Source organism: Neotamlana sargassicola (assembly GCF_020523965.1).
Taxonomy (GTDB): Bacteria; Bacteroidota; Bacteroidia; order Flavobacteriales; family Flavobacteriaceae; genus Neotamlana; species Neotamlana sargassicola.
In genome coordinates this window covers 230,687-288,357 of record NZ_JAJAPX010000005.1, presented here as the reverse complement: position 1 = coordinate 288,357, position 57,671 = coordinate 230,687, and the positions used below count along the sequence as shown (strand labels likewise).

The 57,671-nt window shown below is 33.1% G+C and carries 48 protein-coding genes (2 of these 48 running past the window's edge); 30 read left to right on the top strand and 18 right to left on the bottom strand.

The genetic code is table 11. The features are described from left to right. The 5 genes from LG651_RS13200 to LG651_RS13180 form a co-directional block, all read right to left on the bottom strand. Positions 1–48: the 5' portion of a glycosyltransferase family protein gene (locus LG651_RS13200; RefSeq protein WP_226696589.1), read on the bottom strand. Its footprint begins 1,071 nt before the window's first position; 48 of the gene's 1,119 nt are visible here — the first part of the coding sequence; its start codon is at positions 46–48; the stop codon falls past the left edge of the window. Between the two features lie 24 nt (positions 49–72). Beyond that, positions 73–1,413 carry a UDP-glucose dehydrogenase family protein gene (locus LG651_RS13195; protein ID WP_226696588.1) on the bottom strand — a complete coding sequence of 447 codons (1,341 nt, stop codon included), beginning with the start codon at positions 1,411–1,413 and terminating at the stop codon, positions 73–75. A 30-nt stretch (positions 1,414–1,443) separates the two neighbouring features. Further along, complete coding sequence (locus LG651_RS13190) at positions 1,444–2,424, bottom strand: hypothetical protein (protein WP_226696587.1); 981 nt, start codon at positions 2,422–2,424, stop codon at positions 1,444–1,446. 10 nt (positions 2,425–2,434) lie between these two features. Further along, complete coding sequence (locus tag LG651_RS13185; protein ID WP_226696586.1) at positions 2,435–3,667, bottom strand: MATE family efflux transporter; 1,233 nt, start codon at positions 3,665–3,667, stop codon at positions 2,435–2,437. A gap of 410 nt (positions 3,668–4,077) precedes the next feature. After that, complete coding sequence (locus LG651_RS13180) at positions 4,078–6,384, bottom strand: GumC family protein (protein ID WP_226696585.1); 2,307 nt, start codon at positions 6,382–6,384, stop codon at positions 4,078–4,080. A 615-nt stretch (positions 6,385–6,999) separates the two neighbouring features. Between LG651_RS13180 and rfbF the strand changes: the two genes are divergently transcribed. From rfbF to LG651_RS13150, 6 genes are all read left to right on the top strand, one after another. Further along, positions 7,000–7,782 (top strand): glucose-1-phosphate cytidylyltransferase, encoded by a 783-nt coding sequence (gene rfbF, locus LG651_RS13175; RefSeq protein ID WP_226696584.1) that lies wholly within the window; start codon positions 7,000–7,002, stop codon positions 7,780–7,782. A gap of 10 nt (positions 7,783–7,792) precedes the next feature. After that, a complete protein-coding gene (locus LG651_RS13170; RefSeq protein ID WP_226696583.1) occupies positions 7,793–8,887 on the top strand; it encodes an NAD-dependent epimerase/dehydratase family protein in 1,095 nt (364 codons plus the stop codon). Then, positions 8,884–10,137, top strand: a complete 1,254-nt coding sequence (locus tag LG651_RS13165) for a UDP-glucose dehydrogenase family protein (RefSeq protein ID WP_226696582.1) — start codon at positions 8,884–8,886, stop codon at positions 10,135–10,137. Before LG651_RS13170 ends, LG651_RS13165 begins: the two co-directional genes overlap by 4 nt. Position 10,138: 1 nt before the next feature. Next, positions 10,139–10,681 carry a dTDP-4-dehydrorhamnose 3,5-epimerase gene (gene rfbC / locus LG651_RS13160; protein ID WP_226696581.1) on the top strand — a complete coding sequence of 181 codons (543 nt, stop codon included), beginning with the start codon at positions 10,139–10,141 and terminating at the stop codon, positions 10,679–10,681. Between the two features lie 7 nt (positions 10,682–10,688). Continuing rightward, a complete protein-coding gene (locus LG651_RS13155; protein WP_226696580.1) occupies positions 10,689–11,978 on the top strand; it encodes an NAD(P)H-dependent oxidoreductase in 1,290 nt (429 codons plus the stop codon). 146 nt (positions 11,979–12,124) lie between these two features. Next, on the top strand, positions 12,125–13,093 hold the full coding sequence (locus LG651_RS13150) for a glycosyltransferase family 2 protein (RefSeq protein ID WP_226696579.1): 969 nt from the start codon (positions 12,125–12,127) through the stop codon (positions 13,091–13,093). Positions 13,094–13,898: 805 nt separating this feature from the next. Here the strand turns inward: LG651_RS13150 and LG651_RS13145 are convergent. Continuing rightward, the gene (locus LG651_RS13145; RefSeq protein WP_226696578.1) at positions 13,899–14,372 is read right to left on the bottom strand and encodes a transcription termination/antitermination NusG family protein; all 474 of its coding nucleotides are present in this window, start codon (positions 14,370–14,372) and stop codon (positions 13,899–13,901) included. Between the two features lie 11 nt (positions 14,373–14,383). Next, positions 14,384–15,739 carry an undecaprenyl-phosphate glucose phosphotransferase gene (locus LG651_RS13140; protein WP_226696577.1) on the bottom strand — a complete coding sequence of 452 codons (1,356 nt, stop codon included), beginning with the start codon at positions 15,737–15,739 and terminating at the stop codon, positions 14,384–14,386. Between the two features lie 500 nt (positions 15,740–16,239). Here LG651_RS13140 and LG651_RS13135 point away from each other — a divergent pair, with 500 nt between their 5' ends. Genes LG651_RS13135 through LG651_RS13115 form a run of 5 tightly spaced genes read left to right on the top strand, consistent with a single transcriptional unit; the run spans position 16,240 to position 20,631 of the window. After that, the gene (locus LG651_RS13135; protein WP_226696576.1) at positions 16,240–17,136 is read left to right on the top strand and encodes a MerR family transcriptional regulator; all 897 of its coding nucleotides are present in this window, start codon (positions 16,240–16,242) and stop codon (positions 17,134–17,136) included. A gap of 39 nt (positions 17,137–17,175) precedes the next feature. Continuing rightward, positions 17,176–18,645 carry a phytoene desaturase family protein gene (locus tag LG651_RS13130; protein ID WP_226696575.1) on the top strand — a complete coding sequence of 490 codons (1,470 nt, stop codon included), beginning with the start codon at positions 17,176–17,178 and terminating at the stop codon, positions 18,643–18,645. Further along, positions 18,642–19,481, top strand: a complete 840-nt coding sequence (locus LG651_RS13125; RefSeq protein WP_226696574.1) for a phytoene/squalene synthase family protein — start codon at positions 18,642–18,644, stop codon at positions 19,479–19,481. Before LG651_RS13130 ends, LG651_RS13125 begins: the two co-directional genes overlap by 4 nt. Before the next feature lie 10 nt (positions 19,482–19,491). After that, positions 19,492–19,944, top strand: coding sequence for a sterol desaturase family protein (locus LG651_RS13120; RefSeq protein ID WP_226696573.1), 453 nt, complete (start codon positions 19,492–19,494; stop codon positions 19,942–19,944). After that, a complete protein-coding gene (locus tag LG651_RS13115) occupies positions 19,945–20,631 on the top strand; it encodes a lycopene cyclase domain-containing protein (RefSeq protein ID WP_226696572.1) in 687 nt (228 codons plus the stop codon). It begins immediately after the preceding gene. A gap of 45 nt (positions 20,632–20,676) precedes the next feature. Here LG651_RS13115 and LG651_RS13110 read toward each other — a convergent pair whose 3' ends face one another. The 6 genes from LG651_RS13110 to LG651_RS13085 all read right to left on the bottom strand — a co-directional run bounded on the left by LG651_RS13110 (position 20,677) and on the right by LG651_RS13085 (position 24,884). After that, positions 20,677–22,089 carry a hypothetical protein gene (locus LG651_RS13110; protein ID WP_226696571.1) on the bottom strand — a complete coding sequence of 471 codons (1,413 nt, stop codon included), beginning with the start codon at positions 22,087–22,089 and terminating at the stop codon, positions 20,677–20,679. 74 nt (positions 22,090–22,163) lie between these two features. Further along, positions 22,164–22,835 carry a Crp/Fnr family transcriptional regulator gene (locus LG651_RS13105; RefSeq protein WP_226696570.1) on the bottom strand — a complete coding sequence of 224 codons (672 nt, stop codon included), beginning with the start codon at positions 22,833–22,835 and terminating at the stop codon, positions 22,164–22,166. Between the two features lie 118 nt (positions 22,836–22,953). Next, positions 22,954–23,382: a DUF5606 family protein gene (locus LG651_RS13100; RefSeq protein ID WP_226696569.1), complete on the bottom strand. Its 429-nt coding sequence runs from the start codon at positions 23,380–23,382 to the stop codon at positions 22,954–22,956. 51 nt (positions 23,383–23,433) lie between these two features. Next, positions 23,434–24,024 (bottom strand): peptide deformylase, encoded by a 591-nt coding sequence (gene def, locus LG651_RS13095; RefSeq protein ID WP_226696568.1) that lies wholly within the window; start codon positions 24,022–24,024, stop codon positions 23,434–23,436. A gap of 63 nt (positions 24,025–24,087) precedes the next feature. Next, a complete protein-coding gene (ruvX, locus tag LG651_RS13090; protein WP_226696567.1) occupies positions 24,088–24,498 on the bottom strand; it encodes a Holliday junction resolvase RuvX in 411 nt (136 codons plus the stop codon). 92 nt (positions 24,499–24,590) lie between these two features. Further along, the gene (locus tag LG651_RS13085; RefSeq protein ID WP_226696566.1) at positions 24,591–24,884 is read right to left on the bottom strand and encodes a hypothetical protein; all 294 of its coding nucleotides are present in this window, start codon (positions 24,882–24,884) and stop codon (positions 24,591–24,593) included. Between the two features lie 317 nt (positions 24,885–25,201). On the opposite strand from LG651_RS13085, the gene LG651_RS13080 reads away from it, so the two are divergent. Both LG651_RS13080 and LG651_RS13075 read left to right on the top strand, forming a co-directional pair. Beyond that, positions 25,202–26,017 carry a 2,3,4,5-tetrahydropyridine-2,6-dicarboxylate N-succinyltransferase gene (locus LG651_RS13080; RefSeq protein WP_226696565.1) on the top strand — a complete coding sequence of 272 codons (816 nt, stop codon included), beginning with the start codon at positions 25,202–25,204 and terminating at the stop codon, positions 26,015–26,017. An 83-nt stretch (positions 26,018–26,100) separates the two neighbouring features. Further along, positions 26,101–27,159 carry a glycosyltransferase family 9 protein gene (locus tag LG651_RS13075; protein ID WP_226696564.1) on the top strand — a complete coding sequence of 353 codons (1,059 nt, stop codon included), beginning with the start codon at positions 26,101–26,103 and terminating at the stop codon, positions 27,157–27,159. Between the two features lie 54 nt (positions 27,160–27,213). Here LG651_RS13075 and LG651_RS13070 read toward each other — a convergent pair whose 3' ends face one another. Both LG651_RS13070 and LG651_RS13065 read right to left on the bottom strand, forming a co-directional pair. Further along, positions 27,214–28,038, bottom strand: coding sequence for a glycosyltransferase family 2 protein (locus tag LG651_RS13070; RefSeq protein WP_226696563.1), 825 nt, complete (start codon positions 28,036–28,038; stop codon positions 27,214–27,216). Further along, positions 28,035–28,859 (bottom strand): glycosyltransferase family 2 protein, encoded by an 825-nt coding sequence (locus LG651_RS13065; protein WP_226696562.1) that lies wholly within the window; start codon positions 28,857–28,859, stop codon positions 28,035–28,037. The genes LG651_RS13070 and LG651_RS13065 overlap by 4 nt, the downstream gene beginning before the upstream one ends. 41 nt (positions 28,860–28,900) lie before the next feature. Here LG651_RS13065 and LG651_RS13060 point away from each other — a divergent pair, with 41 nt between their 5' ends. Together LG651_RS13060 and LG651_RS13055 are read left to right on the top strand one after the other, a co-directional pair. Then, positions 28,901–29,662: a glycosyltransferase family 2 protein gene (locus tag LG651_RS13060; RefSeq protein WP_226696561.1), complete on the top strand. Its 762-nt coding sequence runs from the start codon at positions 28,901–28,903 to the stop codon at positions 29,660–29,662. 10 nt (positions 29,663–29,672) lie between these two features. Continuing rightward, positions 29,673–30,518: a glycosyltransferase gene (locus tag LG651_RS13055; RefSeq protein WP_226696560.1), complete on the top strand. Its 846-nt coding sequence runs from the start codon at positions 29,673–29,675 to the stop codon at positions 30,516–30,518. A 3-nt stretch (positions 30,519–30,521) separates the two neighbouring features. Here the strand turns inward: LG651_RS13055 and LG651_RS13050 are convergent, their stop codons facing one another. Next, on the bottom strand, positions 30,522–31,298 hold the full coding sequence (locus LG651_RS13050; RefSeq protein ID WP_226696559.1) for a lipopolysaccharide kinase InaA family protein: 777 nt from the start codon (positions 31,296–31,298) through the stop codon (positions 30,522–30,524). A 98-nt stretch (positions 31,299–31,396) separates the two neighbouring features. On the opposite strand from LG651_RS13050, the gene LG651_RS13045 reads away from it, so the two are divergent. The 7 genes from LG651_RS13045 to LG651_RS13015 are packed head-to-tail and all read left to right on the top strand — an operon-like array spanning position 31,397 to position 37,176. Beyond that, a complete protein-coding gene (locus tag LG651_RS13045) occupies positions 31,397–32,194 on the top strand; it encodes a glycosyltransferase family 2 protein (RefSeq protein ID WP_226696558.1) in 798 nt (265 codons plus the stop codon). 1 nt (position 32,195) lies between these two features. Beyond that, positions 32,196–33,146 (top strand): glycosyltransferase family 2 protein, encoded by a 951-nt coding sequence (locus LG651_RS13040; RefSeq protein WP_226696557.1) that lies wholly within the window; start codon positions 32,196–32,198, stop codon positions 33,144–33,146. After that, positions 33,130–33,690: an L-threonylcarbamoyladenylate synthase gene (locus LG651_RS13035; protein ID WP_226696556.1), complete on the top strand. Its 561-nt coding sequence runs from the start codon at positions 33,130–33,132 to the stop codon at positions 33,688–33,690. Before LG651_RS13040 ends, LG651_RS13035 begins: the two co-directional genes overlap by 17 nt. Before the next feature lie 39 nt (positions 33,691–33,729). Further along, the gene (locus LG651_RS13030) at positions 33,730–35,148 is read left to right on the top strand and encodes a CCA tRNA nucleotidyltransferase (RefSeq protein WP_226696555.1); all 1,419 of its coding nucleotides are present in this window, start codon (positions 33,730–33,732) and stop codon (positions 35,146–35,148) included. Positions 35,149–35,150: 2 nt separating this feature from the next. After that, a complete protein-coding gene (locus LG651_RS13025) occupies positions 35,151–35,606 on the top strand; it encodes a GNAT family N-acetyltransferase (RefSeq protein ID WP_226696554.1) in 456 nt (151 codons plus the stop codon). Beyond that, on the top strand, positions 35,603–36,619 hold the full coding sequence (locus tag LG651_RS13020) for a COX15/CtaA family protein (RefSeq protein WP_226696553.1): 1,017 nt from the start codon (positions 35,603–35,605) through the stop codon (positions 36,617–36,619). The genes LG651_RS13025 and LG651_RS13020 overlap by 4 nt, the downstream gene beginning before the upstream one ends. Before the next feature lie 38 nt (positions 36,620–36,657). Beyond that, a complete protein-coding gene (locus LG651_RS13015; protein ID WP_226696552.1) occupies positions 36,658–37,176 on the top strand; it encodes a plasmid pRiA4b ORF-3 family protein in 519 nt (172 codons plus the stop codon). A 7-nt stretch (positions 37,177–37,183) separates the two neighbouring features. On the opposite strand, the gene LG651_RS13010 is transcribed toward LG651_RS13015, so the two are convergent. After that, positions 37,184–38,245 (bottom strand): hypothetical protein, encoded by a 1,062-nt coding sequence (locus LG651_RS13010; protein ID WP_226696551.1) that lies wholly within the window; start codon positions 38,243–38,245, stop codon positions 37,184–37,186. Between the two features lie 123 nt (positions 38,246–38,368). Here LG651_RS13010 and LG651_RS13005 point away from each other — a divergent pair, with 123 nt between their 5' ends. From LG651_RS13005 to uvrB, 7 genes are all read left to right on the top strand, one after another. Then, entirely contained in the window at positions 38,369–39,271 is a 903-nt protein-coding gene (locus tag LG651_RS13005) for an ABC transporter ATP-binding protein (protein ID WP_226696550.1), read from the top strand. A 7-nt stretch (positions 39,272–39,278) separates the two neighbouring features. Continuing rightward, on the top strand, positions 39,279–40,103 hold the full coding sequence (locus tag LG651_RS13000; protein WP_226696549.1) for an ABC transporter permease subunit: 825 nt from the start codon (positions 39,279–39,281) through the stop codon (positions 40,101–40,103). A 29-nt stretch (positions 40,104–40,132) separates the two neighbouring features. Then, on the top strand, positions 40,133–42,841 hold the full coding sequence (locus tag LG651_RS12995) for a T9SS type B sorting domain-containing protein (protein WP_226696548.1): 2,709 nt from the start codon (positions 40,133–40,135) through the stop codon (positions 42,839–42,841). A gap of 141 nt (positions 42,842–42,982) precedes the next feature. After that, complete coding sequence (locus tag LG651_RS12990; RefSeq protein WP_226696547.1) at positions 42,983–47,863, top strand: T9SS type B sorting domain-containing protein; 4,881 nt, start codon at positions 42,983–42,985, stop codon at positions 47,861–47,863. 154 nt (positions 47,864–48,017) lie between these two features. Continuing rightward, positions 48,018–52,544, top strand: a complete 4,527-nt coding sequence (locus LG651_RS12985; RefSeq protein ID WP_226696546.1) for a T9SS type B sorting domain-containing protein — start codon at positions 48,018–48,020, stop codon at positions 52,542–52,544. 46 nt (positions 52,545–52,590) lie between these two features. Then, a complete protein-coding gene (locus LG651_RS12980; RefSeq protein WP_226696545.1) occupies positions 52,591–54,618 on the top strand; it encodes a T9SS type B sorting domain-containing protein in 2,028 nt (675 codons plus the stop codon). Between the two features lie 26 nt (positions 54,619–54,644). Then, complete coding sequence (gene uvrB / locus LG651_RS12975) at positions 54,645–56,648, top strand: excinuclease ABC subunit UvrB (RefSeq protein ID WP_226696544.1); 2,004 nt, start codon at positions 54,645–54,647, stop codon at positions 56,646–56,648. 96 nt (positions 56,649–56,744) lie between these two features. Here uvrB and LG651_RS12970 read toward each other — a convergent pair whose 3' ends face one another. After that, positions 56,745–57,158: a TerB family tellurite resistance protein gene (locus LG651_RS12970; protein ID WP_226696543.1), complete on the bottom strand. Its 414-nt coding sequence runs from the start codon at positions 57,156–57,158 to the stop codon at positions 56,745–56,747. 356 nt (positions 57,159–57,514) lie between these two features. Here LG651_RS12970 and LG651_RS12965 point away from each other — a divergent pair, with 356 nt between their 5' ends. Beyond that, on the top strand, positions 57,515–57,671 hold the 5' portion of the coding sequence (locus tag LG651_RS12965) for a DUF1456 family protein (protein ID WP_226696542.1). It continues 125 nt past the right edge of the window; the window shows 157 of its 282 coding nt (coding positions 1–157); it begins with the start codon at positions 57,515–57,517; the stop codon falls past the right edge of the window.

Sequence of the window (57,671 nt, the reverse complement as noted above, 5' to 3'; positions counted from 1 at the left end):
CCCATCTTTTCCAGGTTCCAGAGCGCCACAAATAAATACCATTTTCATGCAACAAAAATTATTTGCCTCCAATTAGGCCTTTAGCGGTTGTTTCCCTATTTGAAAATACTCAAAACCTTGTTCTTGCATCATTTTATCGTTGTATTGGTTACGACCATCAAAAACAATTGGTGTTTTGAGTTGGGCTTTTAATTCTTCAAAATCTGGGATTCTAAATTCTTTCCAATCAGTTAATAATAACATGGCATCAGCATCAACAATGGCCTCGTATTTGGAATTGCAGTACGTTATGTTTTGTACGCCTTTTAGGTAGCATTCTTGAGCTTCGTGCATAGCTTTAGGGTCGTAGGCTTTAATTTTAGCGCCACGGCTTACTAAATCTTTTATGATATAAATGGCAGGCGCCTCACGCATATCGTCGGTATCTGGTTTAAAAGACAGCCCCCATATCGCAAAGGTTTTTCCTGATAAATCTTCTCCGAAACGTTTCACTACTTTTTTGGCTATGACTAATTTTTGCTTATCGTTAACGGATTCTACTGATCCAATTAATTCGGCATCAAACCCATATTCTTTGGCTGTACGATGCAGGGCTTTCACATCTTTAGGAAAACAAGAGCCTCCGTAGCCGGCACCTGGATAGATGAAGCTGTAGCCAATACGGCTGTCTGAACCAATACCGATGCGAACATCATTTACATCTGCTCCTACTAATTCGCAGATGTTAGAAATTTCGTTCATGAAGGAAATTTTGGTTGCTAACATGGCGTTGGCTACGTATTTGGTCATTTCTGCCGAGCGCACATCCATTACAATTAAACGGGCTGAACCACTTCTAAAGAAGGGTGAATATAGGGTACGCATAATTTCGGCTGTTTCATCGCTATCAGCTCCAATTACCACGCGGTCCGGTTTCATAAAATCGCTAATGGCATCGCCTTCTTTTAGAAACTCCGGATTGGACACCACATCAAAATGAATATCAACCCCTCGCTTATCTAGTTCTTCTTTAATCTGTGCTCTCACTTTATCGGCTGTTCCTACTGGCACCGTTGATTTATCAACTACAATAAGTGGCGTGGTCATGTTTTGCCCAATTTCTTTAGCCACTTGAAGTACATACTTTAAATCGGCAGACCCATCGTCGCCCATAGGTGTTCCTACAGCAATAAAAGCGATGTCACAGCCCCCTAGGTTTTCTGATAGTTTTGTACTAAACTTTAGGGTATTGCGCTCATAGTTACGCTTAACCATTACTTCTAGTCCTGGTTCGTAAATTGGAATGATGCCTTCTTCTAGTTTTTGAATTTTATTTGTATCGACATCAATACAGGTTACTTTGTTTCCCATTTCTGCAAAACAGGTTCCACTTACCAACCCTACGTATCCTGTACCTATCACTGTTATTTTCATAAAGCTTATTATTTTTGATTTTATATTTAATTATTTACTGTAAAATCGGCCTATGATTTTTGCAACCAATATACTTATTTTTTTCCTTTTAATTTCAAAATCACTATGCGCTGAGAATGGTGTATGGTTAACTCTCCAATAACTTACATCTGTCAATCTAGGTTGCTGTCCCTTTATAGCTCTACTTAGTAGATTTGTTTTCCAAGGTTTTGGGCTTCCTAGCGCGTGAATCATCAGATTGTACCCTTCTTTGAATCCCATACCTTCGAGACCTATATAGCTTACATCATCCTTATAACATTCGATAGCTGCATTTAAAGCGTCTTGGTCTGATTTATCAAAAATTTGAAACCCTTTTTTTATAGGTATTGTTGTTTTGTAAGTTTGATTCGAAAAAATAGAATTTTCAAGACCTCCGATAGCATTTGCCATATGGTCTTGTATATTTTTCCAAAGTTTTAAAAATTCTAAATTACGTTTATTTACTCCAATAAAACCACCATTGACATAAATATTAGATTTGAATTTTAGCGCCAAATTATAATCCTTGAAATATTTACGCCAGCCCACTCTCCTTGGATGTAATTCTTCTAAGGGAGAATTTACGTCTTCAGAGACTGCAATTCCGCAGCTAGCCCATTCTTCGAAACATGCCCAAGGTTGCTTGACCACGATATCTGGATCGAAGTAAAACATATAATCCAAACCTCTTGCTGGACCGTCCATTAAATCTAACATAAAATTGGGCTTATAGTTAGTTAAGCTAAAAGATGTAGATAAGGGTATAAAATATAAAGTCATGTCTTGCTTTATATTTTTTACTTTGATGACATTATCGAAACCTTCAATACTTACGAGTTCTCCTCCTTTTATCCAATTTGGTAAATCCCCTCTATACCCCACATACATTATACCATTGAACCCTGAATGAAATAATGAATTTGACAATGTAGCCACTCCATAATGATAATGCCCCTCAAACAGGGTACATATAGCTGATTTAGATGTCATTAATTTTTATTTAATTATTTTTTAATTTAAAAATTTTGTAATACCCATATAACAAATGTGATAGAAATTGCACTAAGCCTACTAAAATATTTAATTTAATGGCCCCCATTAAGCTGGACACATCAATTACAGTAATACCAACTACTAAAGTTATAAAACTTATTGAAATTGCCAGCAAGGGATGCTGAATCCAACCCCTTCCTGAATACAGATTATAAATAAGCCCGGCTATAAGTGATAGTGTTGCCCCCAAAATTAACCACACAATTTCTGTATTTAAATTATTATAGTCAGCTCCTAATACCCATAATATTTGAGATGAAAACCAATAAGTCATACTAACCACAACGAGTAACACGATAAGTAATATAAGCACAACTAAAGAATACCTTTTTAATAATACTTGAAAACTTTCTGTTAACCGTGCAAATCTTGGTGCTATTAAAATATTAAATACCATAGTAAATAAGGTTAATAACACTGCAATTCGGTTTAATGCTCCTATTTCTGCAACTGCCTTTGTGGTTCCAAATATTGATAATAACCAAATGGTAATCTGACTGGAAAACGCATAGTAAACCGATTCGGGAAAAATACGCGAAACGGTTTTTATAATTTTTTTACGAATGACAGGGGATGGCTTTTGGTTTAAATTCACATGTTGTAAAGCTATTTTTTTTAACCTATAATTACCAAATATTTGTGAAATACCAGCCGATAAAAGTGCCACATAAGCAATAGGAAAAAAGAGTATGGATGCCAACAAAAGCAATAATCGTCCCAAATTAACCCCAATTTGATTAATTTGCAACGGCCTAATATTCTGATGTAATTGAGGCACTATGACCAATAAGGCATTAGAAATAGAAGCCGTAAAAGCCGGAATTAATGCTATAATTATCAAAATGGCTGAAGTGATACTCGCATCATTTTGTAATAGGAGGTAAAATAAAATTGGGATTCCAATTATTAAACTCGCTAAAATAAATTTTTTTCTTAAATGGAGTCCTGTAACCATTACTTCGCCCAAATGGTTTTTATTTTTCCAAACTTTACTACCTTGCGCCATTACACCTTTAGATATACCACCATTTGCCAACAAGACCATAGCACCTAGCATACTATTCCCTAGAGTGTATAAGGCGTATTCAGAAGGCGGTAATATTCTAATTACTAAAATACCTGAAATTAACCCTAATCCTTGAACTAAGCCTTGGGCCATACTCGTAGAACCTATCAACATAAACCAAGGTTTCAGCCTTAAAAAAATGGAACGATTAGATATATTCCTCATAGAAGATCACTATACAGCTTTTTGATGAAAGTTAAATCAATTCGATATATATTCATTTGCTTATTTAATTTTTTTCTTGCCCCCATACAATTAACCAACCGCTATACGCTTTATAATTGCCTGTATTCTATTAAATCCTAGCATCATTAAAGCGCTTTCACAAATTATTAGATGTTTTTCTTCAGAATTTTGCACTATAGCATACCTGGGGCTACGTGTTTCTTCCGCAACCTTTTTTAAGCCAATTTACCGCGAAGTTATTTTCTTGACTATCGGGGTACGTTGATTTTAAAAAAATTTCATAATTCATATGCATTTAGTGATTTGGTTACTCTAAATAAAGCTCTAAGGAAGTTTATTTAGGTGTTTTTGGTATTTCCCGTATTTCCGTAGCCACCATAGAAATCGTTTTTCTCGTTTTTCACATCATTTATTACTAACATTAAGTTGTTTATTTTGTTTGTTCCCTCTATCTCGTTTACCAATTTCAAGTCCGTTTTTTTAGTATAATTTTGACGTAGCACAAAAATAGCCGCATCCGTATGCTTTGCTAAGGCAAAAGCATCAGCAACCTTCCCTACAGGAGGTGTATCGATAATAATGTAATCGAATTGCGATTTTAGCTGTGCAAAAAGCTCTTCGACCCGTTGGTGAATTATTAATTCTCCAGGATTCGGTGCCATGGTACCTGCCCCAATAAAGTGTAAATTTGGCACCTGTTGGTAAGTGATTAGTAACTGTTGTATTTGTATCTGGGTATCGATTATGTAATCGGAAAGCCCATATTCATACTTTAAATCTAATTCTTTAGTTAATTTAGGTATTCTTAAATCGAAACCTAAGACAACCACTTTTTTCCCTGTAAGAGCTAAACTCGCTGCTAAATTTGTGGATACAAAGGTTTTCCCTTCTCCTGGATTCCCGGAGGTTACCATTATGGTTTGGTTGGCTGCGTTTTTGGTCATGAACTTTAAATTATGCCTCATTAACCTAAAAAGTTCCGCAATTGGTGTGTTGCTATTTTTACTTAGCACCACTGCTTTATTTGTATTATTGTGAGCCACCAGACCTAAAATTGGTGTACTCGTTAGATTACCCACCTCCTCTGCGTCTTCAATTTTTGTATTTAATTTTTCTTTTAAAAACACAAAACCGAAAGGCACTAACAAACCAAATAGGATTGCGCCCAAATATACGGGCGTTTTAGCCCCATTTATTGGGTATCCACTAGACCTTGGTTCTTCGATAATACGTGTATCTGCAAAAGGCACACTAATAGACAAGGCTTCTTCCTCTTTTTTCTGTAGGAGAAATAAATACAAGCCCTGTTTAAGCCCTTGATCTCTATTAATTTCCAATAAGGCTCTTTCAGCCGAAGGCACTGAAGAAATTTTAGACCTGTATTGAGCAGACTGATTCATTAAGTCCCTCTGGGATCTGGTTAATTGTAATTTAATACCTTTTAAATTTTCTAAAATTTGTCGTTTACTAGACTCTAAACGCTTATCGATTTCCCCTAACATGGGGTTCCCTATTCCCGTTGCATTTACTAATGCCACCCTTTCTTGAACGACCGTGTTGTAATTCATGATTGCAGCTACTAAGGCAGGATTTTGAATATTGTAAGAACTTATAGCTGTATAATTTCCCCCACCTGTTTGCCCTAAGGTTCTTTCAAGGGCATCAATGGCATTGATTTCGGTTCGCAAGGTTGCTAATTCTCTATCTACTTGATCGGCTAATTGGATAAAGCGTGATGCATCTGCCTCTACATTGGTTAGGTTATTACTTTGCTTGTAGTTCTCGACACTTTCTTCAGCGCTATTTAAATCTGTAGTTAATAGATTTAAACGCTCATCAATCAATTTTAGGGTAGATTCGGCTAGCAAGTTTTTGTGCTTCGCAGAATTGCGCGCATATACCTCTATGAGTTTATTAATTAAATCTTCCCCGCGTTGAGGAACGGCATCGGTTAAGCCTATTTCGAGCAAGCCACCTCCATTTTCGTAAACCGGAAACACATTTAAACGGGCATTATAATTAGAAGCCAAGGCTTCAGGATCCTTAAATCTAACAATTACTGGATTAGTATTTTTAAGGTCTAACTTTCCTTGTTGTTGTAATTCAATATGGAAATTTCCAAACTCAGTGTTTAATATTTCCCCGAATTCATACACTTTTTTATCAACAACTTCCTCGTCGACTAATTTTTCAACACTAAATTTGAATTCATCAAGTACCTTAACCCTGCCTAATGTCCCTTGCCTTAACAACGGTAATGTATCATTTAAAACGACTTTAAACGGCAAAGATTTTACATATACCTCAACCTCATTGAAACTTCCTTCTGCATAATATGCTACCGCATAATCCAACTCCTTAATAGTTTCTAACATTAAATCGTACGATAATAGCACCCCTATCTCGTCTTGGATGTTTTTAGACATTTTAATCAAGCCTAAATCGCTTAAAGACTGCAAACCAGAGGCCTCTCCACCACCATTTTCTTTATCGTTAAGCAGTACCTTACCAGCAATGTAATATTCGGATATTACGTTATAACGAATATGCAAAAATGCTAATACCAGACAAATTACACATCCTATTACAAATAGGTACCAGTACTTTAAATAACTTGATAATATTTTAAAAAAATCTTTTTCCATGACATTTAAATACTACTTATTATTATTTAAGTTCTATTGATTTAATTTTATAACCCTGTACAAAAAAAACCTTTTTTTTCACTTTAACAAAACATTTAAGTAGTAAAACAGATTAAAAGTCGCTGTTTTAGTTTAAACGCAATTAATTCTGTTTTAAATTAAATAAATCATAAATTTAAACTCATGAACTAAGCCTAACCTTAAGAAAGTGTGAATTTCTATACATCGCAAATATTTTCGTTTAATTATACTTTAGAATCATCAATAAGACACCACATAGAAACTTAAAACAATAAAACAAAGAACTTTTAACCAAAAAAATAGACATACAGCCAAAACCTTTTAGTTTATTAAAATATTTTTTTTAGTTTTAAAGCCAGAAAAAGCTATTAACCAATAAAAACAATTACAACTTAATAATGTATTGTAATTTTCAAAACAATGGACTTAAAAAAACTCTTTGTTAAACCTATTAAAATTCTGGTTTACAATAATATTTACTTCTATTAAATACCATTAACAAAAAAAACAAATCACTTATCTCTTTAGTCCATATATCTCCCTCAGAAAATAAAAATTATTAATTAAAAAAATTTAAAAATTTAAAAATTTAAAATGAAAGCAGTAATTCTTGCAGGAGGATTTGGAACCCGAATTAGTGAAGAAAGTGGGGTCCGTCCAAAACCAATGGTTGAGATAGGTGGAAAACCTATTTTATGGCACATAATGAAAACATATTCTCATTATGGCATTAATGATTTTATTATCTGTTGCGGGTATAAAGGTTATATGATTAAGGAATATTTCTCAAATTATTTTCTTCATACATCCGATGTTACGTTCGATATGAGAACAAATAATATGGAAGTCCATAATGTCAACTCTGAACCATGGTCTGTAACTTTAGTTGATACTGGTGAAAATACGATGACCGGAGGACGCGTTAAAAAAGTGGCTCAATATATTGGAGATGAAACATTTTGTCTCACTTATGGAGATGGAGTTAGCAATGTGGATATCAATAAGCTCATTTCGTTTCATAAAAGCCACGGAAAATTGGCTACCTTAACGTCTGTTCGTCAGCCTGGTCGCTTTGGAGTATTTACTTTAAATGGTGATGAAACTGAAATTAAATACTTTAAGGAGAAACCGAAAGGAGCCTCAGAAGGTACAGCTTGGATTAACGGTGGGTATTTTGTTTTAGAACCTTCAGTTCTTGATTTAATTGAGAACGACTCAACTGTTTTTGAAAAAGACCCTATGGAAAATCTCGCCAAAAATGGAAATTTATTCGCGTACAAGCATACTGATTTTTGGCAACCCATGGATACTTTAAGAGATAAAAATGTTTTAGAAGAAAGGTGGGTTAGAAATGATGCCCCTTGGAAAGTTTGGTAAATCTATAAATATGAGAAACAACAAAATTATTAATGAAGACCTGAATAATATTTATGATGGTCTCACAGATAAAGAAAAATCAAAATTTAATAACGCCACCGTTCTTTTAACGGGATGTGGAGGTTTTTTGGGCTATTACTTTGTACACTTCCTTACTAAATTCAAAGAGCAGCTAAAGATTAAACAGGTAATAGCACTTGAAAATTTCCTAACCGGAAATAAAGAGTGGCTTGACGAAATCGTTGAGGAGTATGATTTCTTTTCCCTACATGAATTTAATATAATAACCGATGATATTAGCGAAGTACCTGGTGCTGAAAATGCAAACCTGATTATTCATATGGCTTCAATAGCATCCCCTACTTTTTACAGAATTTATCCTGTAGAAACAATTGATGCTAATATTACTGGACTGCGTAGATTATTTGATTATTACCTAAATAAGAAGGTAACTGGATTTTTGTTCTTCTCAAGTAGCGAGATATATGGGGATCCTTTTAAAGAATATATTCCAACTCCCGAATCTTACCGTGGCAATGTAAATACTATGGGGCCAAGAGCTTGTTACGACGAAGCTAAGCGCTTCGGAGAGACCATGTGCTGGATTTTCAATAATCAATATAATTTCCCAGTAACTATTGCCCGCCCTTTTAACAATTATGGCCCTGGAATGAGTATACACGACAAACGTTTGCCAGCGGATTTTGCGAAATGTGTTGTTGAGGGAGATGATCTAAATATTCTTTCTGACGGTAAACCAACTAGAACTTTTTGCTATATATCAGATGCTATTACAGGATATTTAAAAGTTCTACTTTACGACAAGTTTGATGTATTTAACATAGGGATTGATAATCCTGAAATTTCGGTAAAAGAATTTGCTGAGATCTATGTTAAGAATGCAAAAGATATTTTTGGATATACAGGTAAAGTCACATTTGGAAATTCCGATGACGATGATTATATGACTGATAATCCAAATAGAAGATGCCCTGTAATTGATAAAGCTAAAGAATTACTTGGTTATAATCCTTCTATACACGTAGAAGAAGGAATTGCAAGATTCCTTGAATTTTTAAAAATCTATAACGGACAACTATTATGATATCAGTTCTAGGACTTGGATTTGTAGGTCTGACAACAGGCCTTGGATTTGCTAAAACGGGTTTTAAAACCTACGGATTTGACGTTGATGAAAATCGCTTAAATTCATTAAAAAAATTTAAAATACCATTTCATGAACCTCATTTAGAAAAAGTTTTAAGAGAAACAAATAACAAAACATTTTCTCTAGACACAAATTTTGAACAAGCAATTAAAGACAGTGAAGCAATTTTTTTATGTGTTGGAACCCCAAGTAAAGAAGACGGAAGTGCTGACTTGAAATATATTTATGCTGCAATTGAACAAGTATTAAATGTAGAAACTGATAAGCTTCAGGTAATAATCACTAAATCAACCGTTCCACCATCAACTGTATCTACTAAGATTATTCCTTTCGTTAAGGAAAAACTTTCACAACTACCTAATAGAAAAATTGTTTTTGCCTCAAACCCTGAATTTTTGCGCGAAGGCTATTGTTGGGAAGATTTTATAGAACCTGATAGAATTGTTATTGGTGTTGAGGATGATATTGCAAAAGATATTTTAAATAAAATTTATCTACCATTTAATGCTCCAATTCATTATGTTAGCTATAATTCTGCAGAATACATTAAATACCTATCAAACACGTTACTTTCAACTTTAATTAGTTACGCAAATGAAATGTCAATTATTGCAAATGAAATTGGCAATATTGATATTCCTAAAGCTTTTCGTATTCTACACGAAGACAAAAGGTGGTATGGTACTCCAGCAGGAATGTCTAAATATGTTTATCCAGGTTGTGGCTATGGCGGATATTGTTTACCTAAAGATACCTCAGCCTTAATTCAAGCATCAATCGAAAATGGTTTTAAACCCAAAATATTGAGTGCGAACCTTGAAATAAATAACACCATAAAACATTATATTGCTGATGCAATTGAAAGCAAAATAAATAAATCTGATACGATAGGAATTCTTGGACTATCATTCAAACCCGAATCTGACGACGTAAGAATAACTCCAACAAAAGCGATTATTGATTTACTGATTCAAAAAGGATATAAAAATTTATATGCTTATGATCCAATATCAATTAGTGAGTTTAAAAGGTATTATCCAGATATGGAATTAGATTATTGCAATTCTCTTGAAGAAATTTTATCCAAAACCAATAATGTCGTTATATTAACCGGTTGGAAAGAGTTCATACAAAATAAAGACGAAATTCAAGGAAAAAACGTATTTGATTACCGCTATATCTATTAATATGCTAGAAAAAATTAAAACTGAAATCCCTGGGCTCTATATATTAAAACCCAAAGTGTTTTCTGATAGTAGAGGTCTTTTTGTAAAGATTTTTCACAATTGTTTTTTTGACGATCTAGGCTTAAGAACTGATTTTGTAGAAGAGTATTTTTCGACCTCAGCAAAAGGTGTTGTTAGAGGACTTCATTTTCAAACTCCGCCTTATCAGCATGTAAAATGTATTATCTGCTTGAAGGGTGCTATTTTTGACGTTGTTGTTGATTTGCGTAAAAATTCACCAACATTTGGTAAGCATCTAACAATCAACCTAAAAGCTGATGAACCCAAAATTCTCTACATTCCAGAAGGACTAGCTCATGGATTTATGTCTTTAGAAGATGATACTATTTTCTTAAACAAAACAACTACTGTTTTCGATGCCGAATGTGATGCCGGAATTCACTGGAATTCCTGCGGAATAGAATGGCCTGATATCCCAATAATTCTCTCTGAAAAAGATAAAAATATGGTTTCTTTTAATAATTTTGATAGTCCATTTAAATAAATTCATTATGTATATAATTGACAAAAAGCTTCAAGAAAGAGAATTACAAGGAAATCCTATCAAGGTTGGGGTAATCGGCGCAGGGGAAATGGCAAAAGGATTAATTAATCAGATCTGTCGGTATACACCAGGAATGCAAGTAGTTGCTGTTTACAACCGCACATGCTCTAAGGCTGAAAATGCACTTTTAAAAGCTGGAGTAGATTCATTTAAAGTCACGGACTCTGAACATGTATTTTGTAAACTTATAGATAACGGTGACACTGCAATAACCAATCAAATAGATTTATTATTAAACGAACCGCAAATTGATGTTATTGTTGAACTCACCGGACATATCGAATTTGGTTTAAAAAATATTATTAAAGCTTTTAAAAAAGGTAAACATGTAGTGTCTTTTAACGCTGAATTAGAAGCGACATTCGGTCCATATCTAAAACAAAAAGCACAAGAACATAATGTAATGTATACATTGGGAGACGGTGATCAACCTGGTGTAACTCAAAATCTTTATCGTCATGTAAAAATGATGGGGTTTGAGCCATTGATATGTGGGAATATTAAAGGACTGCAGGATCATTATAGGAATCCAACAACTCAACAAGGTTTTGCTAAACAATGGGGAATGACTCCAGAAATGGTTACAAGTTTTGCTGATGGAACTAAAATTTCCTTTGAACAAGCCGTTACAGCAAACGCAACAAATATGTGTGTTACTCAACGAGGAATGGTTGGTCCGAATTTTAAAGGACACATTGATGAAATGACGACTGGCTTTTATCCTGATATAGATAAATTGAAAGAGCTAGGTGGCATAGTCGATTATGTTGTTGGAGCCAGTCCTGGCCCTGGAGTTTTCATTCATGCAACCACAGAAGACCCTCTTTCTGCTAAGTATTTAAAATACGGTAAATTGGGGGAAGGCCCTCTATACAGTTTTTATGTCCCGTATCACTTATTATTTTTCGAGCTTGCTTTTTCTATTGCTAGGTTAATAGATTTTAAAGATATAACACTAGATGCAGAGTTTGGCATGAAGGTAGAAGTTGTTGCTGTAGCCAAAGAGAACATGAAACCTGGAGACAGAATTGATGGTTTAGGAGGATACAAAACCTACGGCATATGTGATAATTCAAGTAGCGCAAGAAATGATAATTTATTGCCGATGGGATTAGCAGAGGCATGTACTATAAAAAAGCCTCTAAAAAAAGACGAATTACTTACACTTGATGACGTTGAGTTTGATAATAATATATTGTTTGATATTTACATGAACCAATTAAATACACCCAATTAAAAAATTAATAATGCATAAGGGCCACTCAAGTAAGAAAGTTTTACTAATTAGAAAAACATTAAAAAATTTATTCAATCCGACTTGGAAGAATTTAAGATAACAAAAGTGGCTTTTTATCTGCATATTAAAAAAACAACTAAATAATCATGAAAGATCAAATTTCAATTTTCATTCCAACCTATAACAGACCAGATTATTTAAAATTTGCATTAGAGGGTATAGCAGAGCAAAATCAGGATTTAATTGGTGAAATTTTGATTGGAGATAACAGTTCAAAAGACTATGTAGAAAAAAATAAAGCAGTTATTAACCATGTAACTGTTAAGAATAAAATACAACATATTGTTAATAATCCCCCCGTTAGCCCAGTTCAAAACCAAAATAACATGGCTCGGATGTGCCAATTTGATTTAGTTATGCTTCATCATGATGATGATAGATTATGTAAAGGAGCCTTAGATAGACTATATTATTTATCTAAAAATAATAAGGACAAAAATGTCATACTTTGGTTTGGTAAAAATCAAATTATGTTTGAGGATGGAATAATAGATCAAGACGCATCAGAAATTGAGATGATCAAATATGGAAAAGGTGATAAGGAAATCATAAAAAATATATGGGAATGGTGCTTAACAGAAAGTCTCCCTCCAAATGGTTTTCTTATCAAAAAAGAATTTTACGTCAACTATATGCAAGGCGATAATGATGGAAACATTTGGGACTTTGGCCATCATGTTCGACTCGGCAATTTAAGAGTTAATGATACCCCAGTTAAGGCACATTACATTCCGGAGAATATATTCATTTATAGAAGACACCGAGAAAGCGTGACAATCTCAAAAGGATTAGATGTTCATCGTAAACTTGAGATTGCTCTAAGCCTTAAGGTTGATGACAGCAAACATAAAGAAAAAACTCTATTGGTTAACAAACTTGCTTTGGTTGGCGCAAGACGATACTTGTATAATAGAATGCGCATGAAAGCCATTACAACCTGGATTCTACACACTTCAGCTAAACAGAAAACTTCCTACTTAGGACTTCAAACTTTTATAATGTTTTTTCTTCCTTCTTATTTTTTGAAAACCCGTAGTAAACCTAATAAAATTTAATACTTTGTATTTATTGCAGCAGATAAACTGATTTAATTTTTAAAATTAATGATAATAAAAGTTTTATGTTTTGTCACAAAACTTCTTCTAAGCTTTTGCAAATGATTATGACATTCATTTCTTGGAGAACCACCGGTGGATAAATCTTATCAACCCCAAGAATTGCTTGCGATCATTTAATTCCCAATTTGGTCTAATGAATAAAATAAAACAGTGTAGTTTTTAAAACAGCTAAAAAATCGCATTACAAGTGTGATTAAAGGCATTTACCTACTCAATAAGTGCGCACAAAGAAAAAATTCTAGTAGAATTTATAACTAAGTAAGATCCATGATAAATTACGGTTAAACAACATCAGTTTTATAGGATATAAAAGATTAACTGCTTTTAATCAAGCTACTTACTGTTTAAAATAGTATATACAACGCACAAATTCTAACACTTAAAAAAACTACACGTTAGATATATTGGCAGATCATATTTATGCCAGCAACAACACATTTAATGTTGTATTATAATATTTAATACAATTGATTTTAAACACTCAGAAAAAAAGCTACACAAGATTAAGCTAAAAGCCAATTGTTATTAAGGAAAAAGTATCTAGTATGTAATCAGTCGTATCGATAAAGAAAAAGTGCCCCCCTCCACAAGAAAATAAAGGCAAAACAAAACCCTAATTTAATTTTTATTATCCAACGCTATTAGCATAAAAACAACATATGTTTTTTATCAAGTTCACAACTCTAATCCTTATGTTTTTATCATTTAGGCATCACGGTAAAATCATAACTTGTTTAAGAATTTAAACAACTTTTCTAAATTTACGCTCTACTATTACATCCATTTCAGTAATTAAAGTATTTAAACGGTGTTGACCAATCATACGTTTTACACCTGAATTATTTTTACTTAACCATTGTTTTAGGTCAATCTCTTTTCTTGAAATTAATTTAGATAGTAATACTAAATCATATGAGCCGTTTTCTAACCAGCCTTTAATGGTTTCCACCTCTTCTTTATAAACTTTGGCCGGTTTACCATCAATAAACATATACCCCTTTACATCTTGTATAGCGAAAACAACTCCTCTATATTGTTCTGGAATATTGACAATTATGTGGGACTTAAATAATGGCATTTCAATTATTTTTTGTCTATTACTCCAAACTTTAATTTCTTGAACTAATGGATTGAATACTTCAAAATCCATTTTTTCTAGCATTTTTGAAACTTTACTCTCTTGCTTTTCTTTAACTGATAATACAAACCAACTCATAATATTATTTTTTAGTATGCTTTTTCTTCGCCACTAATGGCGTTAAAAACGGTTAAAAGAATTATTTTAAAATCTAAAAGAAACGACCATTTTTCTACATATAAAATATCTAATCGTATTCTGTTTAATATATCTGATGGATTAATTATTTCACCTCTATACCCTTTAATTTGTGCTAAACCTGTAATGCCTGGCTTTACAAAATGGCGTACTAAATATTTATCTACGGAAATTTCATAATCAGACGTGTGTTGTTCCATGTGCGGTCTTGGACCAACCACACTCATATCACCCATAAAAACGTTAAAAAACTGCGGTAACTCATCAATACTCGTTTTACGTAGTATTCTACCAATTTTTGTTACTCGTTTATCGTTTTTTGTCGCCATTTTTGAATTCGCATCTGAATTCGTGGCCATTGACCTAAATTTTATGCACTTAAATGTTTTACGCTTTAAACCATGTCGGTTTTGAGTAAAAAACAATGGCCCAGGTGATTCTAATTTAATTAAAACATATAACAAAGGCACCAACCAAGACAGCAAAAATAATATAACTATAGACGAAAAAACAATATCAAAAACACGTTTAGCTACCCTACCAAAGTCAGCATCCAATGGCACTGTTCTTAAATCTAAAACAGGTATTTGATCATATTTTTGTACCGTCATAGCAGGCGTAAAAATATCCTTATTATCCGGGATAATTTTTAATTTTATTAAATTATTGTCCGCAAAATTTATAAGATTTTGCAAATCAGATTTTGTAAGCTTTGCTGCAGTACAATACACCTCATCAACATTGTTATCGATAATATATTTAAAACAGTCTAATATCTCTCCTAAATAAGTCGGACTTTTCGAAGATTCATCATCAAAAAACCCACAGTATCTATAGCCATAATAAGGATTATCAAAAACTTTTCTAATTTTCTTTAAATTCTTATCTCGACCTATAACAACAACATTTAAATAATTACCCCCTTTAGAGCGATAATGCCTGATAAAAACATAAAAAAGCCATCTGTATACTGTGAGTAGTACACAAATAATTAAATAGATTAATAGATGATATTGAATAAAATCTGGCTGAATACCTGTTACGCCAAACCAAGAAAAGTATGTTAAACCATATATAATATACAGGTAAAACATTTTTTTAATATTTGTCATAAACGTCTCTTTACGAGCCGTTGGGTAATAATTTAAATTATAAGTAATAAGAAACCAAGCAACATTATAAAATATAATGCTTGTTATATTTAAATATGTACTTGGAGTCATAAAATATAATACTCCATTTATTATACTCAAATGAACAAGTACCGAAAAAGGGATAATTAAGTGAGAGTAACTCCTAGTTTTCATATAGCAACTTACATAATTTTATTATTGTAAAACAACAATAAATTAAATTATAACATTAGAGGTTAAGTTTCTTTAAACTAACAAAATGAAATGATGTATTTAAACATTAAATCCTTTTATTTGATTTCGTGCTATTAATCAAAACTTGGTTTAAAATTTTATTTTCAAAACAAAAAAACAGATAAAATAAAATATACAAGCAAATATTCTACACATCGCTATTATTTTCGTTAAAAGACAACATTATTAGTTTTAAAATAAATCATGAGTACTTTTAATTGTTTTCATCTTTTTTTACCAATAAATTTAGTTTAAAGTAAAATTAAAAAAATAAACATCTATAGTTCACCCCATACATCACCAAATTTTTTTCTAATAATTATAAAAAAAAGCAAACTTAATTTTCTTCTATTTTAAGATTAATCATGACGCTCAAAATTAAAACGCTTTTAATATTTCGAAAAAATACAATACTTTTGTTGAATAAATCGCCTAATTAGATGAACAACATTAAAACTAACTTTAGTATAAAAGATTTAGAAAATCTTAGTGGAATTAAAGCTCACACCATCCGTATTTGGGAAAAACGTTATAATTTACTATCTCCCAATCGATCGGATACTAACATAAGAAACTACAACTCTAAAAGCCTACAAAAATTACTTAATATTTCATTTTTAAATAAGAACGGCATAAAAATTTCAAAAATTGCCGAACTTGAAGAACATGAAATTTCGGCTCAAGTTAGAGAAATAGCCTCTCGAACAAAAACTGAAGACCAAGCTATTAACAGATTTAAAATAGCCATGCTTAACTATGATCAAGTATTATTTTACAATACCTACAATAGCTTAATTGAAACAAAAAGCTTTAACGATATTTTTTACGACGTTTTTTTACCTCTCTTAAACCAAATAGGTTTACTCTGGCAAACAAATACGATTACACCAGCTCATGAGCACTTTATATCAATACACATAAAACAAAAAATTTTATTAAATATAGAAAGGTTACAATTATTAGACCCAAAACCCACGTCTAAAACTTTCGTTTTATTTTTACCAGAAAACGAAATACACGATATTGGCTTACTATTCATAAATTATTTACTTCGAAGTAAAGGTTATCATTCTATATTTTTAGGAGAAAGTGTCCCTATGGAAAGCTTAAACGGGCTATTAAATTTCTTTGATAACATTTCGTTTATCACCTACTTTACCGTGGCTCCAGAAAATGATAAAATAGTAGACTACTTAACTCAATTTAGCCATTTATTTTTAACCAATAACAGTCAACTCTATGTTCTAGGTCAAAAAATTGCTTCAATCAATACAGAAGACTTACCTAATAACGTCATAGTATCAAATTCCATCAAAAATTTAATAAACTTAATTTAAATTTTATTTTGTTTGACATTTTACTATATTTGTTAAACAATGAAATTAAAAATTAATATAATTGGTTCCGGATTTTCAGCCCTAGCTGCTTCGTGCTACCTGGCAAAAAGTGGACATGACGTAACTATTTTTGAAAAAAATAAAACCGTTGGAGGGCGAGCTAGACAACTTATAAGAGAAGGATTTACTTTTGATATCGGACCAACTTGGTATTGGATGCCCGATGTTTTCGAACGTTTTTTTGCAGATTTTAATAAAGTACCTGCCGACTACTACAAGCTAGAAAAGCTAAATCCGGCTTACAGCGTATACTTTGGTAAAAATGATTATATAACCATTGAAGACACCTTAGAGAAAATAAAAACGGCTTTCGAAAAAGAAGAAAAAGGAAGTTCACTGATACTTCAAAAGTTTATTGATAATGCGCAAAGTAATTATAAAATTGCTATAACCGACTTAGTTTATAAACCAGGAGAATCTCCTCTAGAATTAGTAACCCCTAAAACAATAAAAAAATTAAATCAATTTTTCAGCACAATAAAACGTGATGTTAGAAAGGCATTTAAAAACAAAAAACTAGTTCAAATACTAGAGTTTCCAGTACTCTTTCTTGGTGCTAAACCAAGTAACACCCCTTCTTTTTACAATTTTATGAATTACGCCGATTTCGGGTTGGGAACATTTCACCCCAAAAAAGGCATGTATCAAGTTGTTTTGGCAATGAAAGCTTTAGCCGAAGAATTAGGTGTAACTATTAAAACACAAAACCCTGTCGATAAAATTATCGTAAATAATGGAAAAGCTATAGGAATTGTGTCCAACGGAGAAAAACACTTTGCAGATATTATTTTAAGTGGTGCAGATTACCACCACACCGAAACTTTATTAGATAAAGTATACAGGCAATACTCACCATCGTACTGGGAGAAAAAAATCTTTGCGCCCTCTTCCCTGCTTTTTTATGTTGGTTTTAATAAAAAAATAAAAAATGTAAATCATCATACCTTATTTTTTGATGTCGATTTTGACGCACATGCCGAAGCGATTTACGACAATCCTGAATGGCCAGAAAAGCCTTTATTCTATGCCAGTTTTCCTAGTATTACCGATAGTCATGCCGCACCAAAAGATAATGAAGCAGGCATATTTTTAATTCCGTTAGCCCCTGGTTTAAACGACACAGAAGAACTTCGAGAAACATACTTTAAAAAAATTATTACTCGTTTTGAGGAACTTACGTCACAAGATGTGAAAAATAATATTAAATTTAAAGAAAGTTTCTGTGTAAATAATTTTATAAAAGACTATAACTCGTACAAAGGAAATGCCTATGGTATGGCTAATACTCTTTTACAAACGGCATTTTTACGCCCTAAACTTAAAAGCAAAAAAGTTAACAACTTATATTTCACTGGACAATTAACGGTTCCAGGTCCAGGCGTGCCGCCATCGTTAATTTCAGGAAAACTAGCAGCCGATTTAATAATTAAATACCATTGCGCATCATGAAAGTATTATTCGACACGGTATCGTACAATTCTAGTAAATTAGTTACAAATACCTACAGCACATCTTTCTCTTTAGCTACTAAAATGTTGTACAAAAGTATAAGAAATGACATTTACAATATTTATGGATTTGTGAGGTTAGCAGATGAAATTGTTGATTCGTTTCAAGACTACGAGCAAGAATTTCTATTTAATAAATTTGAGGAAGACTTAGAATTAGCGCTAAAACATAAAATAAGCTTAAATCCTATTTTAAATGCATTTCAATATACTTACCATAAATACAATATAGACAAAAGCTTAGTTGAAGCTTTTATGAAAAGTATGCGAACCGACTTACACAAAAACGTGTATTTAACGCGGGAAGAATTTAAAACTTATATTTATGGTTCGGCAGATGTAGTTGGGTTAATGTGCTTAAAGGTATTTGTAAAAGGAAACAACGAAAAATATGAAGCATTAAAAGAAAGTGCTATGGCATTAGGTTCAGCGTTTCAAAAGGTTAATTTTTTAAGAGATTTAAAAGCCGATTTCGATAATTTAAATAGAAGTTATTTTCCAAATACAGACTTAAAAAATTTAAATGAGCTTTCTAAACAAAGTATAATTGCAGATATTGAAAACGACTTTACAATAGGTTTAGCAGGGATAAAAAATCTTCCAATAGAAGCAAAATTTGGAGTATTTACGGCCTTTCGATATTATAAACAATTATTGGAAAAGCTCAAGAACACCCCAGCTTTACAAATAAAGGACTCAAGAATTCGCGTTTCTAATCCTAAAAAAGTTGAATTATTAATGCGGAGTTATGTAAAATATCAATTAAATTTATTGTAACAATTTTATTATGCAATTATTAATCTGGATATTAACTTTTCTGTTAACCTTTTGCTTTATGGAGTTTATGGCTTGGTTTACACATAAGTACATAATGCATGGCTTTTTATGGCATTTACATAAAGACCATCACAACAAGGATCATAATAGTTGGTTTGAGCGTAATGATGCTTTTTTCTTATTTTACGCCTTTGTTAGTATTGGTTTTTTCTTACTTTGGAAATATACCAACTTCTGGATTGGCCTTCCTATAGGCTTAGGCATTTTTGCCTACGGTCTTTGCTATTTTATTGTACATGACATTTTTATACATCAACGATTTAAATTATTTAGAAATACTAATAATAGATATGCAAAAGCTGTAAGACGAGCTCATAAAATGCATCATAAACACTTAGGAAAAGAAGATGGTGAATGCTTTGGTATGCTATTGGTTCCTTTTAAATATTTTAAATTAAAGTAGATGAACTATTTATATCTTCTGATAAATTTAGGTTCATTTTCTATTCCGTTTTTATATAGTTTTCATCCTAAATTAAAATTCTATAAACTTTGGAAACCTTTATTTTTTGGAATTTTAATTAACTTTATCATTTTTATTCCTTGGGATATTATTTTTACCCAGAACAATATTTGGGGATTTAACCCATATTACTTTTTAGGAATAACAATTGCCAATTTACCTTTAGAAGAATATCTATTTTTTATTTGTATTCCTTACGCTTGCGTATTTACTCATTTTGCCCTTTTACACTACTTTCCTAAATTAGAATTGAAACAGAAGTTAAGCTCAAAATTAGGGCTTATACTTTCACTTTCTTTTTTTTGTATTGCCACTTACAACTGGGACAAATGGTATACCTTAATTGATTTTCTTTTAGCCTCAATATTATTACTTATCGCTTTAATTAAGTTCCCCGAAATATTGCAGCGTTATTTTCTAACATTTTTAGTAATGCTTATTCCATTTTTTATAGTAAACGGTGTATTAACAGGAAGCTTTATTCAAAATGAAGTGGTTTGGTATAATAACCAAGAGAATCTTAGTATTAGAATGTTTACTATCCCTATTGAAGATGCTGTATATGCTTTTTCAATGATTTTAATTAACTTAATAGTAATACATTTTTACAAACAAAAAGTGCAGTAAAAATACTGCACTTTTTTCTCAATTAAACTCAACTTACACTAATAATTAATTATTTCTATTCACCGTAATTGAGTTCGACAAATCGAAATTTCCACTTAAGTTACTAGTACTTTCGCCCATAGTTAAGCCCATTAAACCATCTTCGTAACGGATGTACCAAATTAAGCATACACCTACTCCTGCTCCATCGAAATTAACACCTTCAACATCGGTTATAGTTCCTGGTAATCCCAAAATAGTTCCGTCGGCATCTGTAATTATATAAGAGCTGTTTGTTCCACTCGTAGTTCCAGAAACAGTAATTCCAGAAACATAATCTGCCATACCATCTCCTACTGTAAAGTTAAATGGTCCGCCCTCTAACATACCTGCACTTGTATAAGCTTCTCTGTTAACTGTAATACTGTTTGATAAATCGAAAGTACCCGACAAGTTACTCGCGCTTTCTCCCATGGCTAATCCCATTAAATCATCTTCATATCTGATATACCAAATTAAACAAACTCCCGCTCCTGCTCCATCAAAATCTACACCTTCAACATCGGTAATTGTTCCTGGTAAACCTAAAATTGTTCCTGCTTCATCCGTTATAATATAAGATGCGTTTGTTCCCGAAGTCATTTCTGTATTTGTAATACCAGATACCATATCTGCCATTCCATCACCTACTGTAAATGTAAATGGGCCTCCTTCTAAAGTTCCAGCATTAACATAAGCCTCTCTGTTCACTGTTAAACTATTGGACAAATCGAAAATTCCAGATAAATCGTTTGCACTTTGCCCTGCTTCTAAACCTGTTAACCCATCTTCATAACGAATATACCAGATTAAACATACGCCTACACCTGCACCATCAAAATTAACGCCTTCCAAATCTGTTAAAGTACCAGGTAAACCAAGAATAGTTCCTGCTTCGTCTGTTATTATGTACGAGAAGTTTGTACCGTTTGGAGTTCCAGAATTTGTAATTCCGGACACGTTATCAACAACACCATCTCCGGCCGTAAACGTAAAAGGACCTCCAACTAAAGTTCCGGCATCCGGACCGCCTAAACGATTTACAGTTAAACTGTTTGATAAATCGAAGTTTCCAGATAAATCTGCCGTAGAGTTTCCTGTTTCTAAACCCGTTAAGCCATTTTCGTAAGCCAAATGCCATATTAAACACACACCTACTCCAGCGCCATCAAAATCTACACCTTGAAGATCGGTTAAAGTAGTTGGCAAACCAAGAATATTACCAGCATCGTCGGTAATTACATAAGTTGAATTTGCACCTTCTACATCGCTAGATAAAGATATTCCAGAAACATAATCTGAGGTTCCGTCTACATAAAATGTAAAAGGTCCTCCAGATAAAGTTCCTCCATTTGTAGCAACTAAATTTGTATCGTCGTCCTCGCAAGACACAAATAAAAATGTCGAGGCTATTAAGCCTAATAATACTTTTTTAATCATAGTGTTTTTTGTTTTTTGTTTTCTTAAATCAAAATTACACTATGCTTGTAGCTTTAAATGTTAGCTAGCTAACATTAGGCGATTTTTTGGTAAATAATTATTTCTTTTCTATTAAATTCAAGAAGTTTTTTTTCTTTTAGCTCGTTTAAAAGGATGTTTAATGTTGGTCGTGAAGTACCAATAAGCGAAGCAATATCTTTTTGTGTATATGGATGCTGTATTACTTTATGTCCTGTTTTTTCACAATCGTACCCGTAGTCTGTACATAAATCTTCTAAAAACTCCTTTAAACGTGTTTTGGCGTCTTTAAACATTAATAACTTAAGGCGTCTTTCTAGTTTTTGAAATTTAAACCCTATAAACTTATACACTTTAAAACTAAAGGTTTGGTTATCTCTCATTAAATCGTGCATGGTGTCTACACTTATAGGGCAAATACTGGTAGTATTATCTAACGATTGTGCAAACTCATCGCGATTATTTTCTCCTAATATAGCTTTTTCACCAAAAAGCTGTCCTTTGGTTAAAATAGATTTAATAACCTCCGATCCGTCTTCGTTGTAATATCCTATTTTAACTTTTCCTTTTTCTATTAAAAAAACTTTATTGGAGGAATCGGCTTCAAAATAAATATAGTCCTCTTTCTTATAATTATTAAAACAGTGGGCTTGCTTGTATTTTTTAAACTTGTGTGGACATAAAACTTTAAAAAGATTTACATCTTCGAAAAACCAAAGTGCAGTCATTTTGAAAAATTTTGTTAGTTGAGTCCTTTTATTGTCGGGTTTATTTAACAAAACTTTCAGAAAAAAACATAAAAAAAGCCTCTTAAAATAAAGAGGCTTTTTTTTATTGTTTTTGTTCTTATTCTTCTTCGTCGGTGGCTTCTTCTTTAGCATCCACTTCCAACAAATCTAACATATTATGTTTTTGTAACAGGTTGTACCATTGTATTACCTTTTTTATATCGCTGGCGTAAACTCTATCTTCGTCGTAATTAGGTAAAATATCGAAAAAATATTCCTCTAATTTATCTTTACTATCTTTTGGTTTAACCGATGCAATTTCACCATTTTCTTTGTCTTTAATTTTTTTTAAAACTACATGTAACGGTACTTCTTCTTCTAAAGTATAAATCGCAATTTCACTTAAAACACTTACGTTGTTTTGCATGGTTACCGATATACGCTTATTATCGATTAATGACTGAGCAACAAAACCACCACGGGTTTGCGCTACTAATTTGTATAAACCTGGTTTACCAGAAATGGCTAAAACTTTTTCTAAACTCATTCAGTTATTTTTTTGGACAGCAAATTTAATTGTTTACTTAAAATTTGCAAGTTATCTTTTCTTTTTTTCGGATGGAAAACGCATTCTGTAATCGACTCTTATTTTGCCTTTTGAAATGTTTGCGAGTCTTCCTTTAATAATTCGTTTTTTAAAACTAGACAGTTTATCTGTAAATAAAACACCTTCAATATGATCGTATTCATGCTGAATAACACGCGCTATTAAACCATCGTAAGTTTCGGTATGCGGCTTAAAGTTTTCATCAAGATATTCAATAGTTATTTTTGGTTTTCTAGACACGTCTTCGCGTACATCTGGAATACTTAAGCATCCTTCGTTAAACACCCAAGCTTCACCTTCTTCTTTAGTGATTTTAGCATTTATGAATACCTTTTTAAAATCTTTTAAAGCTACTTGTTCCTCTTTAGATAAGTCTTCATCTTCTGCAAAAGGCGTTGTATCAACAAGAAACATTCTAACTGGCAGCCCTATTTGTGGAGCAGCTAACCCAACACCATAGGCATTATACATAGTTTCGAACATATTATCTACCAACTCGTTTAGCTTTGGGTAGTCTTTCGTAATGTCTGTTGCTTTTTTTCTTAATACAGGATCGCCGTATGCTACAATGGGTAATATCATGCTTTATTTTTTATTCGCGCAAAAATACTAACTTATAACGTATAGTTACAAAAAGTTAATATATTATTTTGAATATAGATAATTCTGCAAAATTAAGGTGGCACTAATTTCATCAATTAATGCTTTATTTTGGCGTTGCTTCTTTTTTAGTCCGCTGTCTATCATGGTTTGAAATGCCATTTTCGAGGTAAAACGTTCGTCTACACGTTCAATTTTAATATTAGGAATGTTTTTTTCTAAGTTAATTATGAACTCTTTAATGTACTTTTCACTTTGTGAGACGGTATTATCCATTTGTTTAGGTTCGCCAATTACAAATAAATCCACTTTTTCTTGACTTGTATATTCCTTTAAAAAACGAATTAAATCTTTGGTATTAACCGTGGTTAAACCCGATGCAATAATTTGTAACTCATCTGTTACAGCAATACCTGTGCGTTTTGTTCCATAGTCAATCGCTAAAATTCTTCCCATAAAACAAAAGTAATAAAAATAGGAAAGGCTGTTTTTGCAAACAGCCTTTAATTAATGGTTAACCTTAAATTATTAATATTTGAACGTTGTTATTAAGCCTTTACAGCTTTATTCGATCTTGGAAATACTACAGAAATATTTCCAGCACTTCTTTCTCTTGTTAAGTATTTTCTAATATCGCTAGTACCACGAGCAATAGTTTGCTTTAATTCGTTAGCATCGATTAATAATGTTTCAGAATCGTTATTCATTGAAGTAGCGATAGAGTCATTGTTATTTTCAACAGTTACAATTTTTACAGTTTCAGTAACTTCAGAAGTGTTTTGAGCTGAAGCAAAAGAAACACTTAATAAAAAAACTAAGAATATGTATAAATTTGTTTTCATGGGACTGTTGTTGTTTGACACTTCAAATATATATCGACAGGAAGGTTCAAGCGCAAAAAAATAGTTGTAAACACTGGTATTTTCGTTTATAAGACGAGTGGTATAATTCGCCTGTTTAATAGATTAAAAACACTATTTTACGGATGAAATACAATAAATTTGTGATTAACCGAACGAAAACTACCATTCAAAGACAAACGTGCCGTTTATGGATTAAAAATTAAGCCCTTTTTTACCTATGAACTGCACATTTGTAATGCACTTCATCATGTTTTTTTAATAAGACCTATTATATTTGCCAAAAATTAAATCATACAATGACTGAGTTACAACAAATCATAGAAAAGGCGTGGGATGACCGCTCGCTTTTAAAAGATGAATCTACTACTACTGCCATTAAAGCTGTAATTGAAAAATTAGATAAGGGCGAATTGCGAGTAGCTGAACCAACTGCAGATGGATGGCAAGTTAACGAATGGGTAAAAAAAGCTGTAGTGCTTTACTTCCCAATTCAAAAAATGGAAACTTTAGAAGCTGGTATTTTTGAATACCATGATAAAATGCCTTTAAAAACTGATTACGCAGGCCAAGGCGTACGTGTTGTGCCTGGTGCTTCTGCGCGCCAAGGTTCGTACTTATCTCCTGGCACTATATTAATGCCTAGTTATGTAAATATTGGTGCATATGTAGATGAAGGCACTATGGTTGATACTTGGGCAACTGTTGGTAGCTGTGCACAAATTGGAAAACACGTTCACCTTTCTGGAGGTGTTGGTATTGGTGGTGTTTTAGAGCCTTTACAAGCTGCCCCGGTTATTATTGAAGATAACGTTTTTGTAGGATCTCGCTGTATTGTTGTTGAAGGTGTACACGTAGAAAAAGAAGCTGTTTTAGGTGCTAACGTTGTACTTACCATGAGTACTAAAATTATTGACGTTACCGGAGATGAGCCTGTTGAAATGAAAGGTCGCGTTCCTGCGCGTTCGGTTGTAATTCCAGGAAGTTACACCAAAACATTCCCTGCGGGAGAATACCAAGTACCATGTGCTTTAATTATTGGTAAGCGTAAGGAAAGCACAGATAAGAAAACCTCATTAAATGATGCGCTTCGCGAAAACGACGTAGCGGTTTAATACATTTAATACCCAATAAACGAATTCCAAATTCCAAACTATTACCTAGGAATTTGGAATTTTTTGTTTGAAATTTACGCCTTATGAAGATTTTAGTGATACAACAGAAAATGATTGGCGATGTGCTTACTAGTAGTATTCTTTTTGAAGCTTTACGACATAAATACCCGCAAGCGCAACTAGATTACTTAATTAACGAGCATACATTTCCAGTTGTAGACCAAAATCCGTTTATTGATAATTTTGTTTTCTTCACTAAAAAAGAAGAACAAAGTAAACAAGAATTATTAAAATTTGCTTTATCAATTCGTAAACAAAACTATGATGTTATAATTGATGTTTATTCAAAATTCTCAAGTAATTTAATTAGCTTTTTATCTTCCGCGGCTATTAAAATTTCAAAATATAAATGGTACACATCATTTATTTACACAAACACTTTTAACGATGCCAAAATTAAAAACACCAATGCAGGATTAGCTGTTGAAAACAGACTACAACTATTGGAACCTATTTTAAATTATAAACCTCAAGTTTTCAAGCCAAAAATTTATTTAACGGCAGAAGAACTAAAAAATTCGAAACGTTTTTTACAACAAAACAACATTGATTTATCGAAACCTTTATTTATGATAAGTGTTTTAGGAAGTAGCCTAAAAAAAACCTATCCTTTCTTTTATATGGCAAGACTAATTGATGAAATTGTTACAACAACAAAAGGTCAAATTCTTTTTAATTATATTCCAAATCAAGAGCAAGACGCCAAAGCGATTTATAATGCATGTAAACCTGAAACGCAGCAACAGATTAAATTTGATGTTTTTGGTAAAAGCCTGCGCGAATTTATTGCTATAACCAAACACTGCACGGCATTAATTGGTAACGAAGGTGGCGCTGTAAATATGGCCAAAGCTATTGATGTACCAACCTTTACTGTTTTTTCTCCTTGGATTACAAAAGCCGCTTGGAACATGTTTGAAGATGGAAAAATTCACGTTTCTATACATTTAAACGACGTAAAACCTGAAATTTACAATAACAGATCGAAAAAATACTTAAAAGCGAATTATAAACGTTTATACGAGACTTTTACACCCGATTTGATTTTAGAAAAGCTAAACCTATTTTTAAAAGAAAACTAGTTCTTTTTAATAAGAACCTGAAACACGTTCAGGTTGACAAACACTACATAAATCTCAAGCCTTTTTAACAATACCGTAATCGGTCCAAGCAAGTTTTTCGTTTTTTGTAGTGGCCCTAATTGCTAAATTTTTGTTTATAGATTCTTGGGTTTTATAACCTCTTGGATGATCGAGGTGTACACAAATGGCACTATACCTAATTTGCTTCGATTTTATACCATAATTAAACAACCGCTCCCCTAATTCACGATCTTGCCCACCGTACTGCATGCGCTCATCAAAGCCATTTATCGCTAAAATATCTTTTTTCCAACCCGATGCGTTATGTCCGTTCCAACTTGGCGTAGTTGGTGTAACCGCATTTAAAAATTTGGCTTTAAACCCCTTTGCTGTTAGCTTGTTATTTTTAAAAGATGATTTTAGGCCTTTCAACTTTAACCAAGAGGCATTAAATGGATTTTGATTAAAAATATCGTCTTTAGTTATGGCTTTGGATATATCCATGGGTAACATAAAATAACCTCCAGACAAAAAATAACCGGGTTCTTTTTTATCTACATGTACTTGTACAAAATCTTCTCGTGCCATACAATCGCCATCACTCATTAAAATATAATCGGCATTACATTTTAAAACCGCCTTGTTTAATATTTGCGACTTTTGAAATCCGTTATCCTCATGCCAGACGTGAATAATTGGATAATCGACAAGCTTTTGCATTTTTTCAATTAAACTAAAGGTTGGTTGTTTCGAGCCATCGTCGGCAATTACCATTTCAAAGTTTTTAAAACTTTGCTTGTGATAACTCCACATGACTTTTTCTAACCAAGCTTCAGCGTTGTAAGTACTTATTATTACGGATATTTCGGGTTGCTTCATTCGTATTTTGTTATACCAAATTTGGTAACTACAGTTTTGTTCTTTTTATTGTTTTGCCTTATTTTTTTGTTCAACTTAAGAGTTTCTTCATTTTTATAAGGTCTATTGTGGTGCAAATGTACACAAATGGCGCTATATCTAATTTGTAAAAATGTCATCCCTTTATTCATCATGCGTTCACCAACTTCACGATCTAACCCGCCGTATTTCATTTGCTCGTTAAAGCCATTTACTGCCAACATATCTTTTTTCCAACAAGATACATTCATACCATCAAAGGTCGCTTTGGTCGGCGTTACTGCGTTTAAAAACTTAGCTTTAAACTTATGCTTTGTCAATTTATTTAATTTAAAAGACTTAGGTTGACCGTGACTTAACAACCAATTTTTATTAAAACATCCCTGATTTTCAACTACTTTATTCGTTATTTTTTCTGAAACTTCTTGAGTTAATTTAAAGTACCCTCCAGAAACCACCGAATTTTCTTTTTGAAGACTTAAATGTGTTTCCACAAAATCTTTTCTAGCAATACAATCACCATCTGTAAAAATTAAATATTCTGAATTGGTTTTAAGAATGGCTTTATTTAAAATTTCGGTCTTTCTGAAGCCTTTATCTTCATGCCAAACATGAATAATTATCAAGTTTGTTTTCTCTTTAAAATCTTCAATAACCTGCTTAGTTTCATCTCCAGAACCATCATCTGCAATAATAAGTTCAAAATTTTTTACCGTTTGTAAGTCGTAACTTAACAATACTAATTTTAAAAATTCAGGCTTATTATAGGTCGTAATTATAACTGATGCAAGCGGCTTGTTCATATGGTAAAATTAAGTATTTTTACCCAAAATTATATGCATTAATGCTTAAACTCTCTGGTGTTATTATTACCTACAACGAAGAAGACAAGATTGAAACCTGCCTGCAATCTTTAGTTGGTATTGTTGATGAAATTGTTGTAGTCGACTCCCTTTCAACAGATCGCACCAAATCCATTTGCCAGAAATACAACGTCACCTTTATTGAGCAAGCTTTTTTAGGTTATGTCGAGCAGAAAAACTTTGCTTTAAATAAAGCTACCTACAACCATGTGGTTTGTTTAGATGCCGATGAGTATTTGTCTGAACCCTTAAAACAATCCATTCTACATTTAAAATCTAATTGGGTTCACGATGGTTACATAGCCAAACGCTTTAATTATTTTTGCGGACAATGGATTAAACACACCACCTGGTATCCTGATAAAAAACTGCGTGTTTTTGATAAAACTAAAGCACAATGGGGCGGTTTAAACCCACACGATTCGGTAAAGTTTTTTAATAAAGATAGTAAAGCTGATATGCTAAAAGGTGATATTTTACACCACACTTACCAAAGTTATTCCGAATTTAACCAGCGTGTAGAAAAGTTTTCAAGCATTTCCGCCGAATCGAATTTTAAACTTGGTAAAAAAGCACCTATTTATAAAATCATTTTAAATCCTACTTGGGCTTTTATACAATCGTATATTGTAAAGCTTGGTTTTTTAGATGGCCTAAACGGATTTATAATATCGGTACAAACCGCTAATATTCGATTTTTAAAGTATATAAAATTACGTGAATTAATTAAGAAAAATAGTTAAAAACAACAACATGTTTAATCATTATATAGTAACACGATTTAATTTAAGACGAGAGGACTGGACTCATAACAAGCGCCAACAAGTGGTGTTAACCGATCTCTGGTTAAAAAACAGGTTTGAGTTATTTACAAACTTTTGCTTTTCGAGTGTTGCGGCACAAACTAATAAAAATTTTACTTGGCTAGTATATTTTGATGTTAATACACCTGAAACCTATAAAGAGAAAATAAAAGATTTAGAAAAAGAGTCTGCGCAATTTAAACCTGTTTTTGTTAACGGTATGACGCAGTTTTTACCAGATTTACAAAGTAAATTAGCTGCCAGCCCTAAAGAGTACGTTATAACAAGTGGTTTAGATAATGACGACTGTTTAAGTATTCATTTTGTAAACGAAGTACAAAAACAGTTCAATAAACAAGATTATTTAGCATTAGATTTTATTGATGGCTACACTTTACAAATCACACCACAGGTTAGAGTTGGATACAAACTTCAAAAATTTAATCCGTTTATATCTTTAATAGAGAAAAACGAAAATCCCAAAGGCATGTATTACAGAAAACACATGCACTGGAAATATGAAACCAATCTAAAAACCATTAGCGATTGCCGTATTTGGTCTTCTATAATACATGAAGAAAATATGATTAACGAGTTTACAGGTTTTAGTAAAGTTGACATCAATTACTATTTAAACAACTATATATTATCTAAACAAAAACAAGAATTTATTAAAGCCAACAACGTTCCGCAAAACAAATGGTTTATTACCAGTTTTAGAAACTATTTAGATTCGTATTTTAAATACTACAATAAAATTCTAAAACGTAAATTGGGATTGTATAAAGAAAAGTAAGTGCTATTTTCTTTTTTTTCTCCAGAAGAAATATTTTTTCTTGAAACGTTCCCTTGATTTAAATTTTTCTGAAAACTGCTTAGAAAAAAACAACATACGTGCTTTTATTTCTTCTTCAGTTTTGTAATCTATAAGTTTAGCATATTCATTTGCCAAAACTCCTAACATTTTTCCACGAGGAGATAAACGGGCAAAATTTTTCATACGCGCATTAAAATCCATCTTTTCAAAATTCATTCTATTTAAATCTACCAAATAAAAATCGTATCCAGAATCGGTCTTTTTAATTAAAGTATTTCCTGGTGAATGATCTAAAAAATTAACTCCATTCTCATGCAGTGAAAAAGTAAACCTAGTAAAGGCTCTTAATATTTCATCATAATTTGGGTAGTTATCATCGTCAACCAGTGCTCTAATCGTAAAATCGTAGTAAAAGTGCTTACTCAAATAGTAACTCTTCTTGAATAACAAACCTTTTACAAACTCATAATAAGCTACTGGATGTGGTGTTTTTATTCCTAAATTTAAAAGATTTTGCGCATATTCAAACGACCGTTGAGCTTTACTTTTTCTAAAGTTTGCATAAGCAATTTGATTTACTAAATTCGGAATTTTAAAAGATTTTATAATGATATCATGCCCCAATAAATTAATTGCTTTTAATTTGTTTCTACTTTGGTTTCCGTAGGGTTCTCCTTCGTTATCAAAATTTAAAACAACTTCATTTAAACGAGTTTCATGCCTTTTAAAATTGCTATGTACTTTGTGTTTTTTTATCATCTGCGCTTTTGAAAAATTTAGCTTTCAAAAATAGGCAATTTAAGCCAACTACCATTTTTTTAACAAAATTTCCATTATTTTGCACCAAATATACATTTATGATAGCCTTACCGAAAACCTCATTAGTTACACCTACATATAATTGGCCAGAAGCACTTGAACTACTTTTGCTTAGTGTTAAAAATCAGTCTTATCTACCCAACGAAGTAATTATTGCAGACGACGGCTCAAAAAAGGAAACGAAAGATTTAATAGAAGCCTTTCAAAAAGATTTTCCAGTACCGATTGTTCATGTTTGGCATGAGGACAACAAAAACCAAAAGCCAGCTATCATGAATAAAGCCATTGCAAAGGCGAAATATGACTACATTATTGAAATTGATGGCGATATAATTATGCATAAACATTTTGTAAAAGATCATCTTGAAATGGCTTCAAAAGGTATGTTTCTATACGGTACTAGAGCTATTATTAAAAAAGAACGTCTAGATAAACTTTTTAAAAACAAACAAATCTCTTTTAATCCTTTATCTAAAGGAATTTATAAACGAGGAAGAACAATTCACTTCCCTTTATTAACCAGTTTTAATAAAGCAGAATCTACTCGATCTTCAAAATTAAGAGGATGCAATATGTCTTTCTGGCGTGACGATTTTATTAAAGTAAATGGTTTTAATGAGGCCCTAACTGGTTGGGGAATTGATGACAGTGAAATGATACAACGACTTTTAAATATTGGCATAACCGGAAGACGCCTAAAATTTCGAGCAATAGCGTATCACATTTACCATAAAGAACAAGACAAAAGCCATATTGAAATTAACAAATTAATAGAGAAAGAAACAACAAAAAATAAAGTTACATTTATAGAAAAAGGTATAAATCAATATTTATAAAATGAAGATGATTGAAGTTTCTGTTGTAATAATTAATTACAATACTGCTAATTATACAATAAATTGTATTAAATCAATTTTAGAAAAAACATCAAATACTTTAAATTGTGAATACATAATTGTTGATAATGCTTCTAAACTTAATGATTATTACCTCTTAGAGAATTTCATACAAAACCTAGCCAAAACAACTAAAATTAGTCTTATTAGAAGCCACATAAACACAGGTTTTGGAACTGGTAATATGATTGGTATTAATGAAGCTTCAGGAAAATATATTGCCTGTATTAACAATGATGTTTTATTTGAAAACGATTGCTTAAGTGTTTTAAAAGAGTTTATGGATAACAACTCTAACGTTGGCGTATGCGGCCCCCAAGCATTTAAAGAAAACGGCGAACTATTACCAACTATAGATCATTTTGCTAGTCTTGGTAGAGAACTGTTCGGGAGAAGTTTTTTAGAGCGCATAAATTCTAAAAAATATCCAAAAAGAAAAAAGCTCTATTCAAATCCTCAGAAATGCGATTTTGTTGCTGGCAGTTTTATGTTTTTTTCGTTCAAAGCATTTAGAAATGTCGGTGGTTTTGATACTAATATTTTCCTTTATTACGAAGAAACTGATATTTGCAAACGTTTATCCATACAAAATAAAGATGCTTATCTCGTTCCTTCGGGCAAATTTATTCATTTTCATGGCGCAAGTACACCAAAATCCATATATGCAAAAATAGAACTTAAAATTTCGCTGTTATACGTTATTAGAAAACATTACGGACTCATTTCATACTATATTCTACTCACGTATTTGCAATTAAAATACTTTTTTAGTAGTCTACTAAAACATAAAAATTGGCCAGTATTTATAATTTTATTAAAACAGGCCCCTCTATCATTGTCGTTAAAACACAAACAAAAAATTCAACCACTAAACCATGCAAACCGAAATTAACAACGCTCTTAAAACCCTAAAAGCTGGTGGCATTATACTTTACCCCACCGATACTGTTTGGGGCATTGGTTGCGATGCCACAAACCCAGAGGCCGTAAAAAAAATATACGATTTAAAGCAACGCGAAGACAGTAAAGCTTTAATTTGCTTAGTTGCCGACGATAGAATGTTAAAAAACCACGTGGCACAAGTCCCTAAAGCGGCTCAAGATATTATTGATGTTGCTGAAAAACCCACCACTATTATTTACGACCAAGCCAAAAATTTAGCACCTAATTTAATTGCTGAAGATGGTAGTATTGCCATTAGGATTCCAGACGACGATTTTTGCTTCTGGCTAACACGCAAACTTAATGGCGCTTTAGTTTCTACTTCGGCAAATATTAGTGGTGCACCTACGCCTAAATCCTTTAAAGAAATAAGTGCCGATATTTTAAATGGCGTAGATTATGTTGTAAATTTGCAAAAAGAAAAAATTTGCAACAAACCATCGTCTATTATAAAAATTGGTAATAATGGTGTGTTTAAAATTATACGGGAATAGTAGCCACATAACCACTCGTGAATTCGTGGCCAAAATAACATGAATTACAAAGAAGCTCTTCAAAATAATATTTTCAAAATTATTTCGCAATCTGCACAAGACCTTAAGCTAGATGCTTATGTTATTGGCGGGTTTGTACGCGACTATATTTTACAACGTGGTAATGCCAAAGACATAGATATTGTTGCTATTGGTAGCGGTATTGCTCTAGCTAAACACGTTGCTAAACACTTGCCAAATGAACCCAAAGTACAAGTTTTTAAAACTTATGGAACAGCCATGTTGCGTTATGAAGATGTTGAAATAGAATTTGTTGGAGCCAGAAAAGAATCGTACACTGAAAACAGCCGAAATCCATCAGTTGAAAACGGCACACTTCAAGACGACCAAAACCGTCGTGATTTTACAATAAATGCATTAGCCTTAAGCCTAAACGCAACTAATTTTGGTGATTTACTCGATCCGTTTGGAGGTATTTCAGATTTAAATAAAAACATAATCCGAACGCCTCTCGATCCAGATATTACTTATAGCGACGACCCATTACGCATGATGCGTGCCATTCGATTTGCCACTCAATTAAATTTTAAAATTGAAACAAAATCGTTAGAAGCCATCTCACGAAATAATAAACGCATTAAAATTATTACCAACGAGCGTATTGTTACCGAGCTTAACAAAATTCTAGAAAGCGAAACGCCTTCTATTGGATTTTTATTACTAGAAAAAACAGGTCTTTTACAATATATTTTACCAGAACTTACCGCTTTAAAAGGTATTGATGAAGTTGAAGGCCAACGTCATAAAGACAATTTTTATCACACCCTAGAAGTTGTAGATAATATAGCCAAACACACCCCTAATTTATGGTTACGTTGGGCGGCATTATTACACGATATAGGTAAAGCGCCCACAAAACGGTTTAGCAAAAAAGTAGGTTGGACCTTTCATGGGCACGAATTTGAAGGTTCAAAAATGGTTTTTCACTTATTTAAACGTTTAAAAATGCCATTAAATGACAAAATGAAATTTGTGCAAAAAATGGTATTTATGAGTTCGCGGCCAATTGTTTTGGCTAACGACGAAGTAACCGATTCTGCGGTACGCCGCTTAGTTTTTGATGCTGGCGATTATGTGGATGATTTAATGACGCTGTGTGAAGCCGACATTACCACCAAAAATCCTAAAAAGTTTAAAAAGTACCATAACAACTTTAAAATAGTTCGTGAAAAAATTATTGAAGTTGAAGCACGCGATCACATTCGTAATTTTCAGCCACCTATTTCTGGCGAAGAAATTATGGAAACTTTTAATTTAAAACCCTGCAGAGAAATAGGTGTTATAAAAGAAGCTATTAAAGAAGCCATTCTTGAAGGCGACATACCAAACGAACACGAAGCAGCCTACCAACTCATGCTTAAAAAAGGCGAAAAACTCGGGCTAAAAACAAGCGTTTAACCATGTTAAAAATTGAAAGAACAAACTCCGAGAACCAAAACTTTATTGACTTAGTTAAACAGCTAGATAAGTATTTAACTGTGGTTGATGGTGATGAGCACGATTTTTACAACCAATACAATAATATTGATGTTTTAAAACATTGTGTTGTCGCTTTTTTAAATAATAAACCTGTGGGTTGTGGCGCCTTTAAGCAATTCGATGACAATTCGGTTGAAATTAAACGCATGTTTACATCGCCAGAAGCTCGTGGTAAAAATATTGCCACAACTGTATTAAATGCCTTAGAAAAATGGGCCGCAGAGCTTAATTACAAAGCAAGCGTTCTTGAAACAGGAAAAAGGCAAATTGAAGCCGTTGGTTTTTACAAAAAGAATAATTACAAAATAATCCCAAATTTTGGCCCCTATAAAAACATAGATAATAGCGTGTGTTTTAAAAAAGATTTTGAAAAATGAAAAAAGACAACAAAAAAGTCATTTATTGGTTATTTACTGGGTGTGTTTTAATTTTCATCATGGTTATTGTTGGCGGCATAACACGATTAACACATTCTGGTTTATCCATATCTAATTACAAACTTATTTCGGGAACTATTCCTCCAATGAATGACACCGAATGGCAAGAAGCTTTTGAGCTATACCAGCAATATCCAGAATATCAAAAACTTAACAATCATTTTAATCTTCAAGATTTTAAAGATATTTACTTCTGGGAATGGCTACACCGTGTTATTGGTCGCTTTATAGGTTTAGTATTTTTTATACCCTTTATTTATTTTTTAATTACAAAACAACTTAGTAAACCCACTATTAAAAAAGCTATTATTTTAATGTGTATGGGCGCTTTTCAAGGCTTTTTAGGTTGGTATATGGTAAAAAGTGGTTTGGTTGATAACCCCGATGTTAGTCACTTTAGACTCGCCGCACATTTAACTACCGCTTTTTTAACCTTTGCCTATACCTTTTGGGTGGCTTTAGATTTAATTTACCCCAATAAAAAAGACATCAATATTCCGTTTAGAAACCTTGTACGTTTAACTTACATAATAATAGTTTTACAAATTATATACGGTGCCTTTGTTGCCGGTTTAGATGCTGGTTTTATCCATAACCACTGGCCTTTAATGAGCGAAGGTAAATTTATGCACGAAACCGTTTATATTGAACAAAGTCCGCTTATAAAAAACTTTATAGAAGGTAAAAGTGGTGTGCAATTTGTACATCGTTGTTTGGCTTACATCGTTGTAGCATTTGTAGTTATAGTTTATGTAAAATCTAGAAAACTTATTTTAACCTTACCTCAAAATCGAGCAATAAACAGCATTTTAATTATCGTATTTTTTCAATTTGTTTTGGGCGTATTAACTATAATGCTTCAAGTTCCAGTTTGGTTAGGCGTTGCGCATCAAGTAGGTGCATTTTTCTTGTTAACAGCTATCACATTTACACTACACAGGTTTACTAAATAACATAAAAAGACTACCTTTGTAGCCAAATTTTTTTACTGATGATTTACAGGTTTAGAGTTATACTGGACAACGACACTAGTGATGAAGATGTTTTTCGTGATTTAGAAATTCGTGAAACCGATTCGCTTGAAGAATTACACAATATTATTACCCAATCGTTTGGGTTTGATGGTAGTGAAATGGCTTCCTTCTACCTAAGTAATGATGCCTGGGAACAAGGTGAAGAAATTTCACTTTTCGATTTAAGTGATGATGGTTCTGCGCGTTTAATGAATGAAACCTCAATTGATAGCGTAGTACACGAAGCTCAAACTAAACTTATTTACGTTTACGACTTTTTAAGCATGTGGACTTTTTATGTGGAATTAGCTGAAATTGTTGAAGAAGCCGAAGGGCATGACTACCCCAACCTTATGTTTGTTCAAGGTCAAGTTCCTGATAATGCTCCCGACCGCCAATTTGAAGCCGATAATTTAGACGATGAGTTTAACGACTTTGAAGACGGACTTGATATTGATGATTACGATAATTTAGATTTTGACGAGCACTGGAATTAGCCTACATCTATTTTAGCTTATCTAAATTTACATTTTCATAATTGCGTGTTAAAAACTCCAACGAGTATTTTAAAATTTCGCCCATGCTTTTGCAGTGCTTAAAATTAACATCGTGCGTATATTCAAAAATCTTTGAGGTTAATATTACTATGTTCTCTTGGCTAGAAATAGAATCGTTTTGCATGCAATCTAAAAGTCTGGTAATTCTATTATTATAACTTTTTAATCGCTTTACTAAAATTGAACGTTCTTCCGTTTTATATTGTCCAATAGACAGTTTTTGCATGCTACTGGACACCAATTCCACCATTTTTAAATTTTCTTTAAAAAACTGTGGTCTGTAAATATTAAACTTCCCTTCATAAGATTGTTGGTCGAAATCTATAGCTCTAATTTTATAAACTACATGATCAAAATCGTGTGTAGGCACTATAACGTAGTTATACGAACGCATATCGCCTAAAAGCCTAATCATGCAACGTTCGTTAAACTTCACAAATTCTTTAGCTATTTGCGATTTTTCAGATTTATCACACTTATCTAAATGATTTTTTATAAACTCATCGCCTGGAATTCCTGCAATGTGCTCTTCAATTAAGGTATCATTGTACACCAAAAAATTTAGGTTATATGGCGACAACATATGCTCTAACTCCAAACCATACACCCGAGAAGCATCAGCTGTTTTTACATAAAAATAAGTGTAATTATCATTTAAAATATTTCGCACTTTTATTCTAAATGGCTTTGAGTTTCCAAAGGTGCAATAATCAATGGCATCGACACTTAAAAACGGAATTGTATTTTCATTTCCATCAGAATGCAAAATAGTATATACCTTTTTTAAAGCTAAATCTATTTCTTCGCGTTCAAATTCATTATAATAAACACGAATCCAAAGTGTATCGTTATCGTCTTTATCATACACTACAATCGAACCTTGAAAACGTAGTAAATCGTCATAAAAAATAGGAATTTTTATATTACGATTATATTTAGTTAAATAGTTATTTAACTGTGTCGTTATTGGAAACGAAGGCTTTTTCTTAGAAATTTTTAAATCTTGCATAGGGTAAAGTTATTTAAAAATTTACAAAGCATTTTAATTTTCGTGTAACAAAAACTAGCAGCTGTCGTCTTATTTTCAAACTAACCTTTATCAATTTAATTTGATAAACAAACCACTTACAGTTTGGAATCCATTCTTACAATTAACAACCTCACTAAAAAATTTGGCAATTTAACTGCCGTAAACAACCTATCGTTTACCATAAAAAAAGGAAACGTTTATGGTATTTTAGGCCCTAACGGCAGCGGAAAATCTACAACGTTAGGCATTGTACTCAATGTCGTTAATAAAACCTCTGGCGATTTTAATTGGTTCAGCGGCAATACTTCAACCCATGACGCTTTAAAAAAAGTTGGCGCTATTATTGAACGTCCAAACTTTTACCCGTACATGACCGCCGAACAAAACCTAAAATTGGTTTGTAAAATTAAAGGTGTTAATGAAAGCAAAGTTGATGAAAAGCTAGATATTGTTGGACTTTTAGAGCGCAAAACCAGTAAGTTTAAAACCTATTCGCTAGGTATGAAACAACGTTTAGCCATTGCCTCTGCCCTACTAAACGATCCTGAAATTTTAATTTTAGATGAACCCACAAATGGTTTAGACCCTCAAGGTATTCATCAAATAAGGGAAATTATAAAGCAAATTGCAGCTCAGGGAACCACTATCTTATTGGCTTCGCATTTACTGGATGAAGTTGAGAAAGTTTGCTCGCATGTTGTGGTTCTTCGTAAGGGTGTAAAATTATATTCTGGACGTGTAGATGAAATGATTTCTAGCTATGGTTTCTTCGAGCTTAAGTGCAATAACCAAGAGTTACTGCTAACTACGCTTAAAAATAGCGACCTGTTTACTAGCATAAAAGCGAATGATGATTTAGTTACTGCATTTTTAAAAGCACCTATGCCATCGGATGCGTTCAATAAATTTTTATTTGATAAGGGCATTATTTTAACGCATCTCGTACAACGTAAGGAAAGCCTTGAAGAACAATTTTTACAATTAACAGACAACATCAAAAACTAACCGCATCATGCTTCGACTTTTAAATCTAGAATTACAAAAGTTATTATTAAACCGCACTAGTAAAATATTAATTTTTGTATCGTTTATACTACCATTTTTTGTTATAATGCTTTCATCCTTAAAAATAAATGTATTCGGTTTTTTTACTTTAGAATTAGGCGAATTAGGTGTTTTCAATTTTCCAATAATTTGGCATTTAACCACCTTTTTTGCTTCACAGTTTAAATTCTTTTTTGCCATAGTTGTTGTAAGTATGATTGGTAACGAATACAGCAATAAAACCTTAAAGCAAAACCTTATTGATGGCTTAAGTAAAAAAGAATTTATACTGTCTAAATTTTACACCATTGTATTCTTTTCTTTGGTTTCAACGGTTTTAATTGCATTAATTTCACTTTGTATTGGCTTGTATTACTCGAGTTATAACGAGTTCTCGATAATCATTCAACAAACCAATTTTTTACTGGCCTATTTTATAAAATTAGTCGGCTTTTTTAGTTTGTGTTTATTTTTTGGCATGCTCGTTAAACGATCGGCATTTGCATTGGCCTTTTTATTTATTATTTATATTATAGAATGGATTATTTTTGGTTTAATCACTTGGCAATCCGATCACCACTTCGCAGAAAAAATTCAAAACTTTTTTCCGCTTAAAGCTATGTATAAACTTATCGACCAACCATTTCAGCGTATTGCCATGAGTAAATTTCCTGAAAAAACAGAATTGGTTTACGATTATGCAGTACATTGGCATGAAATGGTTATAGTTTTAGGCTGGACCGGTTTATTTGTGTTTTTATCTTATAGATTATTAAAACAACGAGATTTATAATATCTTTGATAGCAATTGCTATTTAAAAGATGAAAAAATTATACCTAGTCTTTATTCTATTTACTGTTTTTTATGTGCATTCTCAAAACCAAGCCGCCAATTGGTATTTTGGAGAAAATGCTGGAATAAATTTTAATACTCTAACCGGTGAAGTTACTTCATTAACCGATGGTAATTTAAATACTCGTGAAGGCTGTACCTCAATATCAGATGAAAACGGTGATTTGTTATTTTACACCGATGGCTCAACCGTATTTAACAGAAACCACGATATTATGCTCAATGGAACAGGTTTAATAGGTGATTTTTCTAGTACTCAATCGGCCATTATTGTACCAAAACCTCAAAATCCAACTGTTTATTACATTTTTACTGTAGATGAACAAATTACTCAAAATAACCCGGTAAATCGTGGTTTAAACTACTCTGAGGTAGATATGAGTTTAGATGGTGGCTTGGGAGGTATTACTTTAAAAAACATTAACCTTGTTGATGAATGCTCAGAAAAAGTAACCGCGGTTTTAAAAGATTGTGTCACAGAAACATTCTGGGTAGTTACATTTGCCAACCAAAACGGTATGGGCTTTCCGTTTAACACATTTTTTGCTTTCGAGGTAGATGCCAATGGTATTAACACCACGCCCGTAAAATCAACATTTATTACCTTGAATACAAGTGATGGCCGTGGTTATTTAAAGCTATCTCCCGATGGCACTAAAATGGCATGTGCCAATGCCTCCGAAAACTTACATTTATTTGATTTTGATACGGCCACCGGTAAATTTACCAACGATATATTATTAAAAACGGCCTCTGGAAATTACAATCCTTATGGTATAGAGTTTTCGCCTAATAGTGAGATGCTTTACATAACCTATTCTAACGACTTTTTTGGTGGCGGCAGCGAAAACCCTGCAAACCATACATCTATTCTGGCTCAATATTATTTAAAAGCACCAATTATTCGTGATTCTGAAGTCATTTTAGACAACCGACAACTATATCGTGGGGGTTTACAACTTGGTCCTAACGGAAAAATTTACAGGGCATTAAGTGCTACCTACGACCAAGGTTTACCTTATTTAGGAGTCATAGAAAACCCTAATGTACAAGGCTTGTTGTGTAACTATGTTCATAACGCAATTGACTTATCTCCTGCTAATTCATCTCAAGGATTACCACCATTTGTTTCATCTTTTTTTAACAAACAAATAGATATTATAAAAAATGGCGATTCATCGAGTAGTTTAACGCTTTGTGATGGCGAAAATTACAAACTGGAATCCTTAGATATACCGGGAGCAACCTACCAGTGGTATCGAGATGAAACCCTAATACCTGAAACCGATTTCGATTTAGATATTACGCAACCGGGAAAATACCAGGTTTATATCGAACCCAACAATGGTGAATGCGCTATAGAAGGTCATGCTTTTGTTACATTTTCACCAAACCCAACTGCAGTAAATACAACATTACTACAATGCGATGAAGATGGCTCCCCAGATGGTTTAACAACTTTTAATTTAAACGAAGCTTTTAATAACATAGTAGATAATGAACCGGACCGAAGTGTAATATATTACACTGATGCGGCAAGAAGTATGGAAATCACACCCGAATCTTTTAATAACTCTTCTAACCCCCAAACCATTTATGTTACAGTATTAAATGATATTACTGGCTGTTCAAGTTTTTCTGAATTAACTCTTAGCGTAAGCGTCACCAAAGTTAACGATGTTAATATCCCCGCCGCTTGCGACGACGATGGTTCGGAAGATGGCTTTCACCGTTTTAATTTAAATGAAGCAGACAGTCTTATTCTCGCCGGTCATCAACCAGATCTCGAGCTTAGTTATTACGAAACCTACGATGATGCACTTTTAGAGGTAAACACCTTAAGCTCAAATTACACTAATAGCATACCTTACACTCAAACAATATACGCTCGTGTAGAAAACGATAATAATTGCTATGGTATAAGCGAAGTACAACTTACTGTGCATAAACTTCCTGAAATAAATACTGAAGAAATCACAAACTATTGCTTAAATTTTCATCCGGACACAATACCAATAAACGCTGGTATTTTAGAAGGTACGCCAAATGAATACACCTATATTTGGTCCACCGGAGAAAACACTTTTGAAATCAATATCAATCAAGCCCAAGATTATATTGTAACTGTAACTAATGCAAATGGCTGTTCGAAATCAAGAACGGTAACTGTAACACCTTCAAACGTCGCCCAATTTGAAAAAATAGAGGTTCAGGATGTTTCAAAAAACAACATAATAACTGTTTTTGTCACCGGCGATGGCGAGTACGAGTATCAATTAATCGATAGTGAAAACAACCTTATTAAACCTTATCAAGAAAACAATGTTTTCGAGAATATTTCTCCTGGAATTTATAATGTTTATGTTCGAGATACTAAAAACGACTGCGGTGAAGTTAGCGATTTGGTTTCGGTTATTGGGTTTCCTAAATACTTCACCCCAAATAACGACGGTATTAACGATACATGGCAGATTGCCGGAATAAATAACATGTTTCAACCTAATAGCAAAATTTTAATTTTTGATAGGTATGGTAAACTTTTAAAAGAGTTAAACCCAACAGGTGAAGGTTGGAATGGAAAATACAAAGGAAAACTATTACCCGCGGACGATTATTGGTTTGCGGTTACCCTGCAAGATGGTAGAGTTTTTAAAAACCACTTTTCTTTAAAAAAGTAATTATTTTAACAAGATAATTTACAGTTCTACTATTTTATTTCGGGCTTTAGTTTAAATAATTTATTTTTAGTAAAATATATTTTATAATTTGCAGTAATAAAATTAAATCCCTAAAAATCTTGTAATACCCCTACAATAGCCATGCGATATTTCTACTATATCCTATTAATTACGTTATGCTTTAGTAAATTTAGCTTTTCCCAAAAAATTACCATTGATAGTTCTGTAGGGTTAGAACCTTTAATACAAAACAATTTAGTAGACGGTTGTGTAGACATTTCAAATATAAATTCGGCAGTTAACGGCGCTTCCACGGGGTTTCCTAGTTATGGATATTTTGAAAGAGGAAATTCTAATTTCCCTTTTTCTCACGGTATTGTTTTAGCCACTGGTGGGGCGGAATCTGGAGGTAACGCCGAACGCACTCCAACATTAAGTGAAGGCTCTACAACTTGGGGAACCGATCCAGATATTGAAACCGCCTTAGGTATAACAAATACCGTTAATGCAACTTCTATAGAATTCGATTTTATTTCAATATCTAATCAATTTAGTTTTAATTATTTATTCGCATCAGAAGAGTATTTTGAATACAATCCTTGTCGCTTATCAGAAGGCTTTGTGTTCTTAATTAAAGAAGCTGGAACTACAGACCCTTACCAAAATATTGCATTGGTACCATCTACAACAACACCGGTTAGTACCAACTCTATTCATCCAGAAATTTTTGGTGTTTGTCCTGCACAAAACGACCAATATTTTGATGGTTACAATGTAGGAGATACTAATTATAACGGACGCACGACTATTTTAAATGCCTCGGGAAATATATTGCCAAACGTCACCTATCATATTAAATTAATTATTGCCGACATTACCGATGGCACTTTCGATTCGGCGGTATTTATTGAAGGCGATAGTTTTAAAATATTAGACTTAGGTGAAGATATTGAAACCTGCGCAGCCTCAACTTTATTAAACGCTAACATAAACAACCCACTAGCATCGTATACTTGGTATTTAGATGGAAATTTAATTTCCGGTGCCATATCCCCAACCTATAACGCTACAGAAAGTGGCACTTATAATGTTGAAGTAACAGTTCCCGTAAATGGCTCCGATTGCATGGAAGAAGATGAAATTATAATTACGTTAAACTCCGAAGAACCCATAGATCCTATTTCCAATTACGAATTATGTGATGACCCAAGTGAAGACGGTATTGAAGTATTTGACTTATCAACTAAAAATGACGAACTCATTGCAAACATTCCGTTTACGAATTACGATTTTTCATATCACTATTCTGATTTAAATGCTAGGAACAATATTAATCCTATTTTAACACCAATTTCTAATGCATCAAACCCACAATTAATTTATGTACGAATTGATGATTTAGACAGCGATTGTTTTGCCTACACCACGTTTAACCTAGTAGTTAACAGTTTACCAGACATAACAACACCTACAGATTTAAATATTTGTGATGCCGATGATAATCCAGATGGTTTTACAATAATAGACCTTTCTGAAAAAAATGACGAAATTACTGGTGGCGAATCAACCTACAATGTTACGTATCATTATAATTCTCTAGATGCTACAACAGGCGACAATCCTATTTCCATACCGTATATAAACAGCTCTACGCCTAACGAAACGGTGTATGTTCGTGTTGTTGATGCATCAACCGGATGTGTTAATACAACAACACTAAGTGTAAACATTACAGTAAGTCCTATTGTAAATAGAGATACACAATATCTTGACGCTTGTGATTCGGATTTAGACGGATCTGCATCTTTCGACTTAACCGAAGTTATAGATGATATTTTAAACGGTTTAACCGGTGTTTCTACTACCTTTCACACATATCGAGACGACGCCGAAACAGGCGATAATCCTATTGCAGACGAAACAAATTATCAATTTACTAATGCCATTTCAGAACCTGGTTCGGCAACAATTTATTTAAGAATCGTAGACGATGCCTCTGGTTGCCATAGTATTGTGCCCTTCGAAATTCACACCAACTTACTTTTAACAGGAACAAACACAGGCGATTATGCCCTTTGCGACGATAACGACGATGAAAACGACACACTAAATTTTAATTTACTTACTGTAGAAGCCTACATTTCTAACGATTTACCCCTACCTGTTACGGTAACTTTTTTTGAAACCGAAGAAGACAGAGACAATAACGTTAATGCACTCGATAAATCGCAATTATATGAAGCCACGAGTCCAGATGTTTTATACATTCGTTTAGATAATGGAGAATGTAGCGAAAACTCTCAAATTACATTACTTGTTAACCCTATTTTACTTTTTGAAAATGTAGTTCTTCCATATTGTGACGACGATGACGATGGTATCGCAAGTATAGATTTACATTCGTTAGATGGTATAATTACAAACGATAATTCCAATTTTGTTGTTACCTATTTCGAAACCGATAGCGACGCACAAATTAACATTAATCAGTTACCGCCTTTTTATAATAACACAAACCCTGTAGAAACGCTTTATGCCAGGATTGAAGCAATAAATTCTGGATGCTTTACGGTTAATCCTTTTAGAATTGAGGTGTATACTGCTCCAACAACAAATCAGCCAGATGATATTATAATTTGTGACAACGACCAAGATGGAGAAACAGTTGTAAATTTAAATGATAAAATTCCAGAAATTATAAGCGATACTAGTGGTTTAGAAATAGATTTTTTTATCAGTTTCGAGGATGCCGATTTAGACCAAAACCCAATTCCTGAAAATCAACGCAATTCTTATACCACAAGTACACAAACGATATACGTTAGGGTTGAAGATATTATTAGCGAGACGAACTGTTATTCAATTGTTCCTTTTGAAATTATAGTGAATACCCTACCAAACTTCCCAACAATAAGCAACTACCAAATATGTGAAGATGATGGTGATGCGTTTGCCGATTTTTTACTATCGGAAAAAGATGAGGAAATTTTAAACGGACAAACAGGAAAAGAAGTTTTGTATTTTGAAGACGCCGCACTAACAACTCAAATAGATAAAAATACAGTATATCGTAATCAAACAAGTCCGCAGACCATTTACGTAAAAGTTGAGAACATTACAGATCCCGATTGTTATGGTACAAGCTCGTTTCTTCTACAAGTTTCCCCAGATCCTGTTTATAATCCAGTTATTGATTACCTAATTTGTGATGACGACAGTAACGATGGTATTCACAACTTCGATTTAAGTGCAAAGGCTACTGAAATATCTCAAGGCTCTCCCGATGCCTTAAATATTTCGTTTCATTCCAATCGTGTAGATGCTCAAAATAACCAAGCTCCCTTACCACTCAATTTTACAAATACTTCAAATCCGCAAAGTTTATACGTTAGAATAGAAAGTGAAGATTCGCTATGCTTTGTAGTAGAAGAATTAGGCATAAATATTATTTCAACACCAGATATCACGCCTGTTACAGCGCCACTAGTGGCATGTGATACCGATTACGACGGAGAAACCATTTTTGATTTAACAACCGCAGATTACGAAATTTTAGACCGCCTACAAGACAATCTAATAATAAATTACTTCGAAAATTTTGAAGACATTAATCCGGATGACGGATTAGATAACTCACAAGAAATTACAGATCCAACTGCGTTTAGCTCCGTTGCTAAAACAGTTTATATAAAAGTAGCCAACGAGGTTACGGGCTGTTATAGTATTAATACAGTAGAATTGTTGGTAAATTTACCTCCCGCCACAAACAACATTACAACGGTTGAAATTTGCGATAACGAAACAAATACTTACGACTTATCCTTAGTAAACAATATGCTTGTTAACGATACTACCGCCGTAACAATAAGTTACCATGATACTTTTGATGATGCCGAAAACAACCAAAACCCAATTAATAACACCTATAATTATACTGCTAATAGTCACGACATATTTTATAGAATAACCAATCCAGAAACAGGATGCCATATATCAATACCAATTACATTACAAATTAATGAAAACCCAATTCCAAATGCACCAAATGATTTAATAGCCTGCGACGACGATTTTGATGGCTTGTTTGTCTTCGATTTAACTAGCCAAAACGCAAGTATTTTAAATGGCTTGAACGCTTCAGAATATACCATTTCATATTACAATAATTTAGACGATGCCAACAATGCCACGAACGCTCTATCTAATAATTATGAAGCTTTTAACAACGAAATTATTTATGCTCGTTTAGAAAACAATCAAACTAATTGTTTCGGCACAACCCAATTTAGTACTTATATTGATCCCTTACCTCAAGTAGCAATTGAAGATATAGAACCGTTATGCGTTAACGACTTACCTTTAATTTTAGATGCTTCAACCGGTAACCCTAACGATACCTTTTTGTGGTCTACGGGAGAAACCACACCACAAATAGAACTGTCTGATGCTAGTCAAGTTGGAGATTATTGGGTAACTGCAACCACAACTCACGCAAATTCTAACAGCTGTACGTTCACTAAATCATTTACAGTAGTTGAATCGCAATCGGCAAATATAGAATTTACAACAAAAGTAGATTTTGAAGATCCTAACAGCATTACCGTAAATGTAAATGGTATTGGAAATTACGTTTTTATTTTAGACGATGGAGAACCCCAAACTTCCAACATTTTTCCGAATGTAACTTATGGCCTTCATACAATTACAATTAGAGATATTTTTGGTTGCGATGATGTAACTACCGAAGTTATGATTGTAGATATTCCAAAATATTTCACCCCAAACAACGATAGCTATAATGATACTTGGCATATTGTTGGCATTGAAGAAATACCAGGAACTATTGTTTATGTTTACAGCCGTTATGGTAAATTATTAAAAACACTTATGGACACATCGCTTGGTTGGGATGGAACATTTAATGGTTATAATATGCCTGCCGACGATTATTGGTATGTGGCAGATATAATTCAAAATGGCGAAACCTTTAAATTAAAAGGTCATTTTAGCTTAAAGCGTTAACCTATATTTTGCGTGTTTTTGACCGAATTACACTTCAATAAAAAACGTTACAACTAATAGTTAAACCTTTTAAGGTTAAAGAAGTCTAAAGTAAATTAAAAAACATATTTTAATGCATAATTTGTTTCTATAAAGGTTTTAATAAATTCCATTAATGCAGCTTAACCATCGTTTATTGTTTCTAGTACTTTTAGTTGTATTTTCCATTAAAGGTTATGCACAATTAAGCACTACACACTATATTCCTCCACTAACAAGTTCTGCACTTGGAAATGCCAATCCAGAAAATCAATATCTTTATATATCTACGCCGTCCAATACACCGGTACCGTATACCATTATACCAGTTGGACAACCAGCCACTAATTACGTTACAGGTTTTGTAGATAACGCTACACCGCTTATTCAATATTTAGGCACAGGTAATGGCCAGTTATTTGTTAACTCCAATACGACCTCAACAATAATGGGAGACAAAGGTTACATTATAGAAGCGGATGCTCCCGTTTATGTATCTATAAGAATGGAAGCTGGCAGTAGCGCCCAAGCTGGTGCCCTAGTTAGCAAAGGTTTATCTGCTTTAGATACTACTTTTAGAATAGGTATGTTTACAAGTGAAAATCCGCAGGATAATTACTTAAGTTTTGCTTCTGCCATGGCAACCGAAGATAATACTGTGGTAACTTTTAGCGATATACCTAATAATCTTATTTTAAAAAATTATACAGGTGGTTTTCCTTTTTCTGTTACTTTAAATAAAGGAGAAAGCTACACTATTGCAGCGAACCTAGAAGAAAACATATCTAATAATTTAACCGATGGCCTAATAGGTTGTTTGGTTTCATCAACGAAGCCGATTGTTGTAAACTGTGGTTCTGCAAACGGAAGTTTTGGTGATGGCACTGGTAGAGATTATGGGTTAGATCAAATCGCTGGATTATCAAAAATTGGCAATGAATATATATTTGTTAAAGGCGATGGCAATAACGACTGGGAAAATGTGTTAATTGTTGCTCATACTAATAATACATCCATTAGCATTAATGGAAATGCACCAATAGCGACAATAAATGCCGGAGAATATTATGTTATAGAAGGTGATAATTATAATACATTTGGCAACATGTATGTAGAAACATCTGAAAATGTTTTTGCGTATCAAGGTATAGGTTCGAGTAGTGAAGCCAATCAAGGTTTATTTTTTGTTCCTCCGCTAAGTTGTGAAACTAAAGGAAATATTGATAATATAGCCGATATCGATAATATTGGAAACACCACTTACGATGGAGGCGTTTCAATTGTAACAAAAGCAGGCGCAAACATTACCATAAATAATTTAGCACTTTCAAATTATAATGTTATTGGCCCAAGTACCGTTTCTGGGAATAACGATTACGTTACCTACAAAATTACAGGCTTAACAAATAATGTTTCTGTACAAGGCGATGATGAGTTATACGTGGCTTATTTTAACGTTAATGGTTCGGCAACTTCTGGCGGTTATTATTCAGGATTTCCAACAGCCCCAGAAATTAGTTTCGACACTCAATTTTCTGCTTTAGGCAACTGCATACCTAACATTACTTTAGAAGCTGCTAATGCTAATAGTTTCGACACCTACGAATGGTATTTCGATGATGGTTCCGGTTACCAATTAATAAGCACAAATGTGCCCTCAATAACACCAACAATTCCAGGTAAATATAAATTAATTGGTACAATTACATGTACCGGAGCAACTTTAGAATCGACCGAAGTACCCGTAAGTATATGTCCAGATGATATCGATAACGATGGTATTATCGACAATTTAGATATTGATAATGATAACGACGGTATTTTAAACTGCACCGAATCTAGAGGCGATGTTACTATAAATTTAAGCGATATCACCAATCCTGAATTGGTTTATCAAGACAACTCAACAAATGCATCAATTACAAGCGCTTCTTACACCGAAACCAGTAGTTCGGGTAGTTTAAACACCTTATTTGGTGATAGTTCAGGGGATTTTATTAGTGTTTTAGGAAATGACACCTCAGCGCAAAGCGAATACACTTTAAATTTTACCGAAGCGGTTAATATTAAGTTTACCGAAGCGACTATTAGCTCTGCAGTAAATAACAATGAATACTTTGTAGTGAAAATAACCCCTTCAAACAAAAACATTACACTTGTAGATCCTGATGATAAACTTTTAGTTGATTCAAATTTTGACGGTGTTTTTGAAACTGGTATTACTCAAATATCGGGTTCTGAAATTCATTTTAAAATAAATACAGCTTCAAACGGAAGCACACCTTATCAGTTTTTAGCTAATTCCATAGATAGCTTTTCGTTTTTTCATTATCTGTCAGATCAAGTAACGCCATCAACCTTTTCTGGAAATATTTCATTAACCTGTTTTAAAAAAGATTCAGATAACGATGGTTTAAAAGATGAACTAGACCTTGATAGCGACAACGATGGCATACCAGATACCATTGAAGGCTCTGGACAAATAATTGAACTTACGGGAATTGATAATGATTTTAATGGTTTAGATGATGTTTATGATGGCTATACAATACCAATTGATACTGACAACGATGGCGTTTACGATTTTTATGATTTAGATAGCGATAACGACGGTATTTACGATTTAATTGAAACCGGCCAATTAGGAATATTATCCGATACCAATTTAGATGGCATTGAAGACGGTCCAAATTACGGAACAAACGGTTGGACAGACGCTGCCGAAACTTCGTCAGACAGCAACACCCTAGGCTATGTTTTAAACGATTTAGATAACGATCTTGTATTCTCTTACATAGATTACGATAGCGATGGTGATGGCTGTAGCGATGTTATTGAAGCCAGTTTTACCGACGAAAATTTAGATACTTATGTAGGAAACAATACGGTTACCGTTGATGCTAACGGACTTGTTACAAATGCGGTTGATGGTTATACCCTACCAGACAGCAATTATTTAAACTATGCGCCTATAAGTATAACAACCCAACCTGAAGATTTAACAGTATGTGAGCTAAGTTCTGGAATGTTTAGTGTTAGCTCGCCAGATGCAGAAAACTATCAATGGGAATTGAGTACCGATGGCTCTACTTGGCAAACCCTAACAGACAATATTAATTTTTCTGGATCAACAACCCAAAATTTAACCGTAAATAACGTACCTAATAGTTTCAACAATTATAAGTTTAGAGTTTTGTTAAATAGGTCGGGTAACACTTGTGGTTTATATTCAAACGAAGCTACTTTATTTATTAATGCTTTACCAACCACGAATACTCCAAGTACATATACGCAATGCGATGATGCATCAAACGACGGTCAAGCCTTTTTTAACTTAACCTTAAATAGTATAAAAGAAGACATTAATCCTAATTATATTTCCGAGGGCTTATCATTTTCATATTTTGAAACCGAAACCGATGCTCAAGACAATACAAATGCTATTTCTACACCAGAAAACTATCAAGATTCATTAGGTTTTACTCCTGAAACTATTTGGATACGCGTTGAAAATGCAAACGGCTGTTATCGTGCCGTAGCGTTATCAATCGTTGTTAGTCCATCGAGCGCCGCTTTAAGCGCATATAATCCAGACTCCATTTACCAATGCGATGATGGCACAGATAACTACGATGGTATTGCAACTTTTAATTTTTCTTCAGTAAAAGATGATATTGAGAATGCTATTTTCTCCAATTTAAACGTAACAACTCACTTTTACGAATCGGAAGAAGATGCAACTTTAGAAACCAATGAAATTATTGATATTTCAAACCACACCAACAGTAATTCGCCTAACACCCAAAGTATTTGGGTACGTGTTAAAAGTGATTTAGGTAATAATTGCTTGGGGCTAAAAGAACTAAATAACCTTTTAATAGTTGAAGCTTTACCAGATTTTAGTATTGTAGAAAACCAAATTGTTTGCAGTTCTAATCCGGATTTTACAGTTGTTTTAGATCCTGATGAAGCTAATACTAACAATACCTACAACTATGAATGGCATTTTACTAGTTTAGATGGCAGTATTTCATATCAACTTTTAAGCGAAACCACTTCAACATTAACCGTATCAGAACCCGGAACATATTTTGTTACGCTTACAACTACTAATGGAACCAATTGCTCTGAAACTAAAGAAGTTTTTGTAAATGCTTCAGAACTCGCCACACTTTCAGATAGCGATATTACTATTGTAGATTTTACCAAAAACAATAATAGCGTATCCGTAAATACTTCAAATTTAGGTTTAGGAGATTACGAATTCGCTTTGGCAGAAACAGGAAGCTTAAATGTTGTATACCAAGATAGTCCTGAATTCTACAATGTTACTCCCGGGCTTTATACCCTTTATGTTAATGACAAAAAAGGGTGCGGACAAACAAGTTTAGAACTTTCCGTTATGGGAATTATGAAATTTTTCACCCCAAATAATGATGGTTATAACGATACATGGCAAATTATAGGTTTAAATAACTCTACAGATATTAAAACCATTTTTATTTTCGACAGATATGGTAAATTACTAAAACAAGCCTCTTCTTTAAACGAAGGGTGGGATGGCACATCTAGAGGAATACTCATGCCTACGGGAGACTATTGGTATAAAATAAGTTTAAACGATGGTAGAACGTTCAATGGCCACTTCACCTTAAAACGCTAAACATAATATCTAAGTGCTTATATTTACCCAAGCGTTTTAAATTAACATGAAACATCTTTTATTTAGCATCCTTTTTACAAGCGCTTTTTCTTTTGCGCAAAATGTTCAAGTAGACAGTGCTACTTACACCGCACAACAACTTATTGAAGATATTTTAATAGACAGCAATTGTATTACAGATGTTGTGGTAACTAATGTTGTAGGCGGAAATTTTGGTGGCACAGACCAAAGCTTTGGCTACTTCGATGCCAACAACTCCTCATTTCCTTTTGCAAATGGTATTGTTTTAAGCACTGGAAAATTAACAAATGTTCAAGGCCCTAATACTTCGCTAAGCGACGACGATGCTACAAATTGGACTGGAGACAGTGACTTAGAAACTATTTTAAACGAAACCAATACATTAAACGCTACTATTATTGAGTTCGAATTTAAATCTGTTGCCTCACAAATTAGTTTTAATTACGTTTTTGCTTCAGAAGAATACCAAGAAAATAATAGCAGTACTTGTCAATATTCCGATTTATTTGGGTTTCTAATAAAAGAAAAAAACGCTACCTATTTTACGAATATTGCTCTAGTACCAAACACACAAACTCCTGTAAAAGTAACTACCGTTCATCCAGAAATACCAAACTCTTGCAGTGCACAAAACGAGAGTTATTTTGGTAGCTGGAACGACGCCTCTGCCCCTATAAATTTTAATGGTCAAACTGCTGTACTTACAGCCATAGCGAATACTATTCCCAATGAAACTTACCATGTTAAACTTGTAATTGCCGATGAACAAAACTATAGGTACGATTCTGCTGTGTTTTTAGAAGCTGGTAGTTTTAAATTAAGTACAGACCTAGGAGAAGATAGATTAATAGACACCAACAACCCGCTTTGCGAAAACGAAACGTTAACACTAGATGCCTCCCAACTTGGTAATAACACTTACAAATGGTTTAAAGATGGCGCTGAAATTATTGGAGCTATCGATGAAACATTTACCGTTGAAGAAGCTGGCACTTATAATGTTGAAGTTGAATTACAAGGCCAATGTACTTCTTACGGCGAAATTACTATAGAATATTTTACCCCTTTTACCATAAACAATCTCAACTTATCGGTTTGTGACGATGATTCTGATGGCTATGCGATATTTAATTTAGATGATTTAAAAACAACTATTCTAACTAATTTCCAAGAACCGCCAAATATTAATTTTTATACAGATATCACAGAATCCGATGAAATCTCTGGAAATTATCAAAATACCCAAGCCAACTCACAAACTATTTACGTAAAAATTAAGAATGACATCGATTGTTATGAGCTTTCTCCAATAACGCTACAAGCTTTAGAAGTCCCCCAGTTTCTAAATACGGAAACGTATACCTATTGTGTAAATACTTATCCTGACACCATAACTATTGATTCTGGCATTATCAATGCAGATGATAATACGACAAGTTACCAATGGTTTTTAAATAACACCGAAATTTCGCAAAGCACCGCTTCCATTCAAATTAATGAAGCCGGAACTTATACAGTAATAGCTACTTTTTTAAATGGTTGTTCTGCCAGTAATAGTATTACTGTAAATACATCAAGCGCTGCCGTAATTGAAGATATTATTTTTACCGAAGGTTCTACAAACAATACCATTAGTGTTGTAGTATCTGGAGCTGGCAATTACGAATACGTTTTAAATAATGCTCCGCCACAGCAAAACAATACCTTTACAAATGTACAAGCGGGTTTACATACTATTTCTATTTACGACACCAATGGTTGTGAATCTATAGAAACAGAGGTTTCTGTATTTGGCTTCCCAAATTTTTTCACACCTAATAACGATGGTATTAACGATACTTGGAATGTTATTGGGCTATCAACCGAAATAAACGCTAATATTTATGTTCAAATATTTAATCGTTACGGCAAACTTCTAAAACAAATAAATCCCCTAATTGAAGGATGGGATGGTTTATATCAAGGCCAAATTTTACCAAACGACGATTATTGGTTTTATTTACAACTTCCCGATGGTAAAACCTATAAAGGACACTTTAGTTTAAAACATTAAACACTTATTTTACTTAATTTTGCAATATGCAATTTAAGATAGAATCAGAGTTTAGCCCAACAGGAGATCAGCCACAAGCCATAAAGCAATTAGTTAATGGCATAAATCAAGACGAAAAATTTCAAACACTTCTTGGTGTTACAGGTTCTGGTAAAACCTTTACCGTAGCTAACGTTATACAAGACGTACAACGTCCTACTCTAGTTTTAGCGCATAACAAAACCCTTGCTGCACAGTTATATTCTGAGTTTAAGCAGTTTTTTCCAAATAATGCAGTAGAGTATTTCGTATCGTACTACGATTATTATCAACCCGAAGCTTATATTCCTGTTTCTGGCGTTTATATAGAAAAAGATTTATCAATAAACGAAGAAATTGAAAAAATGCGACTTAGCACCACATCATCGTTACTTTCTGGAAGGCGAGATGTTTTGGTTGTAGCATCAGTATCCTGTTTATATGGTATTGGTAACCCTATTGAATTTCAAAAAAACGTTATTACCCTAAAGCGGGATCAAGAAATTTCAAGAACCGAATTACTTCATAAACTTGTACAAAGTTTATACTCGAGAACCGAAGCAGAGTTTAACCACGGAAACTTCAGAATAAAAGGTGACACTGTAGATATTTTCCCGAGTTATGCTGATGATGCTTTTCGTATTCATTTTTTTGGTGATGAAATTGAAGAGATTGAAGCCTTTAACATACAAACTAACGAGGTTATTGAAAAATACGATCGCTTAAATATATATCCTGCTAACATGTTTGTAACCTCTCCCGATGTGTTACAAAATGCCATTAAAGATATACAAGACGATTTAGTTAAGCAACACGATTATTTTAAAGAGATTGGTAAACACCTTGAAGCTAAGCGCCTAAAAGAACGCACCGAATTCGATTTAGAAATGATTCGAGAACTTGGGTATTGCTCTGGTATAGAAAATTATTCGCGCTACCTTGATGGCAGACAACCAGGAACACGCCCTTTCTGCTTACTAGATTATTTTCCAGATGATTATTTAATGGTTGTAGACGAAAGTCATGTTACTATTTCGCAAGTACATGCCATGTATGGCGGTGACCGAAGCAGAAAAGAAAACTTAGTAGAATATGGTTTTAGGTTACCTGCGGCCATGGATAACCGTCCATTAAAATTTGAAGAGTTTGAAGCTTTACAAAACCAAGTTATTTATGTAAGTGCTACCCCAGCAGATTATGAATTACAAAAAACCGATGGGGTTTACGTAGAACAAATTATTAGACCAACTGGTTTATTAGATCCCATTATTGAAGTGCGACCTAGTTTAAATCAAATAGACGATTTAATTGAAGAAATACAAGTCCGTGTAGAAAAAGACGAACGTACTTTAGTCACCACACTTACGAAACGTATGGCAGAAGAATTGACTAAGTATTTAGATAGAATTCAAATTCGTTGTCGCTATATTCATAGTGATGTAGACACCTTGGAGCGCGTAGAAATTATGCAAGATTTGCGTAAAGGTTTGTTTGATGTTTTAGTGGGTGTAAATCTACTTCGTGAAGGCTTAGATTTACCTGAAGTATCATTAGTTGCCATTTTAGATGCCGATAAAGAAGGTTTTTTACGTTCTACGCGATCGCTTACTCAAACAGTTGGTCGCGCCGCAAGAAACCTAAATGGTAAAGCCATAATGTATGCCGATAAAATTACTAAAAGCATGCAACAAACCATTGATGAAACCAATTACCGTCGTGAAAAGCAAATAAATTATAACACTAAGCATAACTTAAAACCCAAAGCTTTAAATAAAAGTTTAGATAATGCACTTACTAAAAATTCGGTTAGTACTTATCATTACGAATTAGAAGCAGCAAAAGCTGCCGAACCCGAAAGTGAATATTTAAGTAAACCACAGCTTGAAAAGAAAATTAAAGAAAAGCGCAAAGCTATGGAAGAAGCCGCAAAGGCACTAGATTTTATGGTAGCTGCCAAATTGCGCGACGAAATAAAAGCATACCAAGATAAACTAGAAAAGCTAAAGGTATAAACCCTTAGCTTTTCAATTTTAATTGTCGCTAAATTTAATTAACACTTAAATTTAACTTTTAATAAGATATAAGTGAGAGACAACGCACTTCTCTGGTTAGTTATATTGCGTTTTAAATATATCTATTAATACATCTGGTGGTACTATTTTATTTGGAAAACTATCCATTAAATACAAAACCTTAGTTATAGATTCATGGCTTAAGCCCATGCGTAACCCAAAGTTATAAAGCTTTGCTACACTTTTATTATTTTCAATATCGCTGTGCTCCTGCTCAATATTCATTAATAAAACTAATCTATGAAATTGCACAATGCGCTCGCTATGCGATTTTAAATGAGTATAATTAATAGGATATTCAATTAAATAATCAAAATCCTCTCTTGATATCCCTAATTGTTTTGCTACTCCAAGCAAAAAATTATATTCTATATTTTGTATGTCTTTATCGTGCTGAGCAAAAGCTATCATTTCTGATAAAAGACTTAATTTTTCTAATCTGTTAACCATAATTCAGGGGATTATTAATTATATCATAAATTTAAGTAGAAAGAATAAAAATTAATCCTTCATAACTGGTATCTTATCGAAAACCACATTGTAGTTAATCGTTATTATTATTAAGTTCATCACAATGCTTTAAACTAACATCCCAAAAAAGTGCTTTTCATCCTTTTCAGCACCTTTTTCAATACAGCAGAACAAAACCACAAACATCTGTTTACCAGATTATTAGAAACAAAATTAGCTTTTTATTTACGATTTTTATTATTGGTAATGGTTAATACAATTTAAAAAACGCTAATTTCGGTATTCCTTAATTACAAAATCGATGAAATACATAGGCTAAATCAGCGCAAAAAATTATGACAAACAACGATATATTAAAAAAGTTACGAGTTGCTTTAAAGCTAAGAGATGATGATATTGTTAAAATACTTGCTCTGGTAGATTTTAGAATTTCTAAAAGTGAATTAGGCGCCTTTTTTAGGCGTGAAGATCATCCTAAATACATGGAGTGTG

What these genes read in the sequence shown, in the direction of transcription:
- ruvX (WP_226696567.1), bottom strand. Translation starts at nt 24,498, where the DNA reads ATGGGAAGAATTTTAGCGATTGACTATGGAACAAAACGCACAGGTATT.
- LG651_RS13080 (WP_226696565.1), top strand. Translation starts at nt 25,202, where the DNA reads ATGACTGAGTTACAACAAATCATAGAAAAGGCGTGGGATGACCGCTCG.
- LG651_RS13180 (WP_226696585.1), bottom strand. Translation starts at nt 6,384, where the DNA reads ATGGAAAAAGATTTTTTTAAAATATTATCAAGTTATTTAAAGTACTGG.
- LG651_RS12990 (WP_226696547.1), top strand. Translation starts at nt 42,983, where the DNA reads ATGCGATATTTCTACTATATCCTATTAATTACGTTATGCTTTAGTAAA.
- LG651_RS13120 (WP_226696573.1), top strand. Translation starts at nt 19,492, where the DNA reads ATGCAATTATTAATCTGGATATTAACTTTTCTGTTAACCTTTTGCTTT.
- LG651_RS13130 (WP_226696575.1), top strand. Translation starts at nt 17,176, where the DNA reads ATGAAATTAAAAATTAATATAATTGGTTCCGGATTTTCAGCCCTAGCT.
- LG651_RS13155 (WP_226696580.1), top strand. Translation starts at nt 10,689, where the DNA reads ATGTATATAATTGACAAAAAGCTTCAAGAAAGAGAATTACAAGGAAAT.
- LG651_RS13135 (WP_226696576.1), top strand. Translation starts at nt 16,240, where the DNA reads ATGAACAACATTAAAACTAACTTTAGTATAAAAGATTTAGAAAATCTT.
- LG651_RS13065 (WP_226696562.1), bottom strand. Translation starts at nt 28,859, where the DNA reads ATGAACAAGCCGCTTGCATCAGTTATAATTACGACCTATAATAAGCCT.
- LG651_RS13070 (WP_226696563.1), bottom strand. Translation starts at nt 28,038, where the DNA reads ATGAAGCAACCCGAAATATCCGTAATAATAAGTACTTACAACGCTGAA.
- LG651_RS13140 (WP_226696577.1), bottom strand. Translation starts at nt 15,739, where the DNA reads ATGAAAACTAGGAGTTACTCTCACTTAATTATCCCTTTTTCGGTACTT.
- LG651_RS13150 (WP_226696579.1), top strand. Translation starts at nt 12,125, where the DNA reads ATGAAAGATCAAATTTCAATTTTCATTCCAACCTATAACAGACCAGAT.
- LG651_RS13000 (WP_226696549.1), top strand. Translation starts at nt 39,279, where the DNA reads ATGCTTCGACTTTTAAATCTAGAATTACAAAAGTTATTATTAAACCGC.
- LG651_RS12980 (WP_226696545.1), top strand. Translation starts at nt 52,591, where the DNA reads ATGAAACATCTTTTATTTAGCATCCTTTTTACAAGCGCTTTTTCTTTT.
- uvrB (WP_226696544.1), top strand. Translation starts at nt 54,645, where the DNA reads ATGCAATTTAAGATAGAATCAGAGTTTAGCCCAACAGGAGATCAGCCA.
- LG651_RS13165 (WP_226696582.1), top strand. Translation starts at nt 8,884, where the DNA reads ATGATATCAGTTCTAGGACTTGGATTTGTAGGTCTGACAACAGGCCTT.
- LG651_RS13040 (WP_226696557.1), top strand. Translation starts at nt 32,196, where the DNA reads ATGAAGATGATTGAAGTTTCTGTTGTAATAATTAATTACAATACTGCT.
- LG651_RS13060 (WP_226696561.1), top strand. Translation starts at nt 28,901, where the DNA reads ATGCTTAAACTCTCTGGTGTTATTATTACCTACAACGAAGAAGACAAG.
- rfbF (WP_226696584.1), top strand. Translation starts at nt 7,000, where the DNA reads ATGAAAGCAGTAATTCTTGCAGGAGGATTTGGAACCCGAATTAGTGAA.
- LG651_RS13030 (WP_226696555.1), top strand. Translation starts at nt 33,730, where the DNA reads ATGAATTACAAAGAAGCTCTTCAAAATAATATTTTCAAAATTATTTCG.
- LG651_RS13115 (WP_226696572.1), top strand. Translation starts at nt 19,945, where the DNA reads ATGAACTATTTATATCTTCTGATAAATTTAGGTTCATTTTCTATTCCG.
- LG651_RS13105 (WP_226696570.1), bottom strand. Translation starts at nt 22,835, where the DNA reads ATGACTGCACTTTGGTTTTTCGAAGATGTAAATCTTTTTAAAGTTTTA.
- LG651_RS13145 (WP_226696578.1), bottom strand. Translation starts at nt 14,372, where the DNA reads ATGAGTTGGTTTGTATTATCAGTTAAAGAAAAGCAAGAGAGTAAAGTT.
- def (WP_226696568.1), bottom strand. Translation starts at nt 24,024, where the DNA reads ATGATATTACCCATTGTAGCATACGGCGATCCTGTATTAAGAAAAAAA.
- LG651_RS13015 (WP_226696552.1), top strand. Translation starts at nt 36,658, where the DNA reads ATGATTTACAGGTTTAGAGTTATACTGGACAACGACACTAGTGATGAA.
- LG651_RS13185 (WP_226696586.1), bottom strand. Translation starts at nt 3,667, where the DNA reads ATGTTGATAGGTTCTACGAGTATGGCCCAAGGCTTAGTTCAAGGATTA.
- LG651_RS12970 (WP_226696543.1), bottom strand. Translation starts at nt 57,158, where the DNA reads ATGGTTAACAGATTAGAAAAATTAAGTCTTTTATCAGAAATGATAGCT.
- LG651_RS13010 (WP_226696551.1), bottom strand. Translation starts at nt 38,245, where the DNA reads ATGCAAGATTTAAAAATTTCTAAGAAAAAGCCTTCGTTTCCAATAACG.
- LG651_RS13110 (WP_226696571.1), bottom strand. Translation starts at nt 22,089, where the DNA reads ATGATTAAAAAAGTATTATTAGGCTTAATAGCCTCGACATTTTTATTT.
- LG651_RS13035 (WP_226696556.1), top strand. Translation starts at nt 33,130, where the DNA reads ATGCAAACCGAAATTAACAACGCTCTTAAAACCCTAAAAGCTGGTGGC.
- LG651_RS13025 (WP_226696554.1), top strand. Translation starts at nt 35,151, where the DNA reads ATGTTAAAAATTGAAAGAACAAACTCCGAGAACCAAAACTTTATTGAC.
- LG651_RS13055 (WP_226696560.1), top strand. Translation starts at nt 29,673, where the DNA reads ATGTTTAATCATTATATAGTAACACGATTTAATTTAAGACGAGAGGAC.
- LG651_RS13075 (WP_226696564.1), top strand. Translation starts at nt 26,101, where the DNA reads ATGAAGATTTTAGTGATACAACAGAAAATGATTGGCGATGTGCTTACT.
- LG651_RS13045 (WP_226696558.1), top strand. Translation starts at nt 31,397, where the DNA reads ATGATAGCCTTACCGAAAACCTCATTAGTTACACCTACATATAATTGG.
- rfbC (WP_226696581.1), top strand. Translation starts at nt 10,139, where the DNA reads ATGCTAGAAAAAATTAAAACTGAAATCCCTGGGCTCTATATATTAAAA.
- LG651_RS13125 (WP_226696574.1), top strand. Translation starts at nt 18,642, where the DNA reads ATGAAAGTATTATTCGACACGGTATCGTACAATTCTAGTAAATTAGTT.
- LG651_RS13100 (WP_226696569.1), bottom strand. Translation starts at nt 23,382, where the DNA reads ATGAGTTTAGAAAAAGTTTTAGCCATTTCTGGTAAACCAGGTTTATAC.
- LG651_RS12995 (WP_226696548.1), top strand. Translation starts at nt 40,133, where the DNA reads ATGAAAAAATTATACCTAGTCTTTATTCTATTTACTGTTTTTTATGTG.
- LG651_RS12985 (WP_226696546.1), top strand. Translation starts at nt 48,018, where the DNA reads ATGCAGCTTAACCATCGTTTATTGTTTCTAGTACTTTTAGTTGTATTT.
- LG651_RS13050 (WP_226696559.1), bottom strand. Translation starts at nt 31,298, where the DNA reads ATGATAAAAAAACACAAAGTACATAGCAATTTTAAAAGGCATGAAACT.
- LG651_RS13020 (WP_226696553.1), top strand. Translation starts at nt 35,603, where the DNA reads ATGAAAAAAGACAACAAAAAAGTCATTTATTGGTTATTTACTGGGTGT.
- LG651_RS13170 (WP_226696583.1), top strand. Translation starts at nt 7,793, where the DNA reads ATGAGAAACAACAAAATTATTAATGAAGACCTGAATAATATTTATGAT.
- LG651_RS13195 (WP_226696588.1), bottom strand. Translation starts at nt 1,413, where the DNA reads ATGAAAATAACAGTGATAGGTACAGGATACGTAGGGTTGGTAAGTGGA.
- LG651_RS13085 (WP_226696566.1), bottom strand. Translation starts at nt 24,884, where the DNA reads ATGAAAACAAATTTATACATATTCTTAGTTTTTTTATTAAGTGTTTCT.
- LG651_RS13190 (WP_226696587.1), bottom strand. Translation starts at nt 2,424, where the DNA reads ATGACATCTAAATCAGCTATATGTACCCTGTTTGAGGGGCATTATCAT.